The sequence below is a fragment of the Priestia sp. FSL R5-0597 genome (genome assembly GCF_038006305.1).
In the GTDB taxonomy this organism is placed as follows: Bacteria; Bacillota; Bacilli; order Bacillales; family Bacillaceae_H; genus Priestia; species Priestia zanthoxyli.
The window spans coordinates 3,630,127-3,687,797 of sequence record NZ_JBBOUZ010000001.1 but is presented as its reverse complement, the minus strand read 5'-3'; the positions used below and the strand labels follow the sequence as shown (position 1 = coordinate 3,687,797).

Annotated in this window: 57 protein-coding genes, 1 tRNA gene and 1 riboswitch (2 of these 59 only partly in view); of the genes, 40 read left to right on the top strand and 18 right to left on the bottom strand. The window is 40.0% G+C overall.

Annotation, left to right across the window (positions count from 1 at the left end; all coding sequences use genetic code 11):
- Positions 1-973, top strand: partial view of a DHA2 family efflux MFS transporter permease subunit gene (locus MKX72_RS19405; RefSeq protein WP_028415033.1) — the 3' portion only. It extends 551 nt beyond the left edge of the window; 973 of the gene's 1,524 nt are visible here — the last part of the coding sequence; the start codon falls outside the window, past its left edge; the stop codon is at positions 971-973.
- A gap of 32 nt (positions 974-1,005) precedes the next feature.
- Here the strand turns inward: MKX72_RS19405 and MKX72_RS19400 are convergent, their stop codons facing one another.
- Complete coding sequence (locus MKX72_RS19400; protein ID WP_028415032.1) at positions 1,006-2,058, bottom strand: aromatic ring-hydroxylating dioxygenase subunit alpha; 1,053 nt, start codon at positions 2,056-2,058, stop codon at positions 1,006-1,008.
- Between the two features lie 210 nt (positions 2,059-2,268).
- Here MKX72_RS19400 and MKX72_RS19395 point away from each other — a divergent pair.
- The 5 genes from MKX72_RS19395 (at position 2,269) to MKX72_RS19375 (ending at position 6,792) form a co-directional block, all read left to right on the top strand.
- Positions 2,269-2,341, top strand: a tRNA-Thr gene (locus MKX72_RS19395).
- A gap of 265 nt (positions 2,342-2,606) precedes the next feature.
- Positions 2,607-3,557 (top strand): ABC transporter ATP-binding protein, encoded by a 951-nt coding sequence (locus MKX72_RS19390; RefSeq protein ID WP_033579907.1) that lies wholly within the window; start codon positions 2,607-2,609, stop codon positions 3,555-3,557.
- Positions 3,557-5,080 carry an ABC transporter permease/substrate-binding protein gene (locus tag MKX72_RS19385; RefSeq protein ID WP_155007710.1) on the top strand — a complete coding sequence of 508 codons (1,524 nt, stop codon included), beginning with the start codon at positions 3,557-3,559 and terminating at the stop codon, positions 5,078-5,080. The genes MKX72_RS19390 and MKX72_RS19385 overlap by 1 nt, the downstream gene beginning before the upstream one ends.
- 306 nt (positions 5,081-5,386) lie before the next feature.
- Entirely contained in the window at positions 5,387-6,133 is a 747-nt protein-coding gene (locus MKX72_RS19380; RefSeq protein WP_154992296.1) for a YwaF family protein, read from the top strand.
- A 140-nt stretch (positions 6,134-6,273) separates the two neighbouring features.
- The gene (locus MKX72_RS19375) at positions 6,274-6,792 is read left to right on the top strand and encodes an NAD(P)H-dependent oxidoreductase (RefSeq protein WP_033579910.1); all 519 of its coding nucleotides are present in this window, start codon (positions 6,274-6,276) and stop codon (positions 6,790-6,792) included.
- A gap of 27 nt (positions 6,793-6,819) precedes the next feature.
- Here MKX72_RS19375 and MKX72_RS19370 read toward each other — a convergent pair whose 3' ends face one another.
- Positions 6,820-7,188 (bottom strand): cupin, encoded by a 369-nt coding sequence (locus MKX72_RS19370; RefSeq protein WP_231099260.1) that lies wholly within the window; start codon positions 7,186-7,188, stop codon positions 6,820-6,822.
- Positions 7,189-7,410: 222 nt separating this feature from the next.
- Positions 7,411-8,142: an LCP family protein gene (locus MKX72_RS19365; RefSeq protein ID WP_371129326.1), complete on the bottom strand. Its 732-nt coding sequence runs from the start codon at positions 8,140-8,142 to the stop codon at positions 7,411-7,413.
- A gap of 537 nt (positions 8,143-8,679) precedes the next feature.
- Here MKX72_RS19365 and MKX72_RS19360 point away from each other — a divergent pair.
- The 3 genes from MKX72_RS19360 (at position 8,680) to MKX72_RS19350 (ending at position 11,333) form a co-directional block, all read left to right on the top strand.
- Complete coding sequence (locus MKX72_RS19360) at positions 8,680-9,354, top strand: hypothetical protein (protein WP_033579911.1); 675 nt, start codon at positions 8,680-8,682, stop codon at positions 9,352-9,354.
- A 75-nt stretch (positions 9,355-9,429) separates the two neighbouring features.
- Positions 9,430-10,530 carry a M24 family metallopeptidase gene (locus MKX72_RS19355; RefSeq protein WP_155007711.1) on the top strand — a complete coding sequence of 367 codons (1,101 nt, stop codon included), beginning with the start codon at positions 9,430-9,432 and terminating at the stop codon, positions 10,528-10,530.
- Between the two features lie 224 nt (positions 10,531-10,754).
- Positions 10,755-11,333, top strand: a complete 579-nt coding sequence (locus MKX72_RS19350) for a suppressor of fused domain protein (RefSeq protein WP_013084584.1) — start codon at positions 10,755-10,757, stop codon at positions 11,331-11,333.
- Between the two features lie 41 nt (positions 11,334-11,374).
- On the opposite strand, the gene MKX72_RS19345 is transcribed toward MKX72_RS19350, so the two are convergent.
- From MKX72_RS19345 to MKX72_RS19335, 3 genes are all read right to left on the bottom strand, one after another.
- Positions 11,375-12,316, bottom strand: coding sequence for a DMT family transporter (locus MKX72_RS19345; RefSeq protein WP_033579913.1), 942 nt, complete (start codon positions 12,314-12,316; stop codon positions 11,375-11,377).
- On the bottom strand, positions 12,313-12,993 hold the full coding sequence (locus MKX72_RS19340) for a GntR family transcriptional regulator (RefSeq protein ID WP_028415023.1): 681 nt from the start codon (positions 12,991-12,993) through the stop codon (positions 12,313-12,315). The genes MKX72_RS19345 and MKX72_RS19340 overlap by 4 nt, the downstream gene beginning before the upstream one ends.
- Positions 12,994-13,067: 74 nt before the next feature.
- Positions 13,068-13,586, bottom strand: a complete 519-nt coding sequence (locus tag MKX72_RS19335; protein ID WP_028415022.1) for an acyl-CoA thioesterase — start codon at positions 13,584-13,586, stop codon at positions 13,068-13,070.
- 150 nt (positions 13,587-13,736) lie between these two features.
- Here MKX72_RS19335 and MKX72_RS19330 point away from each other — a divergent pair, with 150 nt between their 5' ends.
- Positions 13,737-14,729 carry a D-cysteine desulfhydrase gene (locus MKX72_RS19330; RefSeq protein ID WP_028415021.1) on the top strand — a complete coding sequence of 331 codons (993 nt, stop codon included), beginning with the start codon at positions 13,737-13,739 and terminating at the stop codon, positions 14,727-14,729.
- Between the two features lie 35 nt (positions 14,730-14,764).
- On the opposite strand, the gene MKX72_RS19325 is transcribed toward MKX72_RS19330, so the two are convergent.
- Both MKX72_RS19325 and MKX72_RS19320 read right to left on the bottom strand, forming a co-directional pair.
- Positions 14,765-16,114, bottom strand: coding sequence for a sensor histidine kinase (locus MKX72_RS19325; protein ID WP_033579914.1), 1,350 nt, complete (start codon positions 16,112-16,114; stop codon positions 14,765-14,767).
- Complete coding sequence (locus MKX72_RS19320; RefSeq protein ID WP_028415019.1) at positions 16,111-16,782, bottom strand: response regulator transcription factor; 672 nt, start codon at positions 16,780-16,782, stop codon at positions 16,111-16,113. Before MKX72_RS19320 ends, MKX72_RS19325 begins: the two co-directional genes overlap by 4 nt.
- A 222-nt stretch (positions 16,783-17,004) precedes the next feature.
- Here MKX72_RS19320 and MKX72_RS19315 point away from each other — a divergent pair, with 222 nt between their 5' ends.
- Together MKX72_RS19315 and MKX72_RS19310 are read left to right on the top strand one after the other, a co-directional pair.
- Positions 17,005-18,279 (top strand): S1C family serine protease, encoded by a 1,275-nt coding sequence (locus MKX72_RS19315; protein WP_033579915.1) that lies wholly within the window; start codon positions 17,005-17,007, stop codon positions 18,277-18,279.
- Positions 18,276-19,178 (top strand): peptidyl-prolyl cis-trans isomerase, encoded by a 903-nt coding sequence (locus tag MKX72_RS19310; RefSeq protein ID WP_033579916.1) that lies wholly within the window; start codon positions 18,276-18,278, stop codon positions 19,176-19,178. Before MKX72_RS19315 ends, MKX72_RS19310 begins: the two co-directional genes overlap by 4 nt.
- A gap of 288 nt (positions 19,179-19,466) precedes the next feature.
- Here the strand turns inward: MKX72_RS19310 and MKX72_RS19305 are convergent, their stop codons facing one another.
- Positions 19,467-19,922, bottom strand: coding sequence for an Lrp/AsnC family transcriptional regulator (locus MKX72_RS19305; RefSeq protein WP_028415016.1), 456 nt, complete (start codon positions 19,920-19,922; stop codon positions 19,467-19,469).
- 120 nt (positions 19,923-20,042) lie between these two features.
- Between MKX72_RS19305 and MKX72_RS19300 the strand changes: the two genes are divergently transcribed.
- The 4 genes from MKX72_RS19300 to MKX72_RS19285 all read left to right on the top strand — a co-directional run bounded on the left by MKX72_RS19300 (position 20,043) and on the right by MKX72_RS19285 (position 23,276).
- Entirely contained in the window at positions 20,043-20,501 is a 459-nt protein-coding gene (locus MKX72_RS19300) for a hypothetical protein (protein WP_155007712.1), read from the top strand.
- Between the two features lie 115 nt (positions 20,502-20,616).
- Positions 20,617-20,761, top strand: a riboswitch (cyclic di-AMP (ydaO/yuaA leader).
- 124 nt (positions 20,762-20,885) lie between these two features.
- On the top strand, positions 20,886-21,545 hold the full coding sequence (locus MKX72_RS19295) for a potassium channel family protein (protein WP_028415014.1): 660 nt from the start codon (positions 20,886-20,888) through the stop codon (positions 21,543-21,545).
- 3 nt (positions 21,546-21,548) lie between these two features.
- Positions 21,549-22,868, top strand: coding sequence for a TrkH family potassium uptake protein (locus MKX72_RS19290; RefSeq protein ID WP_033579917.1), 1,320 nt, complete (start codon positions 21,549-21,551; stop codon positions 22,866-22,868).
- A 327-nt stretch (positions 22,869-23,195) separates the two neighbouring features.
- Positions 23,196-23,276, top strand: coding sequence for a YjcZ family sporulation protein (locus MKX72_RS19285; RefSeq protein WP_016765202.1), 81 nt, complete (start codon positions 23,196-23,198; stop codon positions 23,274-23,276).
- A gap of 189 nt (positions 23,277-23,465) precedes the next feature.
- On the opposite strand, the gene MKX72_RS19280 is transcribed toward MKX72_RS19285, so the two are convergent.
- Positions 23,466-23,552 (bottom strand): YjcZ family sporulation protein, encoded by an 87-nt coding sequence (locus MKX72_RS19280; RefSeq protein WP_016765201.1) that lies wholly within the window; start codon positions 23,550-23,552, stop codon positions 23,466-23,468.
- A gap of 173 nt (positions 23,553-23,725) precedes the next feature.
- On the opposite strand from MKX72_RS19280, the gene MKX72_RS19275 reads away from it, so the two are divergent.
- From MKX72_RS19275 to MKX72_RS19260, 4 genes are all read left to right on the top strand, one after another.
- The gene (locus MKX72_RS19275) at positions 23,726-24,223 is read left to right on the top strand and encodes a tetratricopeptide repeat protein (RefSeq protein ID WP_028415012.1); all 498 of its coding nucleotides are present in this window, start codon (positions 23,726-23,728) and stop codon (positions 24,221-24,223) included.
- Positions 24,224-24,632: 409 nt separating this feature from the next.
- Positions 24,633-26,711, top strand: coding sequence for a gamma-glutamyltransferase (ggt, locus tag MKX72_RS19270; protein ID WP_049166032.1), 2,079 nt, complete (start codon positions 24,633-24,635; stop codon positions 26,709-26,711).
- A 392-nt stretch (positions 26,712-27,103) separates the two neighbouring features.
- Positions 27,104-28,003, top strand: coding sequence for an arginase (gene rocF, locus MKX72_RS19265; protein ID WP_049166030.1), 900 nt, complete (start codon positions 27,104-27,106; stop codon positions 28,001-28,003).
- Between the two features lie 230 nt (positions 28,004-28,233).
- Positions 28,234-29,667, top strand: a complete 1,434-nt coding sequence (locus tag MKX72_RS19260) for an amino acid permease (protein ID WP_028415010.1) — start codon at positions 28,234-28,236, stop codon at positions 29,665-29,667.
- 50 nt (positions 29,668-29,717) lie between these two features.
- Here MKX72_RS19260 and MKX72_RS19255 read toward each other — a convergent pair whose 3' ends face one another.
- Both MKX72_RS19255 and MKX72_RS19250 read right to left on the bottom strand, forming a co-directional pair.
- Entirely contained in the window at positions 29,718-30,890 is a 1,173-nt protein-coding gene (locus tag MKX72_RS19255) for a hypothetical protein (protein ID WP_235918722.1), read from the bottom strand.
- Between the two features lie 167 nt (positions 30,891-31,057).
- On the bottom strand, positions 31,058-31,291 hold the full coding sequence (locus MKX72_RS19250) for a hypothetical protein (protein ID WP_028415008.1): 234 nt from the start codon (positions 31,289-31,291) through the stop codon (positions 31,058-31,060).
- Between the two features lie 157 nt (positions 31,292-31,448).
- Between MKX72_RS19250 and MKX72_RS19245 the strand changes: the two genes are divergently transcribed.
- The 3 genes from MKX72_RS19245 to MKX72_RS19235 are packed head-to-tail and all read left to right on the top strand — an operon-like array spanning position 31,449 to position 35,423.
- Entirely contained in the window at positions 31,449-33,071 is a 1,623-nt protein-coding gene (locus tag MKX72_RS19245; protein ID WP_033579923.1) for a spore germination protein, read from the top strand.
- Positions 33,061-34,290 (top strand): Ger(x)C family spore germination protein, encoded by a 1,230-nt coding sequence (locus tag MKX72_RS19240; RefSeq protein ID WP_028415006.1) that lies wholly within the window; start codon positions 33,061-33,063, stop codon positions 34,288-34,290. The genes MKX72_RS19245 and MKX72_RS19240 overlap by 11 nt, the downstream gene beginning before the upstream one ends.
- Positions 34,291-34,307: 17 nt before the next feature.
- Complete coding sequence (locus tag MKX72_RS19235; RefSeq protein WP_028415005.1) at positions 34,308-35,423, top strand: GerAB/ArcD/ProY family transporter; 1,116 nt, start codon at positions 34,308-34,310, stop codon at positions 35,421-35,423.
- A 28-nt stretch (positions 35,424-35,451) separates the two neighbouring features.
- Here the strand turns inward: MKX72_RS19235 and MKX72_RS19230 are convergent, their stop codons facing one another.
- Positions 35,452-36,861, bottom strand: a complete 1,410-nt coding sequence (locus MKX72_RS19230; protein WP_033579924.1) for a polysaccharide deacetylase family protein — start codon at positions 36,859-36,861, stop codon at positions 35,452-35,454.
- A gap of 159 nt (positions 36,862-37,020) precedes the next feature.
- Between MKX72_RS19230 and MKX72_RS19225 the strand changes: the two genes are divergently transcribed.
- From MKX72_RS19225 to MKX72_RS19215, 3 genes are all read left to right on the top strand, one after another.
- Positions 37,021-37,521, top strand: coding sequence for an RNA polymerase sigma factor (locus MKX72_RS19225; protein WP_033579925.1), 501 nt, complete (start codon positions 37,021-37,023; stop codon positions 37,519-37,521).
- A complete protein-coding gene (locus MKX72_RS19220; RefSeq protein ID WP_033579926.1) occupies positions 37,518-38,381 on the top strand; it encodes an RsiV family protein in 864 nt (287 codons plus the stop codon). Before MKX72_RS19225 ends, MKX72_RS19220 begins: the two co-directional genes overlap by 4 nt.
- A gap of 197 nt (positions 38,382-38,578) precedes the next feature.
- Positions 38,579-39,109 (top strand): HTH-type transcriptional regulator Hpr, encoded by a 531-nt coding sequence (locus MKX72_RS19215; RefSeq protein WP_028415001.1) that lies wholly within the window; start codon positions 38,579-38,581, stop codon positions 39,107-39,109.
- Between the two features lie 40 nt (positions 39,110-39,149).
- Here MKX72_RS19215 and MKX72_RS19210 read toward each other — a convergent pair whose 3' ends face one another.
- The gene (locus MKX72_RS19210) at positions 39,150-40,439 is read right to left on the bottom strand and encodes a globin-coupled sensor protein (RefSeq protein ID WP_033579927.1); all 1,290 of its coding nucleotides are present in this window, start codon (positions 40,437-40,439) and stop codon (positions 39,150-39,152) included.
- Between the two features lie 185 nt (positions 40,440-40,624).
- Between MKX72_RS19210 and MKX72_RS19205 the strand changes: the two genes are divergently transcribed.
- The 8 genes from MKX72_RS19205 (at position 40,625) to MKX72_RS19170 (ending at position 48,270) form a co-directional block, all read left to right on the top strand.
- Positions 40,625-41,299: a C40 family peptidase gene (locus MKX72_RS19205; protein ID WP_033579928.1), complete on the top strand. Its 675-nt coding sequence runs from the start codon at positions 40,625-40,627 to the stop codon at positions 41,297-41,299.
- A gap of 258 nt (positions 41,300-41,557) precedes the next feature.
- Complete coding sequence (locus MKX72_RS19200; protein WP_033579929.1) at positions 41,558-41,905, top strand: hypothetical protein; 348 nt, start codon at positions 41,558-41,560, stop codon at positions 41,903-41,905.
- An 18-nt stretch (positions 41,906-41,923) separates the two neighbouring features.
- The gene (locus MKX72_RS19195; protein WP_033579930.1) at positions 41,924-42,124 is read left to right on the top strand and encodes a hypothetical protein; all 201 of its coding nucleotides are present in this window, start codon (positions 41,924-41,926) and stop codon (positions 42,122-42,124) included.
- 2 nt (positions 42,125-42,126) lie between these two features.
- Positions 42,127-43,653 (top strand): glycosyltransferase, encoded by a 1,527-nt coding sequence (locus MKX72_RS19190; protein WP_155007713.1) that lies wholly within the window; start codon positions 42,127-42,129, stop codon positions 43,651-43,653.
- A complete protein-coding gene (locus MKX72_RS19185) occupies positions 43,646-44,869 on the top strand; it encodes a nucleotide sugar dehydrogenase (RefSeq protein WP_033579932.1) in 1,224 nt (407 codons plus the stop codon). The genes MKX72_RS19190 and MKX72_RS19185 overlap by 8 nt, the downstream gene beginning before the upstream one ends.
- Positions 44,870-44,913: 44 nt before the next feature.
- On the top strand, positions 44,914-46,335 hold the full coding sequence (locus tag MKX72_RS19180) for a glycosyltransferase family 2 protein (protein ID WP_049166021.1): 1,422 nt from the start codon (positions 44,914-44,916) through the stop codon (positions 46,333-46,335).
- 155 nt (positions 46,336-46,490) lie between these two features.
- Positions 46,491-46,886 carry a DoxX family protein gene (locus MKX72_RS19175; protein WP_013058570.1) on the top strand — a complete coding sequence of 132 codons (396 nt, stop codon included), beginning with the start codon at positions 46,491-46,493 and terminating at the stop codon, positions 46,884-46,886.
- Between the two features lie 169 nt (positions 46,887-47,055).
- Positions 47,056-48,270 carry a cytochrome P450 gene (locus tag MKX72_RS19170; RefSeq protein WP_049166020.1) on the top strand — a complete coding sequence of 405 codons (1,215 nt, stop codon included), beginning with the start codon at positions 47,056-47,058 and terminating at the stop codon, positions 48,268-48,270.
- Positions 48,271-48,293: 23 nt separating this feature from the next.
- Here MKX72_RS19170 and MKX72_RS19165 read toward each other — a convergent pair whose 3' ends face one another.
- Complete coding sequence (locus MKX72_RS19165) at positions 48,294-48,662, bottom strand: winged helix-turn-helix transcriptional regulator (RefSeq protein ID WP_013084552.1); 369 nt, start codon at positions 48,660-48,662, stop codon at positions 48,294-48,296.
- 242 nt (positions 48,663-48,904) lie between these two features.
- Between MKX72_RS19165 and MKX72_RS19160 the strand changes: the two genes are divergently transcribed.
- From MKX72_RS19160 to MKX72_RS19145, 4 genes are all read left to right on the top strand, one after another.
- Complete coding sequence (locus MKX72_RS19160) at positions 48,905-49,420, top strand: enoyl-CoA hydratase/isomerase family protein (RefSeq protein WP_049166019.1); 516 nt, start codon at positions 48,905-48,907, stop codon at positions 49,418-49,420.
- Positions 49,421-49,559: 139 nt separating this feature from the next.
- Positions 49,560-49,685, top strand: coding sequence for a hypothetical protein (locus tag MKX72_RS19155; RefSeq protein ID WP_016765178.1), 126 nt, complete (start codon positions 49,560-49,562; stop codon positions 49,683-49,685).
- 243 nt (positions 49,686-49,928) lie between these two features.
- Complete coding sequence (gene helD / locus MKX72_RS19150; RefSeq protein WP_155007714.1) at positions 49,929-52,247, top strand: RNA polymerase recycling motor HelD; 2,319 nt, start codon at positions 49,929-49,931, stop codon at positions 52,245-52,247.
- 395 nt (positions 52,248-52,642) lie between these two features.
- Positions 52,643-53,233, top strand: a complete 591-nt coding sequence (locus MKX72_RS19145; protein WP_028414990.1) for a CPBP family intramembrane glutamic endopeptidase — start codon at positions 52,643-52,645, stop codon at positions 53,231-53,233.
- A 101-nt stretch (positions 53,234-53,334) separates the two neighbouring features.
- Here MKX72_RS19145 and comJ read toward each other — a convergent pair whose 3' ends face one another.
- Positions 53,335-53,742 carry a competence protein ComJ gene (comJ, locus tag MKX72_RS19140; RefSeq protein WP_033579939.1) on the bottom strand — a complete coding sequence of 136 codons (408 nt, stop codon included), beginning with the start codon at positions 53,740-53,742 and terminating at the stop codon, positions 53,335-53,337.
- A gap of 35 nt (positions 53,743-53,777) precedes the next feature.
- Positions 53,778-54,218 (bottom strand): NucA/NucB deoxyribonuclease domain-containing protein, encoded by a 441-nt coding sequence (locus tag MKX72_RS19135; RefSeq protein WP_033579940.1) that lies wholly within the window; start codon positions 54,216-54,218, stop codon positions 53,778-53,780.
- Positions 54,219-54,596: 378 nt separating this feature from the next.
- Here MKX72_RS19135 and MKX72_RS19130 point away from each other — a divergent pair, with 378 nt between their 5' ends.
- On the top strand, positions 54,597-54,857 hold the full coding sequence (locus tag MKX72_RS19130; RefSeq protein ID WP_013058561.1) for a metal-sensitive transcriptional regulator: 261 nt from the start codon (positions 54,597-54,599) through the stop codon (positions 54,855-54,857).
- Between the two features lie 156 nt (positions 54,858-55,013).
- Positions 55,014-56,963 (top strand): FUSC family protein, encoded by a 1,950-nt coding sequence (locus tag MKX72_RS19125; RefSeq protein WP_047750005.1) that lies wholly within the window; start codon positions 55,014-55,016, stop codon positions 56,961-56,963.
- A gap of 35 nt (positions 56,964-56,998) precedes the next feature.
- Here MKX72_RS19125 and MKX72_RS19120 read toward each other — a convergent pair whose 3' ends face one another.
- Positions 56,999-57,671, bottom strand: partial view of a squalene/phytoene synthase family protein gene (locus MKX72_RS19120; RefSeq protein ID WP_155007715.1) — the 3' portion only. Its footprint extends 146 nt past the window's final position; 673 of the gene's 819 nt are visible here — the last part of the coding sequence; the start codon falls outside the window, past its right edge — the gene reads right to left on this strand; it ends in the stop codon at positions 56,999-57,001.

Below are 57,671 nucleotides of genomic sequence, written 5' to 3'. Positions count from 1 at the left end.
CGCTTTCTTCCTATTAAAAGACAAAAAAGAAAAAGTGGAAATCAATTTGGATTTTTTATCCCTTTTGCTATCTACAATTGGATTTGGCGGACTTCTATACGGGTTTAGCTCAGCAGGGGATAAAGGCTGGGATTCTGTGGAAGTATACGGTACCATTATCGTAGGAGCTGTGGCTCTGATTTTATTTATTACACGTCAGTTCAAGCTTAAAACACCGATGCTTGAATTCCGCATTTTTAAATATCCAATGTTTGCTTTATCATCAACGATTTCGATGGTGATCACAATGGCATTATTCTCAGCCATGCTGCTAATGCCAATTTATGTTCAAACGGTACGAGGCATCTCTCCGCTTCATTCAGGATTACTAATGCTTCCAGGTGCGCTGCTAATGGGTGTGATGTCACCGATTACCGGAAAATTATTTGATAAATTCGGAGCGCGTGCATTGGCTGTAACGGGTCTAACGATTACAGCCGTTACGACGTATTTCTTCAGTAACTTAGAGCTTGATACGACCTATACAACCCTCATTACGCTTTACACGCTTCGTATGTTCGGAATGTCTATGGTGATGATGCCGGTTATGACAAACGGATTAAATCAGCTTCCGCAGCGTTTTAATCCGCATGGTACTGCGATGAACAATACGCTTCAACAAGTATCGGGAGCTATTGGTTCGGCTCTTTTAGTAACGGTGATGTCAAACCGTACAGCTACTCATGCAAAAGAGCTCGCTCAAGATGCAATGAGCGGAGCAGGAGCAGCTAATGCAACCGCAGCCGGGGCAGCTCAAATGAAAGAACAGATTGGGATGCAGGCAATGGTACAAGGGATTAACGATGCGTTTGCTGTCTCAGTAGTCCTAGTGGTGGTTGCCTTAATTCTTTCATTCTTCATGAAACGCGCAACGCCGGCAAGTGAAGATGAAGTGATAAAGGAAAAAGCAGCACGCGAGCAGTTTGCTAAATAAAAAAATCCCCGCTGAGACAGCGGGGATTTTTTTTAGCTTGTATATCTAAAGCTTAAGCCCATTTTCTTTAATAATTTCCTGTAACCGATGGACGTTTGATCAGCCATAATATGCGCTTCCATCTGCAGGTCTAAAGGCAAGTCTTCAGGTTTTTGGTTTTCAACCATTTCACGGTCTTCGTCAAAGACGCGAAGGTTAAAGTCATACACACCTTCAACGGGAGAATCTTTGTCAAAGTTTCGAGCGATTGGCGCGAATAAACGTGTTTCGCGGGCTGAAATAGGAGAGACTGCATTCATAATCCACAGCTCTGCGCCTTCTGGGAAGTATACTTTTAGCGTAGCTGTAAACGGGGGATAAACATCAAAGACGCGAAGCCATTTAAAATCAGGTGGATTTAAATGCTGCTGTTCTTTGGAATAATTGCTCACGGTGCTCGTATATTCTACATGAAGCCCATAGTCTGTATCGCTTACTTTATATTTAGGCACAAAGGCGTTGTTTCGATCACCAAATGTGTCTGTGTGAACCCAAGCAAAATGAGCTACGTCTAAAAAGCCTTCCATTTGACGACCGGCTGAACCCATGATATCAAAGCTCGGACAAACAATTTGCTGAAAATCAGGGTCCTCCCACGCATCGAAATAAGGCAGGTTATCTTGTTCTCCTGTCAGGGACGTCCACACTAATCCATATCGTTCAATAACTGGATAGACGGCCATACAGAGACGGGGAGAAATGTTGGCGTCAGGGTGAGCTGGAATTGACGTGCATGCGCCGTCCGTTGCGTAGCGGAAGCCGTGGTAAGGACAGACAATTTCATCATCTTCCACCCAGCCCATGCTAAGCGGAGTGCCTCGGTGAACGCATAAATCACGTGCCGCTACAACTTTGTGTGTGGTGCGGTATAAAACTAGATTTACATCTAGTAATTTTACGGACGTTGGTTTTTCTGTTACATCACTGCAGCGTGCGACGGGGTACCAATACTTAGCAAGCGTCGTCCAATCTTCCAGGCTGAACGTGCAGTCTCTTGGGTAGGGAGTTGCCGTTTTTGATTTTGTCATGGTTGGTTGTTGTTCCATCTATTTTCTTCCCTTCTTTTGTAAGCTATTTTACTAAGGGTAATATAAAAAAAGAAAATTCACACAATTTATGTAAGAAGTTCTAACATGAAATATGGAACTTTGTAGAAAGTGCGAATTTCAGAAGACTCAAATTAGAGAATATACCAATAAAAAAAATTTAAAAAGCGCTTCCTAAATAAATTTAAACGTGATATAATTTTCCAAGACGCTGGTGTAGCTCAGTAGGTAGAGCACTTGCATGGTAAGCAAGAGGTCGCAGGTTCGATCCCTGTCGCTAGCATACTCAAAAACCTTCTTTCTTGTTGAAAGAAGGTTTTTTTATTTGGATTGGCTTTAAATTTATTCTCCGAATTATTCTTCCCCGCCTTGTGAAAACTTTAACAGTTTGATAGCCTTATTAGGAGGCTGTTAGAAAACATGTGTATCTTTTCCACTATGTCTTATGAATCATATTTAGAAATATTCTTAAAAGAATGTTTATTGCCTCTAAGTATTGGGTACACGAAACTAGGGGTTAAATTTCAACAGGGAGTGTGAACGATAATTTGATTACGTTTAAGAATGTGTCAAAGCAATATCCAGACGGTACGACCGCCGTGAAAAATATTAATCTAGAAATAAAAGAAGGAGAGTTTTTCGTTTTAATTGGTCCGAGTGGATGTGGGAAAACAACCACCTTAAAAATGATTAACCGTCTTCATGATATTACCGAAGGAGAACTATACATAAAAGATAAGCTCGTATTGGACCACAACATACATGAGCTGCGCTGGAACATTGGTTATGTGCTACAGCAGATTGCTCTTTTTCCTCACATGACCATTGCTGAGAATATAGCCATTGTACCGGAGATGAAGCATTGGAAGAAAAACAAAATCAAAACGCGTATTGATGAACTGCTTACCTTGGTAGGACTAGACCCAAAGCAATATCGAAACCGAAAGCCGTCTGAGCTCTCAGGTGGCCAGCAGCAACGTGTAGGTGTAGCACGTGCCCTCGCAGCTGATCCCCCCGTTATTTTAATGGACGAACCCTTTAGCGCCCTCGATCCGTTAAGCCGCGAACAGCTTCAACAAGATGTTATTAGCTTAAAAGAAAAAATCAAAAAAACATTTGTGTTTGTTACGCATGATATGAGCGAAGCCATGACGCTTGGAGATCGTATCTGCCTGATGAAAGATGGGGAAATCGTTCAAGTTGGCACCCCGGAGGAATTCATTCAAAAGCCTAAAAATGAGTTTGTAAAAACATTTATTGGAAATCAAGGAAATACTTTATTTGAGACATTGGATATGTTTGTCAAAGAAAGTGAACAGCCAGACGTAGAACCTACTGAAGAGCTAGCTTCAACCGCCACTGTTCAGCAGGCAATGGACGCCCTTTACGACCATGAAGCAATAGCTGTGAAAAAAGGGAGCAAACGCATTGGCGTTGTAACGCGCAAAACTCTATTAGCGTTTCTTTCTGATAAAACGAAAGAAGGAGGAACGCTGTAATGAATGCACTAAGCACATTATTAGATCAACGAGGAGATGCCCTGTTTCAAGCTCTTCTTGAACACATTCAAATTTCAGTACTGGCTCTTGTGATCGCCGTATTAATTTCAGTGCCGCTTGGACTGTACTTAACGAGGCATGACCGCATTGCTGAACCGATCATTGGCGTAACAGCCGTACTGCAAACCATTCCTTCACTCGCTTTATTAGGATTACTGATTCCTCTTGTCGGAATTGGAACCTTTCCCGCGGTTATTGCACTGTTTTTATATTCGCTTCTTCCTATTGTACGAAATACATATACCGGAATTAAAGAAGTGGACCCATCTTTAATTGAAGCATCCAAAGCCATGGGGATGAACTCGTGGAGACGATTAATCAAAGTAGAACTTCCTCTAGCGCTTCCTGTCATTATGGCCGGAATTCGCACAGCGATGGTACTCATTATTGGTACAGCGACAATCGTGGCTCTTATCGGAGCAGGCGGACTCGGAAGCTTAATTTTGCTTGGTATTGACCGAAGCGATAATAGTTTGATTTTATTAGGAGCCGTTCCAGCAGCATTATTAGCGCTTATTTTTGATGGAATTCTGCGAACGATTGAACACTCTGCTAAAAAAGGGTCCAAAAAACGCTCGTTCATCATGATCATCGTATTAATACTTATTCTTGTTTCTCCGTTTGCAGCAATGAGCGCAACAAAACCAGACCTTGTTATCGGAGGGAAAATTGGCGCAGAACAAGATATTTTAATCAATATGTACAAAGAATTAATTGAAGATCAAACCGATATGAAAGTAAACCTTCGTTCGTCGCTTGGGAAAACGGTATTTGTATTTGAGGCTCTGCGTAACAAGGAAATTGATTTGTACCCTGAATATACGGGGACAGCCATTGTGACGCATCTAAAGGAACAGCCGGACAGCAAAGATGAAACACAGGTGTACAAGCAGGCAAAAGAAGGATTTAAAAAGAAATTCGGGCTTGTCTATTTAGATCCAATGAAGTTTAATAATACGTACACATTGACCGTGACAAAAGAATTTGCCAAAGAAAATAATCTAACGAATATTTCAGATTTGGCAAATGCAACAGATAAAGTAAAAGCAGGATTTACGCTTGAGTTTAAAGATCGTGAAGACGGCTACGTAGGCATTCAAAAAGAATATGGCCTTACTTTCCCGAATATTAAAACGATGGAGCCGAAGCTTCGCTATCGCGCTGTTGAAAAAGGCGATATTAACATGCTTGATGCTTACGCAACGGATCCTGAAATCAAACAGTTTGGTTTAAAAGTCTTAAAAGACGACCAGCAGTTCTTCCCTCCGTATCAAGGAGCGCCTGTGCTTCGTGAAGATACGCTAAAAGAGCACCCTGAACTGAAAAAAATCTTAAATCAACTGGGTGGTAAAATCAGTGACGACGAAATGCGTGAAATGAACTATGAAGTAAATGCAAAAGGAAAAACGGCTGAAGAAGTCGCTCATCAATTCTTAGTAAAAAAAGGATTAATTAAAAAATAAAAATGAAGACAAAACGATCCGTACAAAAGTATTTTAGCTAAAAGAAGATCCGAACGATAAATCGTTCGGATCTTTTTATTGGCATGGTGGACGTAGCTTTCATATATGTAGGTGCTTCTAGCAATTGATTGGAGCGCAAGAGGCAATTCATACTCGATCATTTACCCCATTTGTTCTTCTTTATATTGGCGTGATTTCGTTATGTTTCAATCTCTTTTTGCTGTGAGAGAAGCATTAATGAAAATACGATTTTATGAACAAGCTAAAGGTACCAAATTTGTTTTTTGATGGAGAGGAGGCGCCGTTATGAATTCATTTTTTGCGTGTCATCCTGTACAACATTCTTTTCAGCTTTTTTCAGTTGAACACCTTGTAACTTTAGCCATTATCGTGATCATAGGAACAGTTATTTTTTTGTGTCGAAAGCAGCTGCGAAAAAAGAGGTTTGTGTTCGTTTTGCTTTCACTCGTTCTAATTGCTTCAGAAACGGCCTACCAGGCTTGGGAAATCGGATGTCATCAGTGGTTCGTTGAAACTTCTTTGCCTCTTCAGCTGAGTGATATAGTCGTGCTGCTGGCTGTTGTTATGCTGATAACCAAAAGCAGATTTCTTTTTTATTTTGTGTACTTCGCAGGGATCAGCAGCTCTGTTCAAGCGATGATTACCCCAGACCTTGGCGGCTATGCGTATGCCCAGTTTCGCTATGTGCAGTTCTATGTATCGCATGGCGGTGTGGTACTTGCTTGCTGTATGCTAATTGCTGCCTGCAGATATGAGCCGACGTTTCGTTCTTTATGGGTAAGCGTAGTATTTGTTAATCTGTACGGAGGTTTTATCTATGTCATGAATCGTTTACTCGGTGCGAATTATTTATACATGATGAAAAAGCCAGAGCACGCTTCCTTGCTGGATGTTCTTGGACCTCATCCTTGGTATTTAGTATGGATTGAAGGAATCATGATTCTTAGCTTTCTTGTCCTTTATCTTCCGTTTTGGGTACATAAAAAAATTAAAGGTGATAAAAGCAAAGTCAATTTTATTGAAGCAGAATGATAATACTGGTAATTTATAAGTGTAAACGAACTCGGATTTCCTGAAGGAAAAGGAAAGAATGAGTGAACAAGACGTGAGAGGCAAGCGTAAAAAATAGAAAAGAAAAAAGCAAGCACAGACATCAGAAGGAGAGTATCAAAATGAAAACACTGGTTATTTTAGCGCATCCAAATCTAGCATCTTCTCGTATTAATAAAGCGTGGGCAGAGCGAGTAAAAAAAGAGGAGGATGTGTACGTTCATGATTTATACGCAAACTATCCCGATTTCAAAATTGATGTAGAAAAAGAGCAGGAGTTAGCTGTTCAATTCGATCGTATTGTTTTTCAATTTCCATTTTACTGGTACAGCTCACCAGCACTTTTAAAAGAGTGGCAAGATGTTGTTTTAACATACGGATGGGCTTATGGAAGCAAAGGTACTAAACTTCAGGGAAAAGAGTTTGTCGTAGCTACTTCGACAGGAGGCCCTGCAGAAGCTTATCAAGAAGGGGGATACAACCGTTACCCAATGAATCATCTGCTTCTTCCTTTTCAAGCTATGGCAAATTTAACAGGTATGAAGTTCCAAACTCCATTTTTATTTCAAGGAGCAGGCGGTGACCTGAGTGACAAAGTTATTCAAGATAGCGCAGAAAGCTACGCTCAATTACTAAGATAATAAAAAAAGCCGCGTCAAAGCGGCTTTTTAATTTGCGTTTGTTCGCGAGAAAGAAGTAAGCAGCTTTTGAGGAGCAATATCTAATCCTTCAATCAGTAGTCCTGTCATAGCCGTTAGACTCCCGACTTCAAAAGATTCCCCAGCTCTCCAAAATGCTGATTCACCTTGTTTGATATAAATTTTCAGTCCGTTATCGCCAGCTACCCAGCCTTCCCCGTGAACGACTAAAAGAAGCTGTGGAATCGTAGCTTCTTGACGGGGGGTATAATCATTTTCTTGAAAAGATAAAAAGCTGATTTTGACATCTCCAGTATGAGAAAGCAATGGGTTTACTTTATAGGTAGAATGAAGAAAGGAACGCTCTTCTTCAGATTGAAAACCATATAATTTCATCATTTCATCTCCTTGACTAAAAAATATAAAAAAGAAGTCCTTCTCTTTTCATATACGCATACAGGAGAAAAAATAGAACTCCAAAGAAACAGCTGTTTTCTAGAAAACAACTCCATTTTATCTCCATTTTTTGTCGAAGCTGAAAATTTTTTGAAGGATAGGGAGGAAAAACAGAAGTTTTTTTGAATAGTATAAAAAAAGGTGTCCTCTAATGGACACCTTTTCCTAATTTAAAAATGACTGTAACGCTTGTTTGTTTTCTTCAAGGTCGATGCTTAAAACAGCACCAATACCGGATATTCGTTCATTTGAATAGGAACCTTCAACCGGTAAACGAAGAGATTTTAAATCTGGCTGATTTCCAACTAAAAAATCTTTTCCTATCACAATAAATGTTTTTGGCGGAATATTTGTATCCACATATGGATCAATGACACCCCATAGCTTAGGAGCTTTCGCCAGTGTCTTTACTTGAAGAGCTTCATCCATTAATTTACCAATCACTTCTTGTTGACGCTTCACGCGCCCGAAATCACTTTGGCTATCATGGCGGAATCGCACGTATCCTAGTAATTTATCTCCGTGAAGAGTTTGTTTTCCAGGTTTTAGCGTCATGCCAATTCCTGACGACATTTCGTGTGGCACGGTAACCGTAATTCCCTCAGGGGCAATCGTATCGGCAACTTTAGAAAAACCTTTAAAATCAACAACGGCATAATAGTTTACATCTACGCCGAAATTTTCTTTAATTGTCTTACGCATTAATTCGGGCCCGCCAAATGCATAGGCTGAATTTAATTTGTTTTTGCCATGTCCAGGAATATCCACATATGAATCACGCATCAAAGAAACAATTTTAGGCTGATTGCTGTCTTTGTCATAATGAGCAATCATGATTGTATCGGCACGCGAATGTTCTTCACCGCGAGAGTCAATTCCGAGAAGCAGCACATTCATGCTATCTAAATTGGCACTTGCACCATTAAAATCAAACTGTCCATCTTTCCCAAAAGCTCCGTCTGCTTCTGCTAATCCTTGTTGGTATTGATAATACACATATGCACCAGCGGCGATTACAAGAATGAGAAAGAAAAGAAGTAGCTTTCTAAAGCGTTTCTTTTTTCTTTGCTTTTTTCTTTTATGTTGTTTACGTTCTGTACGTTCTTCCAAATGTCTCACCATCGCATTCAAAAATATTAATACTTTTTTGTCTAAAACCAATTATGCAAAAAATTATAAAACGACATAATAAAATTAACACTAAGGAATTAGATTAGCAAGTACGTTCACTAGTAAATCTGCGAAGACAGCTAAAATAAGAGAAGTGTACAAATAGAAGAAAGAGGAAATAAAGGTTATTTTTTTCGAGGATATTTGTTATAATCTATCATAGTTAGGGAAAAAGTTCTGTCTTTTAAGAAGGGTATAAGAGAAAAGTCTCTGTTTGTTGAGAGTTAAATATAGGTCTAAGTGTAGAAAAAAGGAGTGAAGCGAATGAGTATATATGTGTCATCTTCGAACCTTGTGCTGATTCCAGAAGCGGCGTTAAGTCATTGGAAACCTTATGGCGCGGGGGAATTGACCGGAGCTATTATTTCAGGTAAGGATAGTGCTGAAATAATTAGAGAGCTTAATCAATCGTCTATTCTGCCTTTTACAAGTTTTTTCTATCGAAAGCATTTTGTTATTCTATTTGATAAAGAACAAGTGAAAAATCATTTTGAACAGCTGCTTTTATTATATAAATCTCAGGGCTATATTTTTTATTCTTCTACCTTATACGATGATCATTGGTCCCAGGTCCTTGAAGGAACCAAGCAGCTGCTAACGGTAAATGGACAAGTGGTACCGGTGCTTGAGCTTGAACAAAACGGTGAATTTGACGTTGTGCGTGATGAAGGTGGTCTTCACATTGTGATAGATGATGACGAAGACGAAGAGAAGCAGCTAGAAAAAAAAGTTCATGAGCTCCCGCTTGAAGAAGGTAACTATTTTATTGGCGATCCGGGATTTGTTGAAAACCGAGACATGCTGGTAAAAGAATATTTTCCTAAAGGTACGTACGAATTTATTTATAGATACGGAGAAAATGGCTGGCTGATGAAAGTAAGTATTCAGCGAAAAGCGATTAAAGAGCAGCTTACTACTCTTCACGCGGCTTTGTCTTAACCTCTATTCATTGTACAATATTGCTAAATAACTATGTTATAATAGTAATATTGCACAATGAAAGGGGTTTTTTTAATGGAAGCACGTTTGCAAAAAGTCGTATCATGGCTGAAGGAAAAGAATGTAGAAACGGCCTTTATTTCGTCAACTGAAAACGTATTTTATTTAACTGGATTTCACACGGATCCGCATGAGCGTCTGCTTGGTTTATTTTTATTTAATGAAGCGGAGCCGATGCTTGTTTGTCCATCAATGGAAGTGGGTCAAGCAAAAGAAGCCGGCTGGAAATTTGACGTGATCGGATATGAAGACCATCAAAATCCTTGGGAACTTATTAAAGAAGCTTTACATAAACGAAACGTAATGGATGTGAAAAAAGTTGCTGTAGAGAAAGAGCAGCTGCTGTATGCGAGAGCTGAAGAACTGCTTAATTTATATCCAAATGCTGAGCTAGTCCGAGCAGAAGAGAAATTAAATCAGCTGCGTTTAATTAAAGATGAGCGTGAAGTTGAGATTCTGCAAAAGGCAGCTGCATTAGCTGATTTTGGCGTGGAAGTAGGCGTAGCTGCCTTAAAAGAAGGCGTTACGGAAATGGATGTTCTGGCTAAAATTGAATACGAGCTAAAGCGAAAAGGAATTCGTGAGATGTCGTTTTCAACGATGGTGTTATTTGGTGAAAAAACGGGAGAAGCGCACGGGAACCCAGGTCTTCGCACGTTAAAGCCAGGAGATATGGTTCTCTTCGATTTAGGTGTAGTGCTAGATGGATACTGTTCAGATATTACGCGTACAGTCGCGTACAAGTCGATTAATGATAAGCAAAAAGAAATCTATGAAACGGTACAGCGCGCCGAGCAGGCAGCTCTTGAAGCTTCCAAGCCTGGCACTCGCATTGGCGACTTGGACATGGTAGCACGCAATATTATTACAGAAGCAGGGTATGGAGAGTATTTCTTGCATCGTCTTGGTCATGGCCTTGGTATCAGCGTGCATGAGTTTCCTTCAATGAGCCGCAACAATGATGATGTGCTTCAAGAAGGCATGGTGTATACGATTGAACCGGGTATCTATATTCCAGGACTCGGAGGCGTTCGTATTGAAGATGATGTAATCATCACAAAAGATGGATACGAAACGTTAACGAAGTACCCAAAAGAATTACAAATTATTTCATAATAATGTCATAAAAAATAGAGGCTGCCATGGTGCAGGCTCTATTTTTTTATGGGAAAAGAAAAAATTGGTTAAGGTTTCTTGTTTGCTTCTTGAGACAATTTCATAGTATGTTACGAAACGATAACATTTCTATCACATTTTCTAAAAACTATATCGTAAGCGAGTGCGGTAGTATATGCTGTACAGTAGGGGACTTTTTAAGGTCGCAAGCAAGGAGGTTTTTTATGAGTAATTTTACAAAAGATGAAGAATTAATTATACATAAAGCAATAGATGTATTTGGTCAAAAGGACCGAATTGAAGATTATTCAGATGAACGAAAAAAGCATGGTATTCACGTTGTGGCATGTGAAAATCATCCGCGTCAAGACGTAACCGCGTATGCAACGCTCGGTGGACATCAATGTCCGACAGGTTATACAGTTGGAGGAATCCCGCTTCGAATTGAAATCGTTGGGGCTTGTCATGAGGAGTTCGGTATTTATTCTGCTATTTTAGCAAACTGTATTTTCCATATGATGAAATCTCATGTCTCCATTTTCCCAGGAGCCATTTATAAAGACGTTATTGCAGTCCTTGATGACAGCTTTCATATGCAGCACATTTTGCTGATTCCGCCGTTTTTATGGGATAATTTTTCAACGATTGAACTATCTGATAAAAAAGTAACGTTCCTGCAGGCCGTTCCGATTTCAGAAAATGAACGTGCTTTTGCACTTGAGTACGGAGTAGATTCGTTGCTAAGCCGCTTTGATGCTGAGCAGGTTAATGTCTTCAATTTAGAAAGAAGATCTGTTGTATAAACAAAAAGAGCGCCGACTGAGACGCTCTTTTTTGTTATTGATTAGTAGGTCAATTCTTTTTGAGGTATAGCTTTTTTATGACTCGTTTGGTAGCTGTGAAGCACCATGCCTGATACGATAACTCCCATTCCAACCCAAGAAAGAATCGATGGCAAAGGACTTGATAGAAGGAAGACCTCTCCTAGCAGGGCAAATAAAACTTCCATCGATTGTGTAGCTTCAACTGCACCTAACTTGTGAGAATCTTTTTTCACAAGGTCAGTTGCCGCAAAAAATAAAACCGTTGCACACACTCCTGAAAGTAAAGCAACTAAACTGCTTTGATACATCTGAGTTGGTTTTGGTAGTCCATCGGTCAAGTAGGCATAGACAGAAAGAATAATCCAAAACGGCAGGCTTGAAAGCGTCATTCCAAGCACACGCTGAAACGTATTAAGCGAGGACAGCTCCATCATCTTACGGTTGCCAAGCGGATACGCAAAAGACGCAATTAAAATGGGAATCGTACAAAGCAAGGCAGTAGCCGCCGACAGTTCAGTCGCATGCTCAAGCTGCATGAGCACAACTCCTATTAAAATAATAAACGAAAAACCTAGCTGCTTGAAAGGAATGGCTCCTCGCTTTTTTCCTTCCTTGTAAAACAAAGGAGCTAGGAGAGACCCCGATAAAATCGTGATTTGCCAAGTTCCTGCAATAAGCCAGCCGGGACCGTAGGCGGAAGCAAAACAAAGAGGAGCGTAAAATAAGCCAAATCCGACCGTGCTCCATAGCAGCCATTTTTGCGGCTGGGCTTTTATTTCTGCCACCACAGGTTTGATGCCACCCCAAAAATAAACAAGCATAAGCAAAAGAGGTACCATAAAAAAATAGCGCAGAGATGCGCTCCACGCCCAGCTGCCTCCAGATAAATCCATCGCTCGATTTAAAACGAATGTAAAAGCAAAAAAGAATGATGCAGCAACGCCTAATAAAAGAGGCTTCACTTTGCTTCCTCCTCACTTGTCAGCGCTTCACCTAGTGTCAGCCAGTTTGTTTCGACAAGCTGTGATGTCAGTGCGGAATCTTTTTGACGGCAAGCATTTATGATTTCTTTGTGCTGATCAACGGAAGCAAGGCTAGCAAGAGAAGAAAAGCGAGCGATTTCCAGACGTTGAATTTTGGCGCTTGTTTGTTTTACAACACGTTCTAGCTCTAAATTATTCGCCCGGTTTAAAAAAACGGAATGAAATGCTTCATCCGCTTCGATCGCTTTCAGTACATTTCTTGTTTTGATTGCATGTTCTAGAGATTGATTATGTTTGATTAGTTCGCCCATATCTTCTTCTTGCAATGAAGTACAAGCCAGCTTAGCAGCAAGTGCATGAAGAGCTGCGACGACAATAAAGGATTGTTTTGCCTCCTCAAGGTTTAATGGAGCCACTTTTGTAGAAGAACCAGGTGTCGTTTGTACAAGGCCTTCATCTTCGAGCCTTTTTAATGCTTCTCGAACAGGAGTGCGGCTAACTCCAAATTGCTCAGCCAGTTCTTTATCCTGAAGCTTTTGTTCCGGCTGAAATTCAAGCATAACGATATTGTGTTTAAGTGTTTGATAGACTTCCTCCCGTAGGGAAAGTCGTTTGAGAGGTTGAATGTTATTTTTCATAAAACCAATATATCGCATATCACATTAAATAACAATGTGATATCTAAAAAACTTCGTCTAAAAAGCAGACAGCTGCTTTTTAGATGAAGAGCTTAATTACTGCTGCGCAAAGATTTAGATAAGATGCGCGCAATTGCTTTGCTGTGCTCAACCTGCGTTTTTTTGGACTCTTTTCGTTCAAGAGCTACTTTTTGAAGGCTTTTTTCTTCTTCAGTTTGAGCAATAACTTGAGGAACGGGAGCAGGCTTCCCATTTTCTAATGCGACGAAGGTAAGAAAAGAAGTAGCAGCAATACGTTTAATGCCCGTTAACAAATTTTCGGCAATGACTTTAACAAAAATAATCATGGAACTTTTTCCTGTGACAACAACGAATGCCTCATATGAAATAAAATCTTCTTCTGTGACGGGCTCGATAAAGTCAACATGATCAATGGAAGCTGTAACACACGACTTTCTGGAATGTTTAGCTGCTGAAAGAGAAGCCGTCATGTCCATGTCAGCGACAATTTTGCCGCCAAAAAGGGTGTGGTGATTGTTTAGGTCATTTGGAAAAATGTGCTGTGATTTGACTACTCGTGAGACGCTGCAAAGTACTGCTTTTTCACTCATTGAAAACACTCCTTCAAACTGTTTATATGGTTTAATGTATGTTGACTACTTGTTCTTATGTATACAAGTTATAGAAAGCCCTTTCGTAAAAAGCTCTTCAAAAGCTTCTATATGGTAAAATAGAACAAATATGAAAGAGAGGATGAGAGCATGAACTTAACGCAATTTTCTAGAAGAAAATATACGGATTCCCCTACACCTTTAGAAAAGCTATCGGTTTTATCTCAGCAGTTAAACGGACCTTCAATTTATATGAAGCGCGATGATATGCTTGGACTGACAGGGGGCGGAAATAAGACGCGTAAGCTTGAATATCTAGTAGCTGATGCAAAAGCACAAGGGGCAGACGTGCTTGTAACGTGCGGTGCGATACAATCCAATCACTGTCGTTTGACGCTTGCTGCTGCCGTAAAAGAGCAAATGAAATGCGTGCTCGTATTAGAAGAAGGGGAAAATAAAGCAAGTGATCAGCCGACGGGAAACTATTTTCTTTATCATTTATTAGGCGCTCATGACATGCGGTTTGTCGCTGAAGGTTCGGATTTGACAGCGGAAATGGAAAAAGTAGCGCGCGAGCTAAGTGAAAAAGGTCATAAGCCGTACCTAATCCCCGTAGGAGGTTCAAATGTTATCGGTGCAACAGGCTACGCTGCCTGCGCACAGGAGCTGCTTATGCAAAGCTATGAGCAACAAATAAAGCTTAGCCACGTAGTTTGCACAAGCGGAAGCGGAGGCATGCACGCAGGGCTAGTGGCAGGCTTTCAAGGCCTTCAAAGCGGGGTGTCTGTTATTGGAATGAATGTGAGTCGTGCTAAAGAAGAGCAAGAAATGAAAGTTGCCAAGCTGACGAGTGAACTTTATGATCATTTACATAGCAAAACGCCTTTTAAAAAAGAAGATATTGTTTGTATGGATGAATATGTCGGTCCAGGCTATGCTGTTCCAACAGAAGAGATGGTGGAAGCAGTCAAACTTGTGGCCGGTACGGAAGGAATTTTATTGGATCCTGTGTATACGGGAAAAGCGATGGCCGGCCTGATTGATTTAATTCGAAAAGGTTATTTTAAAAAAGATGAGAATGTGGTGTTCATTCACTCGGGGGGTTCACCAGCTCTTTATGCATATACATCGGTTTTTTCATAAAAAAGCAAGGGAGTCCAGTCCCTTGCCTTTTTAGTTTATATAGGAATAGTAAGTGAAAACGTCACTCCGGCGTCTGTGTTTTCAGCCGTAATGGCTGCATCGTGCATCGTAACAATACGCTTTACGATACTTAGGCCAATACCGAATTCACCGTTTGCTCCTTTTTTAAACGGTTCAAACAAGTGTTGAAGCACGCTTTGATCAATCGGCGGACCATCGTTGCTGATGGTACATTGAACGTTCGTTTGGTGTTTAGCAAGTGAAAGTGAAACCTTCGTATCAGCATAGCGCAGCTGATTGTCGAGTACATTTTCAAGGACTTTTGTCCACAGCTCTTTGTCTCCTTTAATCGTTGCATTTACGTCGTCAAATTCCCACTGTATTTCAGGGCGCCTCCACCGCAAGCGATCCACTACTTCATGAAGAAGTGCAGTAAAATCAAAGTCGTCTTGTGCAAGCTGGTGAGTGGACATATAGTCAAGCTTGGTCAAGTAAAGCAAATCGCGGATTTTTTTCTCAAGATTTTTGGATTCATCTTCAATGACTTTTACCGTTTGGGATAAATCACCTTTTGGATAAATGCCGTCTTGAATCGACTGAGCGTAGCTTTGAATAACCATTACCGGTGTTTTTAAATCATGTGAAATATTTTGAAGCAGCGTTTGCTGTGCTTCATCTTTAGATACGAGCCTTTTGCGCATTTGCTCGATGGACGCGCCTAGCTTGCCGATTTCATCGGAACGGTTGACTGTAACAGGTTCATGCCAATTTTGTTCGGCGATTTTTTTTACATCTTTTTCAAGCGATACAAGCGGCTTGCTTAAGTATCTTGATAGCCAAATAGATGGAAGCCAGCTGAATAGAAATACAATTGAAATGACAAGAAGCAGCTGTTTAAAAAGAGTAGAAGTGAGCGCGTTGCGATACGTATCCCACGAAAATGAAAGTAAAAAAGCAGGCTGTCCGTTTACGCTTACTTTTCGAATCACATAAAAAAGCGTCCGGTTGCCGAGATCTTTTTCATAGCGAGCGACGATTTTCCGCTGACTGATTGCATCTTCCTGTGCTTTTCTCAAAAAGTCTTGAGGCAACACCCGTGATGAAAAATAAGAGATATCCGCATGTTCAGGCAATAAAATATGATCCACGGTTCGATTGCCAAGCGTTGGTTCACTGTCTTCATTGCTAAAGTAGTATTCACCTGAGCGGCTTGGCAGGCCGTATTCTTTTAAAATATGCTGTTCATTTTCAATAGTGGTATAAATTTCATTCGTGAAGAACTGCCTGAGCGTCGTTGGGAATAAAATAGCGAGCAAAATTGAAATGAGCAGTAAAATACCCGAGATGACGAGCCAAATTTGAAATGCAAGCGACTTGTTTTTCATGCTTTCATCATCCGGTATCCGTATCCGTAAATCGTTTCAATTCGTGCTTGCGGCATTTTTTTACGCACGCGCCTCACTAAATCATCCACCACTCGGTCTGTGCCGAAATAATCTTCTCCCCAAATGAGATTCAACAGCTGCTCCCTTGAAAAAGCCTGTCCAAGGTCTTTTGAGATAGTGACAAGAAAATCAAATTCTTTAGACGTCAAATCAATCGGCTTTCCATTTTCACTGACTGTACGCGTATGTAAATCGATTTCATAAGGAGTCAGCGTAATGGTATCGGTTTTCTTTTGATTGGAACCATATACGAGGTTTAGCAGTTTGTTTGCTCGAATAACTAGTTCACGAGGCAAAAAAGGCTTTGATAAATAGTCGTCGCTGCCCATTTCAAGTCCAAGAACCCGGTCAATATCGGCATCGCGTGCTGAAATGAAAATAACAGGCACATGTGGCGTTTGCTGCTTGATTTCGCGAATGAGCTGATACCCGTCGATATCAGGCAGCATAATATCTAAAATCCACAGGTGCGGAGGAGTTGCAATCATTTCTTTTGCGTCCGTGCCGTTAAAAAATGAGCGAACGTCCCAGCCTTCTTTTTGAAGGTAAAGGGTTAAAACTTCGTTTAAATTTTGTTCATCCTCTACTAAATATAGTGTAAAGCTCAAATTTGACACCTTCCTCTGAATATATGAAAATTAAGGTAAATAAAGCATATTGCGCCATCTATGCGCGTTTTTTTAAAGGTTTATGTACCCGCTATTATACTACGTGTTTGCTGTTATAAAGAAATTTTTCACAATTTCACACATTGTTTTGATACTTATCCCAAACTTTTATTTTATAGTATAGATAACATAAAATTTGCTACGTTAAAAGGAGTGTTTTTCATGGATCCACGTGATTATGAAAGAGAGCAAGAACGAAAAGAAGAATATGAAAACCGCCAGCAGCGCTATGATCAGTATCAGCCTGCGTCATCATCACAGCCTCCAAGAAGACGCTTATTTCCAGTGATCGCATCTTCCATCGCGGGAGCAGTGCTAGGGGGAGGAATTGTGCTATACGGCGCTCCGCAGCTAGGGTTAATGGATTCAGCGGATACGCAAACAGCGAATCAAACAACGCAGACTCAAACGGCAACAACAACGAGCACAACGCCTCGAACAGTAAGTACAACCGTGAATCAGTCAGATCTTGTTTCAGTTGTAAATAAAGTATCAGCTGCTGTTGTAGGCGTGAACAATATTCAACAGCAAACAAATCCATTTTCTGGAGATACCCAAACGCAAGAAGCAGGAACGGGTTCCGGTGTTATTTTCAAAAAAGAAAATGGAAAAGCCTACGTTGTGACTAATAACCACGTTATTGACGGCGCAAGCGAAGTAGAAGTGTCACTTTCAAACGGACAAAAAGAAAAAGCTAAAATTGTCGGAGCTGACGCGCTAACGGATTTAGCGGTGCTTGAAATGTCCGACAAAAATGTTGAACAAGTGGCGAAGTTCGGAAAATCATCAGATTTAGTGGCGGGTGAAACGGTTCTTGCAATCGGAAACCCTCTTGGTGAACAATTTTCTCGTACGGTCACACAAGGTATCGTGAGCGCAGCAAAACGCTCTGTCCCTATTTCAGAGAATTGGAACGTAGATGCAATTCAAACGGATGCGGCGATTAATCCAGGAAACAGCGGCGGTGCCTTGATCAATTCTTCCGGTGAAGTAGTTGGTATCAACAGTATGAAAATTTCAGAAGACAATGTAGAAGGAATCGGCTTTGCTCTTCCAAGTGATGAAGTGCAGCCAACAATTGAACAGCTGATGAAAAACGGAAAAATAACGCGTCCATATATGGGGGTAGGTCTTCAAGATGTAGGTCAGCTTTCAGCTGCAACAAAACAAGATCAGCTAGGCCTAACAAGCGATACGTCTGAAGGAGTTGTCGTAACGACGGTTGAACCATTCTCTTCTGCTTCTGATGCTGGTTTACAATCAAAAGACGTGATTGTTGCCATCGATGGAAATGAAGTCAAAACATCCAGTGATTTACGTCAATATCTATACACAAAACGCAAAGTAGGAGACACAGTAAAATTAGACGTGTACCGAAATGGAAAAAAACAAACTATTTCTCTGAAGCTTTCAGAGCAGCAGGATAACAATGGATGAGTTCAGCACCGTTAAAGCTGCTGCTAGCAGTATTAACAGCGTTCGGATTTTTAACAGGCTGCGGAGGGAAGCATTCAAACACGATGTTTCCTTCTGTAGAAATTAGTCAGCTATCTTCTGCTAAAGAAGTGGCAGCGTATGAAGGAGGAAAGGTGACAGGAGCTGAATTCAATCGTTTTTTAGCAGTTGAAGGGTTCTTAAATCCCGATGCTCCGCTAAATGATACAAGCTACCGCAAAGAGTTGTTGCGGCAGCTTGTCATGCAAAAAATCTTAATTTCGCATCTAAAGACAAGTGACAGGGTACAGAAAAAAGTCGAGGATATGTGGAAACAAATCAAACGTTCATATGACGAAGATACAAGAAAACAAGGCTATGAAGTCTTGCACATTCGTTCTAGCGATGTAACTAAACAGCTAATAAATCAGTTTAAATTAGAAGAATATTTCCGTAAACAAATTACGTCTGATGAACTAGACGCTTACTATACACGTATTGAGAATGATGTAACGCGCGTATCTTTTTCGCAGCTAACTTTTACAACTTTACATGATGCCGAGACCGTTGCGGCTGAGCTGCAAAAAGGAACATCGCTTCAAGACGTTCAAAAAAAATATGCTGATGTCCAGACCATCAGCAAAATAGAGAATGATGATAATCTAAAGCTTTCGAATCTATCTCCCTCTTTTATAGATGTTTTAAAAAAACAGCACATCGGAGAGTGTAGTAAGCCCATTAAAATGGGTAAAGTCTATTATATTCTTATTTTAAAACAAAAAGATAAAAAAACGGAATCAGAAGTCAAAGAAGAAATGATGAAAGAACTTGTTTTGAATCATATCAACCGGTATATCCAGGATCAACTGCCAAGGTTTCACGTGACTTTCAACCTTAGGTAGTTCCCTTTTATATAGATTGATTGTTTTCAAAAAACAAGCAGGTAAAAGAGCTTTCTATTAATAGAGAGCTCTTTTACATTTTTAAGTAGACAGAAATGTCGGTACCTGATAGAATGAAGTTGTAAAACTTTCATTATTCGGAAAATTTATACCCTCCAGCTTTGGAGGGTTATTTTTTATGCTTTTGGACGAACAAAAGAGGCTAGGACAGAAGTAGTTTAGTGGAAAGAAGATCCGAACGATGAATCGTTCGGATCTTTTCGTTAGTACGGTGAACGTATGTTTTAATCACTTTTCATCTTTTAAATGACTCAATAATGCAGAAGACATCTCCACGTGAGAAAGGGCGATGTGTGAAATCGTTTTGGCATAAGGTGTAATTTCGTTAATAAATTGCTCGAGTACGTGCAGGTGAGGAAGCTGAAGCTTTGTAATGAAGCAAGCCTGTCCGGCGATGCGTTCACAGAATAAAGCATAGGGATACTGAGAAATAAATCTTTTAAAACGCTCGTGCTCTCCGTTTTTCATGGTTACTTCAATAAAACACGAGACGGGCAACTGCAGCTTTTCATAATCAATATCGATTGTATATCCTTTTATAATACCAAAGCTCTCTAGCTGTCTTACTCGCTCTGCCACTGAAGGAGGAGACAGGTTAATTTGTTTTCCTAGCTCTCTTAAGGAAAGACGGCTGTTTTGCTGCAGTGCCTGCAAAATCGATAAATCAATTTCATCAATTTTCAATTGAAAACCTTCTTTCATATTAATGTTTCATTTGATTAGTAACAGCAGATAATATGTTTTATTTGTTATCTGAAATCTCCATTTTTCTTACTATAATAATTAAAAAGGAGTGAGTAAAAAATGGCAAGAGTTTTGTTAACAAACGAAGAGGGAACAAATTTTGAAAAAGCACTGAATTTAATTCCAGATGTAAAAAGGTTGTATGATGAGCTATACGACAAGCTTTGGAACAGTGATATAGTAAAAAGAGAGACTAAGGAAAAAATCAGGCTTTATCTAGCAGGTGTTAACGGCTGTGAGACGTGTATGAGCATGTCATATGTAGGCGATAAGACGCTTAATCAAAAAGTGTTAAGAGAAAAAGAGCTGGAAGAAAAAGATCGACTGCTGTTTCGATTTATAGATGTATACCGAGTGCGTCCAAGGGATTTGACGGATGCTGATATGGATCAATTAAAGAAATTTTACAGTGATACGCAGCTATTAGAGCTTTTGGCCGTTATTAATTTGTTTGATCAATTTCACAAACTGATTGTCGGTTTAGATTTATATGATTTTTGCAGTTTGCAGCGCAAGTGATGTCTTCCCTAAAAATATCTTGACAGACAAAATCCACAGGAGTAAGATAGCTTTCGTGAAGTGAAACGTATCATGAATCGAATCGATTATTCTAAAAAATAGATCATAGACATTTGAATAAAAATCGCTTAATCCATTACGGAGCGGAGGACCCATTATTTACGCACATATTGTGCTCCGGGGTGAATCCTTAAAAAGGTAGGGTTACTCTTAAAACCCGAACCCGACAGCTAACTTCGCAAGCGTTTTGAGGGGGAAGAGTGTGAAAAAACACAGGAGCCTTCCTGTGTTTTTTTGCGCTTTTTTTAAGAAAAACATGTAATTTTTTAGAAAAAGTATAAGCTAAGAGAACACACAGCAGTTGAAGAAAGGAATAAATACATTATGAAAAAACAGTTTGCTGTATTGGGATTAGGTCGTTTTGGAGGCAGTTTGGTTGAAGAGTTTGCTAATTTGGATGTGGATGTGCTCGCTATTGACCGCAATCAGGAGGTAGTAAAGAAATATAGCAACTCAGCTACATATGTCGTGCAAGCGAACGCAATTGATGAAGCTAGCTTAAAAGGGCTAGGCATTCGTAACGTTGATCATGCTCTTATTTCGTTTGGAGACGATATTGAAGCAAGCGTGCTTGCAACGATGCTTTTAAAAGATATGGGCGTTAAGCAAGTATGGGTAAAAGCGGTGAATATGTATCATCAAAAAGTGCTGGAGAAAATAGGAGCGGACAAAGTCATTCATCCTGAGCGCGATATTGCGAAGCGGATTGCTCATCACGTGGTGTCAGAAAAGATCATTGATTACATTGAACTGTCAAAGGATTATAGTATTGTCGAAATTGTCGCTTCTAAAAAGCTTCATAATAAAACGCTGTTTGATTTGAACATTCGTGCCAAGTACGGCTGCAATATTATCGGCTTTCAGCGAAAAGACGGGGAAATGGTGATTTCGCCTACCGCGCATGAAATAATTGAACAAGGAGATATGCTGATTGTTATCGGACATAATCGCGATTTGAACCGTTTTGAAGAAGAAGGAGTTTAACTCATGAAAAAACAAATCATTAAACTCACTCCTCCGCAGCTGCTTGTCTCCATTTTTGGCGGAGGAATTATTATTGGTGCTCTTCTATTGATGATGCCTTTTTCTACTACTGAGCCAATCCGGTGGGTAGACGCCCTTTTTACATCTACTTCCGCTATGACAGTGACCGGCTTAGCCGTCGTAGATACAGGTACGCGTTTTACCGTCATCGGTCAAACGATTATTATGCTGTTAATTCAAATAGGCGGTCTCGGCATTATGTCATTTGCCGTGCTGATTTTTATGATGCTAGGTAAAAAAATTGGATTTAAAGAGCGTATGCTCGTTCAGCAGGCATTAAATCAGACGAGCGTCGGTGGAGTTGTGCTGCTAGTTAAAAGGTTGTTCATCTTTTCATTTTTAATTGAGTTTGTTGCACTGCTCTTTTTAGCGATACGCTGGGTTCCGGAATTCGGATGGTCTAAGGGGCTGTTCTTTAGCTTGTTTCATTCGATTTCGGCTTTTAATAACGCAGGGTTCGGACTGCTGTCTGATAACTTAGTTCAGTATGTAGGAGATCCTATTATTAACATCACGATTTCTTTTCTCTTTATTATTGGTGGGTTAGGGTTTACCGTCCTTGCTGATATGTGGGTGAAAAAATCGTATAAAAAACTAACGCTGCATTCAAAAATTATGATTATCAGCACGTTCGCCATTAACGTGATTGCCATGCTTTTTATTTTTTTCTTAGAGTACGGCAATTCGCATACGCTCGGAAATTTATCATTAGGAGACAAAGTATGGGCTTCTTATTTTCAAGCGGTAACAACAAGAACCGCTGGCTTTAATACAATTGATTTAGCTCATTTGCACGACGCAACGGTGTTTTTAATGGTTTTATTGATGTTCATTGGTGCAGGGAGTGCGTCAACAGGAGGGGGTATCAAACTCACGACGTTTGTGGTGATTGTCTTTTCTGTATGGGCATTTTTACGAAGCAGGGAAGATATTGTGCTGCTAAAGAGACGACTTCTTCCTCTTCATGTGTTTAAGGCACTAGCCATTACGATGATTTCAATTATGTTTGTGTTTGGGGCCATCTTCCTGTTAAATATTTCGGAAAACCTGCCGTTTGTAAAAATTATGTTTGAAGTTGTTTCTGCGTTTGGAACAGTAGGTTTATCGATGGGAGCGACTCCTGAACTTTCGTACTTTGGACGCGTGATTATTATCTTTATCATGTTTTTAGGAAAAGTGGGGCCATTAACGCTTGCGTTTTCATTATCTAAGCAAAAGCGTGAAGCCGTTCGCTATCCAAACGAAGATATAATGCTAGGATAGAAAAATCGCCTTCGATGAGGCGATTTTTTTATATTATTTATACGTTCAAGACATATAAGAGGTTACGCACAAAACAGTTGCGATGAATAAAAAGAAGGCAAAAACAAGAACAATGGGCAATTTGGAATGTCGGCGCATTAAAGCCCCTCCTTTTTTATAGTAAAAAAATCTCTTACTATATATAACGAAAGAAACAAAAATATGATTCACTTTTTTTGGCGAAATTTGAAGGTTTTTCTCATTGGAAAAATCCGCACCCCTGTCCTAAACATTTTGCCAAGCTGTTGCATACACTAAAAGCAGATAACAGGAAGTGAGGGATGGTACGTGGGAAAACAAAATTTTGCGTTAATCGTTGTGTTATTTGTTTTACTTGTTATTGTAGGTGCGTCTGGCTTTCGCTTTTAAACGTTAACTTTATTTGCGCATAGCCCCCGTCAAAAAGGGCATACTAGGCGGAAGTAAAAACCAAAAATTTCTTCAATATTGCCGAACAATGAGTTCCTCTACTCATTCATCTAATCGGTATGTAGCCATGCGAAAGCATGGTTTTTTTTGAAATAGGAGAGGATGAATGATGTTCATCCTCTCTAAAAATTAGTAGTAGCAAGAACACCCTACGATTACTAATAGGATAAATAAAACAACGATAAATGAAAAACCAAAACCGCCTTTTGCGCCCATATGTGTAACCTCCTTTAATAAAAGTCTCTATATCCTATGTACTAATTGGGTTAAGTGATTGAGAAATTTGCCTATTTTTTAATGGTAACGTTTTTTGTGAAGAATGAAGAACACTTACTTTTTTCATTTGCGCAGAAATCCTTTATGATAAAGAGGAAAAGGAGGGCAAACAGGTGGGAATACATGCACAATACGTCATGAATCAGCTAGAAGAGGGAAAGTGGAAAGAGATCAAGCGCGAAATTCAACAAGAAATGAAGAAAAAACCTCAAGCATCTGATTTGTACTGTTACTTAGCCGTTTGTTTAGCAAAGCAAATTGAAGAATCAATTATCTTTGAAAAAATGGTATTGAACTTAGAAATGGACCGGGCTCTTCATCAGGCATTAACATTAAATCCATCTTCAAGCTTGGCGCACTTCGTTCGAGGAATAAAATATCGGGAAACTCCGCTTATGTTTGGAGGGAATTACGAAAAATCGCTGTTTTATTTGCAGAAGGCGCAAGATCTTGGTTTTGAAGGGATTATGCTGCCGCTCGAACTCGCCAAAACCTATATTCAATTAAAAGAAATGGAAAAAGCGAAAGAACAAATCGCCTATGCTCGGGAAATCAATCCTACGCACGCGGACATTAAAAAAGTCGAAAACATGCTCCAAACAGGACGATGAATCTAAAGTCCTGTTTTATTTTTGATTTTCAGAAAACGTATGCTGATTTTCATAAAGGATTGCTTTTTATATAACAATAAGAATATTTATAAAAAATTTAAGAAGTGCATGTAAGTCGAACGACTTCTTAACTGCTAGATTTTCTACATTATTAGAGCGTTCAGTCTACATAGTTCCAAAAATAGTAAGAAACTATCAGCCTATGGATAAATTGTTAGAAAATATAGATAATTGTAAATGAATAGAGAGAAAAGTTAAACATGCGATTAACTAAAAAAGCAAAGGTATGATTTACTTTGCTTTTTATTTATACGCATATGTAAAAAATATCATAATAAACCAATTTATTCTTCGTGAAATCCATCGTCTCAGGCGATGTGAAATAATGTATTTGAAGGAGTAGACCCAGATGAAGGTTATGAAGATGTTGGCTATTACGTTATTTAGTTTATGTTTAGTTGTCACACCAGCTGCTGCTGAAGTTCCGGGTGTCGACCATTCAATGAAACGGGGTGCTACACAAGGAATTGTAGCGGCATCTCACCCGCTGGCTGCTGAAGCGGGGAGGAAAGTGTTAGCTGAAGGCGGAAACGCTGTAGATGCGGCAGCGGCCATTCAACTATCTCTAAACGTTGTGGAACCGATGATGTCTGGTATCGGCGGCGGCGGTTTTATGATGATTTATGAAAAAAAGAAAGATAAAATTACGATGCTAGACAGCCGTGAAATGGCACCGGCTGATGTCACGCCTAAGCTGTTTTTAGATTCAAAAGGAAAAGTCATTCCTTTCAGTAAACGTCACATAACAGGAAAAGCAGTTGGAGTTCCTGGCACGTTAAAAGGAGTAGAAACAGCCCTTGAAGATTATGGAACCATGGACTTATCAGATGTTATTAAACCTGCTATTACTCAAGCGGAACAAGGAATTAAAGTGAATTGGTCGATGGCTCAGTATATCGATGAAAATGCGGACAAGCTTGAAAGATACCAAACGGCCGGTAATGTATTTGTACCGAATGGCAAGCCGTTAAAAGAAGGAGCTAAGCTTGTTCAGCCTGATCTTGCGAAAACATTAAAGCTTATTCAAAAAGAAGGGTCAGACGCTCTTTATAAAGGAGAAATTGGAAAAGCGCTTGTTAAAGAAGTTCAAAAACGCGATGGAAGCATGACCATGGATGATTTAAAAAATTATGTTGTAAAAGAACGCGAGCCGGTCAAAACAACTTACCGAGGCTACGATGTGGTTAGTGCGGCTCCTCCTAGCTCCGGCGGATTAACCGTGCAGCAAATTTTAAAGCTAATGGAAGGTTATGATGTAGAAAAAATGGGTTCCAATACGCCACAGTATTTGCAGCATTTAACGGAAGCGATGCACTTAGCTTTTGCGGACCGCGCGGCGTATATGGCAGATGAAGACTTTTACGAAGTGCCGAAAAAAGGCCTGTTAGATGAAGATTATATTAAAGAACGTCGTAAATTAATTAATCCAAATAAAGCAACGCCTAATGTTAAAGAAGGAGACCCTTGGAAATATGAAGGAAAAGAAAATCCAAATAAAGCAACGATAACGGAAGAAAATCCAATCGGCCAAACGACTCATTTCTCTGTTGTAGACAAATGGGGAAACATGGTTTCTTACACGACTACCATTGAACAAGTTTTTGGTTCAGGAATTATGGTTCCTGACTACGGATTTATGCTCAACAATGAAATGACGGATTTTGATGCCACTCCGGGAGGCGTGAACCAGGTTGAGCCTAAAAAACGTCCTCGAAGCAGCATGTCTCCAACGATGCTGTTAAAAGACGGAAAGCCGTTCATGGCAATTGGTTCACCGGGAGGCCCAACCATTATTGCGTCTGTAGCAGAAACGATTATGAATGTTATTGACCATAAGATGCCGATTCAAAAAGCGATTTTAACGCCTCGTATTTATTCAAGCGGCTATCCAACCGTAAGATGGGAACCTGGCTTTAGCCAAGATACACTCCTTGAAATGATGGCTAAAGGACATGCGTTTGAAGAAAAGCCAGAGCATATTGGAAATGTCCAAGCGGTTATCTATGACTATGAAACGGGGAAAATGTACGGAGGTGCTGATAATACGCGCCAAGGCACTGTATTAGGAGTAGACGCAATTAAATATGTATCCAAACAGCCGAAACCAATTAAAGAAGAGAAAAAAGGAGAGTTTACGGTCGAAGTCAACCGTGCCGTGTATCCATTTACTGATAAGCAAGTAAAACTGATTGATGGAAAGCCTTACGTTCAGTCCGACCGCCTGCTGCTAGGATTAGGCGTCATTGATTCGAGTGATTTAAAGCTGTATAAACCAAATCACCACTCCTATTTATCGGTTATCAAAGTAGCCAAATCACTTGGCTACAAAGTGAAATGGGATGAAGAAAAGAAAGTAGTCTCATTAGAAAAAAATCCTGGTGAAAACGATACCGGCGATGATGAAGACGGAGACGTTATTACAAATTAAATGGGATAAAAGTAGCTTAGTTGAAGGAAGATCCGAACGCGTTTGATTCTTGATAGAGAATCTAAAGCGTTCGGATTTTTTTATTGCGATGGTAAACGTAGGTTTCATTTATATATTGGCTCACTCCTTTTTAAGAAAGCAAATAAAATTGGCGATTTTAAACCAAACGACAAAAAAATTTGCGTAGTTTGCCAAAAAGTTGTAGAAATCGACAGTTTTTTTGGCATGCGTAAGAAAAACTGTGATAAAAAGACTGATAGAATGCTACAAACAAAGTTGGCATCATTTTTGCATAAGAAATAGATGAGGGGCTGTATCAATGAAAAAATACATAGTTAAATAAACGCCTATGTTTACTTCACACAGACTAACATGCAACGGAGGTATAGAAAATGAAAAAAGAAATTTCAATTATCGGTGTACCAATGGATTACGGGCAAACAAGAAGGGGCGTAGACATGGGGCCGAGCGCAATCCGCTATGCGGGCATGAATACACGCTTAGAAGCTCTTGGCTATACCGTACATGATGAAGGCGATATTAAAGTAGAGATTAAAGAACGGGCAGACGTGGATAAAAACACGAATTTGAAAAACTTAGCGGCTGTAGCCAGCGGAAATGAACAGCTTGCTGCAAGAGTTGAAGAAGTGAAAGAGCAAGACCGCTTTCCGTTAATATTAGGCGGAGATCACAGTATTGCAATTGGAACGCTTGCAGGAGTCGCGAAAGGTTCAGAAGATTTAGGCGTTATTTGGTATGATGCTCATGGTGATTTAAACACCGCTGAAACATCTCCATCGGGCAACATTCACGGCATGCCGTTAGCGGTGAGCCTGGGTATAGGACATCCTGTACTTTTAAATATTGGAGGGTATACACCAAAAATTAAACCTGAAAATCTAGTTATTATCGGTGCACGCTCGTTGGATGATGGTGAAAAAGAGTTAATTAAAGAAAAAGGAATTAAAGTGTATACCATGCATGAAATTGATCGTTTAGGTATGACGCAAGTGATGAAAGAAACGATTGATTATTTAAGCGGTACAGACGGTGTGCACCTGTCGCTGGACTTGGACGGCTTAGATCCAGATGATGCACCAGGCGTAGGTACACCTGTAAAAGGCGGCATCAGCTACCGAGAAAGTCATTTAGCAATGGAAATGTTAGCGGAAGCAGACATGGTCACATCCGCTGAATTTGTAGAAGTGAACCCCATTTTAGATCAGCATAACAAAACTGCAGAAGTAGCGGTTGCGTTAATGAGTTCATTGTTTGGCGATAAGCTTTTATAAGAAAAAGCTACTTACAGGTATCGTGTGGAGAAAATCTTTTATGATCCAAGAAACGGTCATACAGGACTAAGCGGCTGCCATCCTCGCTACGGGGGTGGCGCCATTTGAAAATCATCCGGCATCAATTGACTTCAGTCAGGAAGAGCTGCGTAATAAGCGGCTATAAAAACAAAATAAACCTAAAAAAATGAAAGCGATTTCATTTTTGTGCAGCAAAGGGAGGAAATGGGATGAATATTCCACAGGGACAGCCAGGAGAATTAAAAAGAACGATGAAAACAAGGCATCTTTTTATGATATCACTAGGGGGATGTATTGGTACCGGTTTTTTCCTTGGGTCAGGTTATACCATCAATGAAGCAGGTCCGATGGGAGCAATGATTTCCTACTTAGTAGGAGGGATCATTATGTATCTAACGATGCTGTGTCTTGGAGAATTATCCGTTGCTATGCCAGTTGCAGGATCGTTTCAAACGTACTCCACTAAATTTATCGGCCCTGCAACCGGTTTTGCGATTGGATGGCTGTACTGGCTAGGATGGGCAGTAACGGTTGCACTTGAGTTTTTAGCTGCCGGACAGTTAATGCAAAGATGGTTCCCAGGCTCGCCTGTTTGGTTATGGTGCGCCATTTTTGGAGCGTTAATTTTTTCACTAAATGCACTTTCAGCTAAAGCATTTGGTGAAACAGAATTTTGGTTTTCAAGCGTTAAAATTTTCGCCATCATTATGTTCATTGTGGTAGGTGGAGCGGCAATGTTTGGACTTATTGATATGAAAAGCGGACAGGAAGCACCGCTTCTATCAAACTTCTTTGCCGAAGGGCTGTTTCCAAACGGTGTAACGGCTTTACTGATTACAATGATTACGGTGAACTTTTCGTTTCAAGGAACAGAATTGATTGGAATTGCGGCGGGAGAAAGTGAAAATCCGGAAAAAACAATTCCAAAAGCGATCAAGCAAACGGTTTGGCGTACGCTTTTCTTTTTCGTCTTATCCGTGTTTGTCTTAGCAAGTATGATTCCTCGTGAAAAAGCAGGCGTTGTAGAAAGCCCGTTTGTTGTTGTGTTAGACAGTGTAGGTGTACCTTATGCGGCGGATATTATGAACTTTATCATTTTAACAGCTCTTCTTTCAGTCGCAAACTCTGGGTTTTACGCGGCTACACGTATGCTTTATTCTCTTTCAAGAGAAGGAATGGCAAGTCCTGCGCTTGGAAAAGTCAACAAAAGAGGTGTACCGTTTAATGCACTATTAATTACGCTTGTGATTTCATGTTTTTCGCTGCTTTCAAGCGTAGTGGCAGCTAAAACCGTTTTCGTATGGCTGATTTCACTCGCTGGACTTGGCGCTCAAATTGGCTGGATTGCGATTACAGCTTCACTGCTTGCGTTCCGTCGTGCTTACGTGGCTAAAGGTGGAAAAGTAGAAGATCTGAAATTCAGAACACCTCTTTATCCGGTTCTGCCTATCGTAGCGCTTATTACGAACTGTATTGTTATGATCAGTCTTGCGTTTGATCCTGAGCAGCGAATGGCTCTATACTGCGGAGGTATCTTCTTTATAGGCTGCTATGTTTATTATTATTTGAAAATTCGAAAACAAAATCAGTCAAAACAGGAGCAAGAAGTTCAGCTTGCGGAAAATAAACGAATGATTATTTAACATAAAAACCCGGAAAATCATGATTTTCCGGGTTTTTTATGTACTTGTCTTTAGCTATCTGGTGTTGTATCTTCATTTTTACGGCGACGAAGTCTCCATAGCGTGATAAGGGCAAGCAGTGTAAGAACGATACCGCTGCCGAGCAGGATATGACTCACTGTTTTATCCTGCTTTTTTTGGCCTTGTTCAAAATATTTCTTGTACATCGCCACCGCAGCTTTATTTTGCTTGTATTTTTTCGGAACGCTCATTTCTTTTCCTAGTTTCCAGCCGTCTTTATAAGCTTTTTGCTGTAAAGATTTCACATCTTTATTCGAATAAAAACCTGCTTTGTACCATTTTTCTAGTTGAGGCTTGTCCTGAAGACTTTTAGGCGCTCTATAGGTCTGATAAGTGAAAGCTGAGTCGTATCCATCTGCTTTTACGTTTTTTTGTTTTTGTTTCTGTCCTTTTTCATATCCTTGTTCAAAGGCTGTTTGCAATTCGCCCTCTGCTTCTGCAGGTACTTCGAGAGGAAGGTCGTGAAAGCCTTGTACGTAGCCTTGCTTTTCAAACTGCTTTTTTTGCTGATTCAGTACTTCGGCTTGAGCGGTTTCAAAGCCTTCTGTAAAAGCCTGACGTGTGACATCCTCATCATCATACATGCTGGGAACACTCATCGAATCATTTTCAAGACCTTGTTCATAGCCTTCTTTTTTTGCTTTAACAGATAGGTCCATTAAAGAAATAGCTTTTTTGTAGCCTTGAACATAACCTTTATTCCAGTCGGATGACTTAGAAGGGAAGGGGGCGATTTCCGATCGAATAGTAGCATGTTTGTAATCAAGGACGCCTTGCTGATAGCCTTCCTCTTCGCCGGCAGCCATTTCATTTTCTTGTTCAGTCTTGAGTTCTTCCTCTTTTTGCTGCTGTCCTTTTTTATATCCTACCGTATACCCCATCATAAACCACGTGAATTCTTCAGAAGATTTGTCCAGTCCTGTTGTTTGATCGAACTGCTCGAATTTTTTCTGTGCGTATCCATCTTCTTCTCCGAGCGAATAGCCTTCTTGATAGAGAGAGTCAAAAATAGCTTTTACATCTTCAGTTGTATCCACGTCCGTTGACTGGTCCAAAACATCGGAAGAGGAATCCGGGGAATCAGGAGTAGCATAAGAAGAGATGGGGTCACTTGCAAGAATAAGTAAGCAAGCTGTACTAATAACGGCTAATTTTTTTTTCATCATTTCTTCACCTTTTAGTTCAAAGTTAATATTTATTTTGTAGTTTAAGCGTACAGCTTTCCATGAAGAAAGGCGTGTAAAAGTTTCTCCAATTATGAAAATTATAACATTTAAATGGAAAGGAGAATAGGTGGTAAAAAGGAGAAATATGTGTTTTTTACGGAGTTTTATTTTTGCTGCTGTTTTGCTTTTTTTACTTTAAACGAGCGGTAAAATACTTCAACTACAAAACAGAACAAAAGGAAAAAAAGGACAAATAATTCAGCAAACTCCATAACACGAAACGGACTGTAGGCATTTTGCAAGGCCATGGAAAAACTAAATCCTTGCATCATATCAACGCCGATAGAAAATCCCATTAAGCATCCTAACAGCAAAGCTGATATCCAAACGATTTTCATATGTCTCACTCTCCGTTTTTATTTTTTTCTTAAAAACATTCTACTGATAGTTTTTGTTATTTTTTTGGTCTTACGCTTTGATTGTTCTATTAAAAATTGCATACAAAGCATTTATTTGGAAAAAGCTAAAAAAAAGAAAAGAAAGGTGTTTTTAATCGTGCCTTCTTTATTTAAAAATAAAAAAAGCAAAGACAATAAAAAGGAAACAGAAGGTTCGCTACCAGAGGAACAAGAACTGCTGATGCAGTCGCTTGAAGGTAATATAGCTAACATAAAAAAGCGAACGGGGAACAGCTCGGATATGGTGATTCGCTATATAAAAATTGGGGAAAGGGCAGCCATTCAAGCCGCTGTTATCTATATAGACGGAATTGTAGACAATCAGTCTATCCAAGAGCTTTTAGTAGACACCATGATGAAAGATGACGTGTTTTCTGAACCAATAACACCTCAAAATGCTTTTACGTTATTAAAAGAAGATGTAGTAGGAATTGGAGACATTGCGATTTTACATACGTGGAGTGAAGTGTTTCCCGCCTTGATGTCAGGAGACACGCTTATCTTGATAGATGGAAACAACCATGCGATGAGTGCAGGTACGAAAGGCGGGGAGTGGCGTTCAATTCAAGAACCGACTACACAGCTTGTCGTTCGGGGTTCTAAGGAAGGGTTCACGGAATCGATTGCTAAAAACATGCCCATGGTCAGGCGAATTATCAAATCGCCTGACTTATGGGTAGAAACGATGAAGATTGGGAAAGTAACGCAGACAGACGTTTCAATGATGTACATTAATGGGATTGCCAATGACAAAATCGTAAAAGAAGTAAAGCAGCGTCTTAACCAAATTAATATCGATAGCATTTTAGAATCAGGCTATGTAGAGCAGCTTATTGAAGACCAAACGTACACTACTTTTCCTACAATGTATCACACGGAGCGTCCCGATATCGTTGCAGGAAATCTCTTAGAAGGGCGTATTGCGATTTTTGTAGACGGAACGCCATTCGTGCTGATTGCACCTGCTGTCTTCATTCAGTTTTTTCAGTCTCCTGAAGATTATTATTCGCGCTTTGATATTGCCACGTCGATTCGTTTTTTACGCATTCTTATTTTTTTTATTTCACTGATTGCACCGGCTACGTATGTAGCGATCACAACTTTTCATCAAGAAATGGTTCCGACGAAGCTGCTCATCGCCATTGCTGCACAGCGGGAAGATGTTCCGTTTCCTTCCTTGGTTGAAGCGCTCATTATGGAAGTCACATTTGAAATTTTGCGAGAAGCTGGTATTCGACTTCCAAGGGCGATCGGTTCTGCAGTTTCAATTGTAGGAGCGCTCGTGATTGGGCAAGCATCGGTTCAAGCGGGGATTGTATCTCCAGCGATGGTTATTGTTGTAGCGATGACGGCGATTGCAAGCTTTGCGACGCCTTCATTTGCCATTGCGATTTCTGCTCGGCTCATTCGCTTTGTTTTTATGATTGCAGCGGCTACTTTCGGGTTTTATGGCATTATCCTGTGCTTTTTAATGATGATTGTTCATCTCTGCAGTCTTCGTTCATTTGGCGTTCCATATATGACGCCTCTTGCTCCGTTTATTCCGAGCAACTCAGGTGATACGATTGTTCGCATGCCGTGGTGGATGCTCAGACACAGACCAAGGCTCATTAGCAGTGGAAATATGACGCGAGAAGGAGAAGACCAGCGCCCAATGCCTCCTAAAAGCCGGGGAATGGCAAACACTACGGTGAAAGAAGGCGATCAAAGTGATGCGTAAAGGGCTTTTATGTACAGTTATGGCATTTTCGATTTGCATCCTTTCAAGCTGCTGGAGCAGTAAGGAATTAACCGATTTAGCGATTGTCGCAGCGATGGGAATTGATAAAACAAAAGATGGTCAGTATCAAATCACGCTGCAAATTATTAATCCAGGTAACGTAGCCGGCGGTCTTCAAGGCGGCGGGGGTGGTACCCAAAGTCCGTCTGTTTCCGTATACGGAGCAAAAGGCGCAAACCTAGTGGAAGCAAGTAGAAGAGCATCGAGCACGGTATCAAGAAGACTGTACTACGCTCATACAAACTTAATTGTTATCGGAGAAAGCCTAGCGAGAACGGAGGGCATTGATGTCATTATTGATGGCATTGACCGAGATCCGGAATTTCGAATTACATCTGATATGGTCATTGCAAACGGCGTAAAAGCTTCCAGTTTTGTAAAATCTCTTACGCCAATTGATAAAATTCCAGCTAATAAAGTCCTTAAAACGCTGGAGCTCACCGAACAAAAGTGGGGAGAACATATGAAAGTATCGGCTCAAGAAGTTATGAAAAACCTTGAATCCCCGGGAAGTCAAGCGCTGATGTCAGGGTTTGGAATAAGAGGTAGCGCTCAAAAAGCCCAAACGCTGCAAAATCTTCAGCAAACTGCTCCTGAATCGACTCTTCGTGCAGAAGGACTCGGCATGTTTAAAGATGGGAAGTTGATTACATTTTTATATGGAAAAAAAGCGCGAGGCGTGATGTGGCTGCGGGATAAAGTGCAGGGAACAGATGTGAATATTTCATGGAAAGATAAAAAGAAAGCCATTGCTTATCAAGTCGTCCGTCAGCGAACAAACGTGAGTGCAAATATGGTAAACGGCAAACCAAAGATGATTGTACGAACTAGAGTAGAAGGAGATATTGGTGAAATGGAAGTACCTATAGATATTAAAAATCCATTTGTGATTCTTGATATTGAAAAAAAAATAGAAGCAGCCATTGAAAACGAAATAAAAGAAGCGTTTGCTTTTGCTCAAAAAAAACAGACGGACGTTGTGGGATTTGGAGAAGTCGTGCACGAAAATTATCCGAGGCAGTGGAAAAGGCTTCAGCATGAGTGGAGCGATGTGTATTTTCCTGAAGTGGAGATGGATGTGAAAGTAGAAGCGTATGTAAGACGAGCAGGTTTGCGAAACAAGTCGTTTATGTCTGATGCGGTAAAACAACGCCAGTAAACAGGAGGGAGCAATGAGTGGAAAAAGTGAAAATTAGCTCTGTGCAGTTTTTTATTTTAATTGTCCTTTTTGAACATGGAAGCGCATTGCTCATTCCGCTTGCAATGGATGCAAAACAAGACGCTTGGCTTGCTATTTTACTCGGTATGTTTGGGAGCTTATTGCTTTACCTCATTTACTACCGGCTGTATAGGTACTATCCTAACATGCTGCCGACAGAATACATGCAAAAGCTGCTAGGGAAAGTCTTGGGATCTGCACTTGCTTTTTTATATTTGCTTCATTTTTCATATGCTGCCGCTCGCGTACTTCGTGATTTTGGAGAAATGCTGCTGACATTTGGCTACCCCGACAGCCCTTTGTTTGTCGTGAACGCGATGCTGATGCTGTTGATTATTTATACTGTGCACAAAGGACTTGAAGTAGTGGCTCGGGCAGGAGAGCTCATGTTTATTTTGATGTATATCTTGGCTGTAGCAGGATTTGTGCTTATTTTTGTTTCAGGATTAATTGATTTTACTTCTTTAAAACCGATACTTGGAGATGGGATTTGGCCGGTTTTAAAAACAGTCGCCACTCAGACTCTGTATATTCCGTATGGAGAAGCTGTTGTGTTTACGATGATTTTTCCATATGTAAAAGATCCTAAAAAAGTAAAGCTTGTAGGCCTTTGCGGCATTGTACTAAGCGGCATTAACTTAGCAATCACCATGGCGATTAACGTGAGTGTATTAGGGATAGGGTTGACTAACAGGTCGGTCTTTCCGCTTTTAAGTACGGTAGAGAGCATTAGAGTAGCTGATTTTTTAGAGCGGCTAGACGTGTTTTTTATGATTGCGTTAGTCATTGGAGGATTTGTTAAAATCAGCGTCTTTTTTTACGCGGTAATTGTGGGGCTTTCCACGCTGTTTAAGGTAAAACGACCTTCTGCGCTGACATATCCTGTTGGCACGGTGATTTTATTTTTTTCTTTGACGATTGCAAGTAATTTTCAAGAGCATTTAAAAGAAGGCTTAACGATTATGCCGGTGCTACTTTTTATCCCTTTTCACGTAGTGATTCCGCTTACGCTGCTCTGTATAGCCTTTATTAAACATCGCATAAAAAAAACAAAAGCGCTGCAGCCATCCTAATGGCTGCAGCGCATTCGTCTGCGATCCTCTACTGCAAGTGCAGCTGTTCCCGCTCTTTTTTTATTTGTTCTAGCTGTGAAATCGTAACAAGCTGATATCCTTGTGCGTGAAGCTGCTTCATAATTTCAACTGCTGCTTCGGCACTTGTTTGGTAAATATCATGCATTAAAATAACTTTTCCGTCTCCGACTTGGCTCATAACTGCTTGAACGGAGTGAGGAACGTTTCGATATTTCCAGTCTTCAGGATCGATATCCCATAGAGTCACGCCAACATTTCCGACATAACGTCTTACATTTGCATTCACAGCTCCATAAGGAGGACGTACATGCATTGGTTCATAGCCGCTCACTTGTTTAATAAGCGCTTGGGTATCGCCTATTTGGTGTTTGACCTGCGCTTCATTTAAACGTGTGAGCTGAGGGTGGTCCCAAGAGTGATTTCCGACTTCGTTGCCTTCCTTCACCATACGTTGGATTGTTTCAGGATAATATTGAACGCGGCTTCCTAACACAAAAAAGGTAGCGTGTCCGTTCACTTCTTTTAATCCATCTAAAATCACATTGGTAGATGCAGGGTTAGGTCCATCATCAAAGGTCATCGCAACGACTTTTTTAGTTGGATCAATAGGCGCTCCTTGCTGCGGTATTTCGTTAACGATATGTTTTGGAGGCGTTTCTTTGACTTTATTTTTATTTGCTGCTTCGTCTTTGTAAGCATCACTCAGCATGTCTTTAAATAAATCTTTTTGGATAGCGATTGTTTTGGTTTTCGTTTGTTCAGCACCTAGCTGATAAGGCTTAAAGTAGATCACAATACTGTTTTCAAGCAGCGCAAACTGACTGAAATTTTGATTGGCTGCCTGAGTTCCTTTTTGAAGGCCCGGGTCAAAATCAGCTTTTTTCATTTGTTTTTTTAATTCAGCATATGAAATAGCCGAAAGGCGATCTAAATAGTTTGCATTTTCGTTAAATAAATCTTTTAACGTCATTTGTTTTTGAGCAGGCAGGTCAAATGTAAAGGTTTTGAGAGAAGACGTTCCTTTCTCTCCATTTATAGATTCATATTCATCAAAGACAACGCTTAGCGTTTGCTTGCTGTAATGGACGATTTTATATGTAATCGTTAATTCAGATTTTTTCTTTTTTGACTGCTTCTTCAGATTTTTTTCATAGTGTGCCACTTGATCTGTTACGTAAGCTTGAATGGATTGATCAATTTCTTTTTTACCAAAGGAAGGGTAGCTAATGGCATAGCCTCCGTCGGTAAGGTCCTTAACTAGCGTTTGAATTTCAACGTCTGGATAGGTTTGATCTGTTTGAATACTTGCCGTTTTTTTCTCTGTACTGTTTGCTTTGACGATATACCCTGCTGTACCAAGAAACAAAATACAGCATCCGAGCAGTGTCAAAATACGTTTGTAGCCCATGGTTTTCATGTAGTAATATTCCCCTTTTTGTATATATCTACCTAATAGACGCATGAGACCATCATTTAGTTTTACTTTTTTTAAAAAAAACCAAACTATTTTTCTACTCATTCCGTCTACCTTATAGATGTACTTCAGCAAGAGAAAATAGAAGGGGTATGAAAGACAATGAAAAAACACGATGCACATCAGATGCTCGTAGCATGCATAACCGAGCATAAAGCAGATTTTTACCGGCTTGCCTTTAGCTATGTAAAAAATCAAGAAGATGCGCTTGATATTGTGCAAGAATCGATTAAAAAAGCACTCATTTCAATAGACAGTATCAAAGATATTCAATCGATTAAAAGCTGGCTTTATAAAATTGTTGTACGAACGGCAATCGATTTCCTACGTAAGCATAAACGTTTAACGCTTATGGTCGATGAAGAGCTTGAGTATCTGAGCAGCGGACGTGAAGATCAGTATGAAGATATTGATTTAAAGCAAGCAATGGATCAGCTGCCGGTTAAATATAAGACCATTATTATTCTGCGGTTTTTCGAAGATTTAAAAATGGACGAAATTGCGGAAATCATTGAGGAAAATGTAAATACGGTAAAGACAAGGCTATACAGAGCGTTGAACCTGTTGCGGATTACGATGACGGAGGAGGACTTAGAACAATGAATGAAAAAATAGAAAAGTTAAAGAAGCAGTATCATGACATTCCTATTCCAGACGAATTAGATGGTGTTGTTGCACAGGCACTTTCTTCACACCCTCGTAAAAAGAAATTCTATATTTGGCCGAGCTCGATTGCGGCAGCAGCGATGATTTTTATCACAACGGTGAATGTAAGTCCAGATGCGGCAAATGCAATGGCAAAAATTCCTGTACTGGGAAAAGTAGTAGAAGTAATTACATTTGAGGAACTGAAACAAGAAGAAAAGCATTCTCGTATTGACGTGAAAACACCATTGATTTCAGGCTTGGAAAACAAAGGTCTTCAAACAAGCTTAAATGAAAAGTATATAAAAGAAAATGAACAGCTGTATGAACAGTTTAAAAAAGAGATGAAAACATTACGAAAAGAAGAGAAAGGAAACGTGGCTGTCAGCAGCGGCTATGATATTATGACGGATACCGATGATTTGCTTGTAGTTCATCGATATGTGGAAGAATCGAGAGCTTCAACGTCGAGCGTTAATCAGTACGACACGATTGATAAAAAACACGAAGTGCTCGTTACGCTTCCAAGTTTGTTCAAAGATAAAAGCTATATAAAGGTCATTAGTGAAAATATTAAACAGCAAATGAAAGATCAAATGAAGCATGAAGAAGGCAAAATCTACTGGCTGACTGAAGAAGATATGGATCCTTTTAAAGAGATTGCTGAAAATCAAAGCTTCTACATTACAAAAGATCACAAGCTTAGAATTGTATTTGATAAATACAAAGTCGCTCCAGGATATATGGGAAACATTGAGTTTGAAATTCCGACAGACGTTATTTCAAACCTTCTAGTTGGTAAACGGTATATTCATTAAAAACCAGGCGTGAACACTGAACGTTCACATCTGGTTTTTTTACATAAAGAAACGTTTAAATTTATTTTTATGCAAAATAAGTTGAAATATATAAGCAATCATGTATAATATTCTGTATATATTTTCATTCTTTTTATTTATAAAGACTTAGGGACAAATGATGTGAACGGTTGCATTTCTAGAGAGGAAGTGAAGAGGTGAAACGCACGTTAAATCAAGATACGATTAAAGATGCCATGCTGTTTAATCAGCTTGTGATGCAAGTAAGCAAAGCTCTTTGGAAGTCTACTGAAAAGGATTGGGAACAGTGGGTTAAGCCGTACGATCTGAGCATTAATGAGCATCACATTTTAGGGATTGCTTATCAGCTGGAAATTGCGTCGATGACCGACATTTCAAAGCTAGGCGTCATGCATTTATCCACAGCTTTTAACTTTGCAAAAAAATTGCACCTGCGGGGCTATCTTACCCTTTCTAAAAATGAGAAAGATAAGCGGAATACATACGTGCAGCTCACAGAAGAAGGAAAAAAGATGTTTTTAAAAACGATCGAGGATTATAACCCTCTTGAAAATCCTTTGTTTCAAGGAGCGATGCCGCTGCGAGATGTTTACGGAGAGCTGCCTGACTTTGTTGAGCTGACGGCTCTGATTCGAAGCATATACGGAGATGATTTTGTCCAGTTCATCGAACGTTCTTCTCAAGAGCCCGCTAGCTTGAAAAAATAAAAAAGCCTTCTTGTGCAAGCTGAGAAGGCTTTTTTGCATATCAACTTTTTTCAGTTAACCGTTCAAGTTCTTCTGAGGAATGGGCCATCTTCTCAATCCGCAGAGATAGCTGCTTCATTGCGTCAGCGATTTTATCAAGCTCTTTTTTTGTTAGAACGGTTTGCTGTTTGTTCTCGGTTGTTATGCTAAGGACGTTCGTGAAAAAAGAAGTAATGTTGTTCATATTGTCAGCCGTATCTTTTGTTAATGTAGCGACTTCTCCACCTAACGCCGAAACGCTTTCGATTTGTTTTTGAATGTCTCCGATAAAAGTAGAAATATTAGAAATCGATTTCTTCGTTTCTTCTGCAAGCTTCCGTACTTCCTGTGCTACCACTGCAAATCCTTTTCCATGCTCACCTGCTCGAGCAGACTCAATTGAAGCGTTTAATGCCAATAAATTCGTTTGCTCCGCAATAGAAGTAACAATCGAAACGATTTGATGAATTTGCTGTGATGTATGTTCGAGCGTTTTCATTTTGTTTTGAATGAGCGACGTATTTTTTTGTATGCTTTCCAGCATGTTTTGTTCTTCTTTTAATTTTGCTTGACTCGTAACGGATTCTTTCTCAATGACTTCTGCCAATTGGGAGCTTTTGTTTGCATAAGAAACGACGTCAGAAGACTGATTGTGCATTTGATTCATAAATTTCTTCGTTTCTTCAGATAACGAAGAAAGGATAGATGATGTACGAGAGATTTCTAGCTGAATTTTCTCTTTTTGAGTCTGAAGTCCAGCGCGCTGCTCGTCATATTCAAGCTCATAGGCTTTTAACACAATTTGCTGTTCTAGACTAATAAGCTTTGTCATACTTGCAATAAAAGCAAGACAATCTTCTTTCGATTCCATCGTACGTTCACATACTGAAAGAAGCGACGTAAATAAATTTTGAAATGCGCACAAATACCAGTTTGGCTCAAGTCCAATTTTAACGTGCATCTTGGAAATTTTTTGACGTTTTACCACAAAAGCGTCGTCTATTTGTCCATCAAACATTTCTAAGATGTGCTGTTTTAACGTTTGTTTTAATGCATGGACGCTGCTGTGCTTTTCGATAATCGCAACCAAATGAGCCTGTTCGCCAATAGCTTTATAAAAATCATTCACGATTTCTTCGATGGCGTTCAGCGCGTGAACTTGAAATCTGGCAATGCGTTCGAGATCCTCTGCCGTTAAGGAAATCATGTTAATCTGCTTTTTTATCATCGGGTCCGATACATGAAGCTTTACAGTGATGGATTCGACAGCCGCGGCTTCGGGGTGCACGTTGTTTCGTTTAAACCAATTCATGTTTATCACCTTTATTTGCTAGAATAGTTGTTTTTCTCTTCTTCTTATATTTCGGCGTTTTACGTCTAAGAGTTGAGGCTGTTTAAAAAGATTGTTATCAAATTGTTATCTTCTATTAATTGAATTGTTATCCGCAGATGTTATGGTTGTACGGTGCTTAAAACATGATTCGGGGAGGAAACGAAATGAAAAAAATGCTATCGGCGCTTCTTGTAGGAGGAGCTTTATTTGCAAGTCCGGCAATGGGACATGCTGCGTTTGGCGACACGGTTTTAAAACAAGGGATGACAAATGATGATGTTGAACAAGTTAAAACGGTGTTAAAAGATAAAGGATTTTTAAAAGGCGAAGTATCGCGTTATTTTAATTATGAAACAAAAAAAGCGGTTATGGCTTTTCAAGAGAAACATAACCTAGAAGCAGATGGAATTGTTGGAGAGAATACATACAATGCATTAGGTAAAGGCGGCGTTGTAGAAGGCGAATCAGAAGTGAATACGGATAAAGTAATCAGCAAAGCAAAATCCTTAATGGGCACCCCGTACAAATGGGGCGGCACTACACCTTCGGGATTTGACTGCAGCGGATATCTTCAGTATGTATATAAAGAAAGCGTAGGCGTTGATATTCCAAGAACGGTTGAAGATATCTATAAAGCAGGTGAAAATGTAAGTGAACCGCAGGTAGGAGATCTTGTTTTCTTTGAAACGTACAAAGAAGGTCCTTCTCATGCAGGCATTTATCTTGGAGACGGGCAGTTTATTAACGCATCGTCTTCTAAAGGCGTTACAATTAGCGATAAAAATTCAAGCTATTGGAAAGAGCGCTATATAGGAGCAAAGCGTATTGCAGTCAACTGATTCTTCATTTAATAGATAAGAAAAGACAAAGCTTAGGAGCTTTGTCTTTTTTTGTTTGGGTTTCAGTAGGTAGGAGGAAGTAGGAAATAATCCTATGCAAAACGGGCTGGTCATGTGCGTATTTGTATAAAAACGTGATAAAAGTTCTGTCACCTTTCTGATAAAGCTTGTATATATTGGTAAAGTAATCTCTTAAGTTACGTCAATGGTTATAGGTAATTTGAAGGGATAGCAGCATAAAAAGGAGGAACAAAATTTATGTTTTTTTGTTGTTACCGTCGCTATGTAGAAAAGATAAAACACCTGTTGTTTTCAAATCGATTTGCTGAATTTATTCAGGAAAACACAAAAAAAGCAGTAGAAGACGTTGTTTATTCCGACACGTTTAAAGAATATGTGATCAGTATTATTAAAGAAGCTCAAGAATCACCTTTTAAAGAAATTGCCAAGCAGTATATCGGACAAGAAGTTGTAATTGAAACAACGGCTGGTCCGCTTGAGGGCGTCGTGACGTTTGTTGGGGATAACTATTTAGAATTGATAGAGTCTTCCACATCAACGGTATTACTGCCATTTACAAGCATCGTCACCATTCAAAGTGCTTAAACGAAAGGAGAGAAAAGTATGTTTCAAGATGCATTAAGAGAAAATGTGGGTTCATTTGTGCAAATCATCACAGCTATTGACGTTATTAATGGAACACTGCTTGCTGTTACGGACGCAGCTGCTGTTGTACGTACATCAAGCTCATATGGTGAGCCAACGGATGTAACCATTCCACTAGTATCCATTACGTATGTTCGAATTTTTAGCGGAGTTGAGTGAGTTTGAAAGTATCAGTGATTATTCCAGCCTGTAACGAGGCCGATTCTTTGTTACCTGTCATTAAAGAAGTTCAAAAAATGAAGCCGTTTGAGATTATTGTCGTAGTAAATGGATCCAGTGATACAACAAAGGAAATAGCTGAGGATGCAGGATGCCGCGTTGTTTATTATGAAGAAGCTCTTGGTATTAATATTGGAAGAGCCATTGGGGCTAAAAAAGCAAAAGGAGATATTTTGCTTTTTTTGGACGGAGATATAGCGGTTCCTCATGAGGAGCTGATGAAATATACGCAAGCTATAGAAACCGGTCATGATATCGCTTTAAATAATCTTACATGGATTATGAAACGAAAGGTGCGTCCTCATCCTGTTTCTGTTGCCAAATATATGCTGAACTTGTGCTTACAGCGTGAAGATTTATCTGTTCAAGCCTTAACAGCCATTCCTCATGCCATCAAAAAAACATCAGCAGCTAAAATCGGATATGAGAATTTAGCTCATCCGCCCCTCGCTCATACGATTGCTCTTTTAAAAGGAATGTCAATTGTTGCACCGTGTTCTTCAGACGTTATTTATACAAACAAGATTCGAAACACTCATAAAACCATTCCTACCAATTCCCCTTTTCCTATTTCCACTAACTATATCATTGGAGATCACATTAAAGCGTTAGCTCATCTTATTGAAGAAAAAGGAATAAGAGGCGGACTAACAGACGGCGATCGAAACCGGGAAGTTGTTTCGGCTTATACACCGAATGTGAAACGGAAAACAGGCGTTAAGTACAGCGCCGTTATTCCAGTAGGTGAAGAAAAAGAAACGATTGCAAGCGTGATCCAAGAAGTGAAAAAAGCAGGAGTGGAAGAAATCATCGTGGTTGCCAACGGAGCCGATGAAGTGACGGTTAAACGAGCAATTGAAGCGGGTGCTACTGTTCTTCATTACAAACAGCGGCTTGGGCATAACGTCCCTCGAGCAATTGGTGCGATGTACAGCAGCGGTGAGATTTGCTTGTTCATAGATGGAGACATTGTGATTTCCGCGGAAGATTTACGACGGTATTTAGAAGCAGCTGACCAAGGCATTGATGTAGCGCTTAATAATTTAGAGTGTTTGCTGGATGAAGTGCGTCCTATTCACTCTGTAAGTGCGGCGAAATATTTTCTTAATATCATTTGTAAACGTCCTGATTTGACAATCAATACAACGACGGCGATTCCGCATGCAATTAAACGGGATGTAATGGAGAAGGTTGGCTACGAATCTCTTATTATTCCGCCTTTATTTCAATTAAAAAGTATTATGTACGGCTTTATGGTTCAGCCCGTTCATTTTGTTGATGTGGCGCGAACGAACCGGATTCGAAAGGAGCACATGAAAGTCAAAGGTTTGGCGGCATCAACGCAGCGTATTCTAGGAGATTATGTTGAGGCCCTTGCATACTATATTAGTCAAACAAGTGAAAGAGGCGAGTTTCTTCCGGACATACGAAGACATGATATCTTGTTTGAGGTGTTGAAGAATGAATAAAAAAGTTGCTGTTATTGGTCTAGGGTATGTGGGATTGCCGCTTGCTCTTTTATTTGCAAAGAAAAACTATAGCGTCGTTGGTCTTGATATTGACGCACGAAAAATTGACGCGCTAAAACAAGGGAAAAGCTATATTCCAGATGTACGTAATGATGTGATTCAAACCCAGAAAAATTTTCAAGCATATGAATTAAAAAAAGGTATTTCCGCATTTCAAGCATGCGATTATGTAGTTGTGACCGTGCCAACTCCTATTACAGAAAATCATAACCCCGATCTAGGACCAGTCATTAGCGCATCTAAATTTTTGAAAGAACATATGGTAAAAGGGCAAACCGTTATTTATGAAAGCTCTACTTACCCAGGCACGCTTGAAGAAGTCGTTTTGCCTATTTTGAAAGATTCCAACTTACAGGCAGGTAAAGATTTTTATCTAGCTTATTCTCCAGAACGAGTTGATCCGGCAAACAAATCATACGATATTGAGCATATTCCAAAAGTGATTAGCGGCTACAGCAAAGACTGCCTTTATCACGTGCAGACGTTTTATGAAAGTATTTTTCAGCAGGTGGTGCCTGTTTCTTCTCCAAAAGTAGCGGAAATGTGCAAGCTGTTTGAAAACATTCAGCGCCTTGTTAATATTTCGTTGGTGAATGAAACAAATGAATTGTGCGAGGAATTAGGGATTGATTTTCATGAGGTATTACAGGCGGCATCTACTAAGCCGTTTGGGTTCACACCGTATTATCCAGGACCCGGAATTGGAGGGCACTGCATACCCGTTGATCCGCTTTATTTTTTATGGAAACTAAAGCAAAATGGGTTAACGAGCGAACTTATTGAAGCTGCTCATCATATTAATGAAGAAATGCCAAATAAAGTAATTAGACGTGTTGAAAAGCAGCTCGCAGCAAATGAGAAACGCGTGTTTGTTGTAGGCATCGCGTATAAAAAAGACGTAAATGATATGCGTGAATCGCCGGCGCTGACGGTATGTGAAGGTCTTTTAGCCAAAGGATATGAGCTGACGTATCATGACCCTTACATTGACTCCGCTATATTAAATAAGCAAACGTATTTCTCTGTCCCGCTGACAAAAGAAGAAGTTAAAAAAAGCGATGTTGTACTTGTGTTAACCGATCACAGTCAAATCGATTGGTCGATTGTAAAATACGCAAAAAAAGTTGTCGATACAAGAGGTATTTTAAACAAATGAAGCCGCTGAATTGTTCAGTGGTTCTTTTTTTAGGGGTGATATCAATGAAAACTCTTTCTGTCGTGCTGCCCGTTTACAATGAAGAAGAAACGCTAAAAAGCGTGCTTAAACAAATTAAAAAAGTGAACGTGCTTGAGATTATCATAGTTGCAAACGGCTGTACCGATGCTTCAGTTAAAATAGCGAAAGAAGAAGGGTGCACGGTAAAAGTAATAGAAAAGCGTATGTCTCCACATGAAGCGAGAATGGAAGGGGCAAAGGCTGCTAAAGGAGATGCCGTCTTATTTGTAGACGGAGACATTATCCTTTCGTCTTCTGAGATTGAGCGTTTTGTGCAGGCGCTGTTATTTGGGCATAGCGATGTGGTGCTAAACAAGTGGGAAAAAACAAAGATGAATACTTTTAACCGCAGCGAGCTTACGTGGAGTACGGTTTTGCATCATGCACTTGGAAAGCCTCATCGTGCCAACGCTTGTTTAAAAGCGCCTTACGGTGTGCTAGTAAGCGTATTAAAGAACCACTGGGAGTTGCCGCCTCTTTCTTTATTTGTGACGTTCTTAACACAGTATCGTGTAAGCTCGCATATTACGATTGAAACGCAGGGAAAGGGAAGCTTTCGTCCGTTTGATCGCCCGCTGCGTAGCAGAGAACGAATTCAATCCTACCAGCAGCTTCTTCAAACATACTATACGCTTGCGTCAAATCGTAAAAGGCGAGTGGATATGCTCGCACAGCCTCTTCCAGTTGTGGAGCACGGCTGGGGGAAATTATCTTCTTTTTATGGAGGCAAACAGCTGTCTGTTATTGTTCCGGTTTGCAACGAAGAAGGAACAATCAAACAAGTGATTGCAGAAGCAAGAAAACTCGAGCCATTAGAAATTATTGTCGTGATTAATGGTTCTACTGATCAGTCCGAGGCGTATGCCAAAGAACAGGGTGTTAAAACCATTGTTTACGATGAGCGGTTAGGGCATGATTGCGGAAGAGCTGCGGGGGCCCTTGCAGCAACGGGAGATATTCTTCTCTTTATAGACGGGGATTTTGTTCTTTCAGCTCAAGAGTTGTATCCATTTGCTTCAGCGGTAGCGAGCGGTGTTGATGTAGCTTTAAACGTATGTGAAGATGAAGCCAAGCTCACGCATGTTGTGCAGGGGTGGAAGTACGTGTTAAATGAGACAGTAGGAAGAAAAGATTTATTAATGAGCTCGATGACAGCTGTTCCTCATGCCATAAGCAGAGAGTGCCTGCAAAAAATTGGAGCTGAATCTCTTGTGATGCCGCCTTTTGCTCAAGTAAAAGCAATAATAGAAAATTTTCATGTGCAGGCCGTTCATCATGTTGACGTAAATAAATTTAATAGGTTTCGATATTCTGAACACCTATCATTGAAGAGCCATTCTCCTACGGCAGAACTCATTGTTCACGATCATATTTTTGCTTTTCTCTCTTATCTTCAGCGTGACTGATCAGAGAGTATGGCCTTATTTTCAAAAAAACGTTTTAAAATGAGATAAGAAAATTTGCTGATATCTTGTTTTTCTGTTCTAACCCCTTGAATTTGTTCACAGTTGTAACTAAAATTGTTACATGTGCAGACAAAAGTAAAAAAGGAGGAAAAGAAATGAAAAGCTATCAGCTTGGAACGTTTTTACTTCGTCTTATGTTAGGGCTAACGTTTTTTATTCATGGTCTTGGCAAATTCCAAAGCGGTATTGATAATACGGTCGGTTTTTTCCACAGCATGGGCATTCCTGCGTTTTTCGCTTATGCGGTTGCGGTTATTGAATTCGTAGGGGGAGCCGCTATGATTCTTGGGTTTCAAACGCGTTTAATAGGTGTTCTGTTTGCGATTGTGATGATTGGCGCTATTTTTACAGCGAAAAGCGGTGCTGGTTTTACAGGTGGCTATGAGCTTGAGGTTGCCCTTTTTGTCGTTTCGCTTCATATGATTCTAGCAGGAAGCGGCGCGTACGCGTTAGACAACCGATTACAAAAACCAGAAGAACATTATTCTTAAAAAGGTAGGCGCTATGCGCCTACCCTTTTTTGTAAAATATATCCTTCTATCGATTCATTTTTACTAAAATATACAGCTATCCTTTTTAAGAAAATTCGTATATATGGTACTATTTGGTCATAGATGACTATACAGTCATTCTATTTGAACGATACGGGGAGGTTTTAACATGAAAACCGAAAGAGAAAACGGAATCGTCCGTCAAGTGAATACGATTCAAACAAAAGAAGAGCGCTTTAATCCTTTTTCATGGTATGAAGAGATGAGAAACAGCGCGCCTGTGCGATGGGATGAAGAAAGGCAGGTATGGGATGTTTTTCACTATGATGGGGTCAAAGAAGTGCTGGAACAAAAAAATATTTTTTCTTCTGATCGAAGACCTCCACAAAACCAAAGACAAACTGCTCTAGGAACGAGCCTAATTAATATTGATCCGCCTAAGCATGCTGAAATGAGAGCGCTTGTTAATAAAGCTTTTACGCCTAAAGCAATGAAAGCATGGGAGCCTAAAATTGCGCGCATTACGGCTGAATTATTACAAGAAGTTGAGCATCTTGAAGATATTGATATAGTCGAGCATCTTTCCTATCCGCTTCCGGTTATGGTAATTGCCGATATTTTAGGCGTCCCGATAGAAGATCAGCGTCAGTTTAAAGACTGGTCGGATATTATCGTAGCGGGTCCATCGAATAATGAACGTGAAACGCTCGAAAAATTGCAGCAAGAGAAAATGAAAGCAAACGATGAGTTAGAAACTTACTTTTATCGAATCATTGAAGAAAAGCGCACGCAGCCAGGAGATGATATTATTTCCGTGCTTCTTCAAGCAAAAGAAGAAGGGAAGCAGCTAACGGATGAAGAAATCGTCGGGTTTTCCATTTTGCTGCTGATTGCAGGAAACGAAACAACTACGAACTTAATTTCAAATACAATTTATTGTTTAATGGAAGATAAGGCTTCTTTTGAACACCTCAAACGTGAGAAAGAGCTTTTGCCTTCTGCGATCGAAGAAGTTCTTCGCTATCGTTCACCCGTTCAGGCTCTTCACCGAATCGTAAAAAAAGATGTGACTCTTGCAGGTCAAAAACTAAAAGCGGGCGAACACGTTATTCCATGGATGGGATCCGCGCACCGAGACGCGCAGTACTTTGAAGACCCGGATGTATTTAAAATCGACCGAAAGCCAAATATGCATATGGCATTTGGAAGAGGGATTCATTTTTGCTTAGGAGCACCGCTTGCTCGAATCGAAGCAAAGATTATGCTGGCTGAGCTGATTGACCGCTATCCGCATATGGACTGGAGCCCGGCATTTGAGTTAAAGCCGATTGAAAGCACGTTTGTATACGGGTTAGAAGAATTATTGATTCGTAAACATGTATAAAAAAAGCACGCTTTGCGTGCTTTTTACTCTTTCTCTGCCTGAATTCTCGCTTCAGCAATTTTATCCGTATGATCATATCCCCATTTAAACATCAGCTCGATAATAGGAATGAGAGTTTCTCCAAAAGGCGTTAAATAATATTCTACTTTAGGCGGAACTTGTTTGTAGACTTCGCGGTGGATAATTCCGTCGCGCTCAAGTTCGCGAAGCTGCAGCGTGAGCATTCGCTGCGTCACGCCTGGAATGAGTCTGCGCAGTTCATTAAAGCGCCGGCGTTCCTTCGATAATTGATATAAAATGACGCTTTTCCATTTGCCTCCGACTACATCAACGGCTGCTTCCACAGGGCAAGAATAGCCGTGAGGCTCCCATTTTGTTAAGTCGTATTTCATAGTGATTACTCCTTTTATCCGTGAGTTCAGCTGCATTTGTGCTGTTTATACTATAGCACGTCTTATTTGATAAAAACATGGAAATGATTCATGGAATTATTGACGGAAAATTAAAAAAGTAATGGAAATAATTATGAGTTTGTTGTATGATAAAACTATGAAAATAACTTTTCTATTAAAAAGCGAAATATTTTGAAAGCGCTTTATTTATAAAGAACGACAGGGGAAAGGGCGGAGGAACGATGAAAAGATTTATCAAAGTAGAAAAAAGAAATCACGTGGCGGTTGTACGAATGAATCAGTCGATGCTTAATCGTTTGAACAGTGAAGTTATGTATGAGCTGCAAGAAACGATGAATGAGCTGCAGCACGATGCGTCGGTTGGATCTATTGTATTTATGGGAGAGTACTATAAAATGAACGGCGATCATAGAACAACTTCTTTCCTACGTGAAGAAACAGGAAGGCTTTATCAGCCGATTCATGCAGTAACAGCTCGAGCGATTTTTCAGTGCATTTCATGCAGCTCCAAACAAACGATTGCGCTTCTTACAAACTTTACGTTTGGCGGAGGGTATGAGTTAGCTTTAGCATGCGACGTACGAATTGCAGAAGAATCTGTGCAGCTGAAGTTAACAAACGGTATGACCGTTAGTGCGCAAGAAGCATGCAACATGGGTAAAGTGCAGCATATTGTGCAAAAAGGAAAAGGGTTGGACTATTCGCTTGCGCTGAACGCATTAGAAAAGGAAGCTTAAAAAACGCTTTCACTTTATTTTTATAAAGTGAAAGCGTTTTTATTTTATTTTGTTGATAAAAAGGTATTGAAAATTCTGAAAAAAGGAGTAGAATGATAACAAATCTACTTATTTTAAATAAGCAAAGGAGCTGGTATCAATGCCATTCATTTTTAAAGAAGCGGTAGTCGGATTGTTTACAGCGGCAGCAGCAGGTTTACTGGCGTTTCAAGGGGTAGAAGTGGTGTCAGCCATCATTCATCTGCTAACTTTTTGGAAACAGTAATAGCTAATAAGTAGAGAAACAACTTATAAAGATAAGGGGCTTGAGACTTTCTCAGCCCTTTTTGTTGTGGAGCTCATTATTTTTCAGTATACTAACGGTGGAAATTAAGACATAATATGGTTACATAGCAGGGATTTACGAACTCAGTAGGGAAGTATGTAGACTCTGAAAAAATAAACAATGATCGCTTTTACCCGGTAACAAGTTTTGTTATCGGGTAACGTGTGTAAGGGGTGTGGATAAGTGAAAGATAAAAATTTAACAGAAGAACAGCAGCGAGTTGATTGGGTAGTCGAAGAAATCAGCCAAAAAGCTGAAAAAATAGGCAAAAGCGTAGGAAGCGTAAAAGGCGAAATTGTCGATTTGCGAAGCACGTTTTGGGACGATGTCACGGTTAATATGGATGAGCCGGATGACGTGATTGAGACATTTACGAGCATTAAGCAGCAGGCAGAACTTTTAGCTGAACGTGAAATTACCCATAGACAAGCGTATGATCAATTAAAAACATTAAAAAAGCTAACGCAATCCCCTTATTTTGGACGTTTTGATTTTATAGAGAATGGTGAAAAAGAAGCGGAAGCTATTTATGTGGGCGTAGGCTCTTTAATGGATCAAAAAGATGAAGAGTTTTTAATTTATGATTGGCGTGCGCCTATTTCGAGTCTTTATTATGATTATTCACCGGGAAAAGCGCAGTACGAAACGCCAGGTGAAGCGATAAAAGGCGAGATGAAGCTAAAGCGTCAGTTTATTATCGAAAATAGCGTAATTAAAAGCATGTTTGATACAGGAATTACCATTCGAGACGAGCTGCTTCAAGAAGTGCTCGGACATAATGCAAGCAGTCAAATGAAAAGTATTGTAGCGACCATTCAAAAAGAACAAAACCAAATTATTCGAAATGAAAAAAATAAAGTGCTGATCGTCCAAGGAGTGGCAGGGAGCGGTAAAACGTCTGCAGCTCTTCAGCGGGTGGCTTATCTTCTCTATCATCATCGAAAGCAGCTGACTGCAGAAAACATGATGCTGTTTTCGCCAAATCCGCTTTTTAACAGCTACGTCTCAACTGTTCTTCCGGAGCTTGGAGAAGACAATATGAAACAAACAACGTTTCAGCAATATGCCGACGGACGGTTAGGAAACGAGTTTGACGTGGAGGATTTGTTCGTTCAAATTGAATATTTACTAACGGAAAAAGATGCCGCGGCAAAAAAACAAAAAATGCAGGAAATCCGCTACAAAGCAAGCCGTGAATTTAAAAAGCAGGTAGATGCGTATATCGAAGAGCTGTCTACTAAAGACATCATTTTTAAAAATATTAAGTTTCGCGGCGAAATCGTGTTATCTGCTCGGCGTTTGTTATCTTATTTCTATTCGCTTGATAAGGGAATTTCCATTCCTAACAGAATGCAGCTCGTAGCCGAGTGGACGCTTAAGCTCATCAACCAGCTTGAAAAACTTGAACGTAAAAAAGATTGGGTTCAAGAAGAAATTCAGCTTTTAGAAAAAGAAGATTATGTCGAGGCCTATCAGCATCTGCAGAAAAAGGAAGGCTATACGGAAAGCTCATTTGATGACTTTGACCGGGAACAAGCGTATTTAGCCAAAGCCGTTGTAGCTAAGAAAATGAAATTTATTAAGCAGGCCATCAAACAGCTTAAATTTATCGATATTCGCCGTATCTATATGCAGCTGTTTGAAAGACATCACCTTTTTTCACATGTAGAAGGATGGGACGAAACAGCTAAAAACACGGTGGAAAGAGTTATGAACATGAGGCTGTCTTATGAAGATGTAACGCCTTACTTGTATATAAAAGATCAAATTGAAGGGCGAAAAGCCAATCCTGTCATTCGCTATTTGTTTATTGATGAAGCACAAGATTATTCACCGTTTCAGCTAGCGTTTTTAAAAGAGCTGTTTCCACATGCTAGAATGACGCTGCTTGGAGACTTGAATCAAGCGATTTATGCGCACGCCTTGAACGCACCGACCATTCTTTCAAGCGAACTGTACGAAGAGAAAGAAGCAGAAACGCTGACTCTTACAAGAAGCTATCGATCAACGCGTCAAATTGTCGAGTTTTCAAGGGATATGGTGGCAAACGGCCATTTAATCGATCCGTTTAATCGAGACGGAGCGAAGCCGACCGTGACGGCTGCAGGTAACGTCAAAGATCTGCATGAGGCAATTATACACAAAATTAATGAATTGAAGCAGCAAAACTATAAAACAATTGCTGTGATTGCCAAAACTGCTGAAGAAAGCCGAGAAGCATTCAAAGCACTGCCTGATTCGATGTCTGCAAGGCTGCTGACAAAAGAAACAAGTTCATTTGAAAAAGGCATGCTTGTCCTGCCAGCCTACTTAGCAAAAGGAATTGAGTTTGATGCAGTCATCATTTACAATGCCTCGAGTGAATGTTATCAGGATGAATATGAGAGAAATTTATTTTATACAGCATGTACAAGAGCGATGCATGAGCTGCACTTGTTCTCACTTGGTGAAATCAGCCCGTTTATATCAAATAAAGAAACTTATGAATACCAAGCACAATAAAAAGAGAACGGCCAGTGGCTTGAGTATCTGAGAAAGTGGAGAAGTAGTAGTACGGAAAATCGAGGGTGAAATCGCAAAGGTTTTCCCCTCGATTTTTTATTTATATGGATTCAGCTCCTGTTCATTGCCAAAATAAAAATTGTTTGATTAAGTTTCCACTACTATAAAACGAATTAGAAAGACAGTGAAAGGAGGATTTTTATATCCAATATTTACGAATAAATGTATTACTCACCTCTTTGATAAGTTTATTTTTCTCGGGTATTATTCTTTTTTCTTATAAGTTATTTGCTGCAGGAATGTTGCCCATCATAGGCTTGCTTTTTATCTACGCTTTAACCTCTAAATATCGTTCAACTGTTTCTCTGTTTCTATTCTTTTTAGTAGGGACATGTATGTTTCAAGTAGGAAGCAATTATTTCATTGAATGGGATCTATCTAAAGAGATGAAAATCATTGTAAACAGAGTTTTACTTTTGTTTATCATAGGTGGACTATTGCTTTCAATTTTATTGTCCAAGCAAAAGGTATTTCTTTTTGCATCATTACCAGACTGGCAGAAACGCATAGTGATGCCACATCATTCAATTAAGCTAACGTATTTTTTACTGTTTGGTCTAATTGGTTCGGCTACAATTTTTGTACCTTTACTATTCGCTGAAGATATAAGCTATACAAAATCATTCGTCATATACGGTATAGTATTCTCAATCATAAACGCTATTTTAGAAGAGGTGCTTTGGAGAGGGATCATGTTATCTCAATTAAAAAGTAATCTATCGACTTTTTACGCTGTTTTTATTACGAGTATTGGATTTGGTCTCTTGCACATATCAATAGGAATTCCTGTGGTAACAAGTTTACTTTTTTCTTTTGGTGGACTTTTCTATGCATTTGTCGTTTTAAAGACGAAAAGCATATACCCAGCCGTAGTTTTTCATTTTATTATTAATTTAGGCATGGTCTTTAACGGATGGATATTTTAGTATCTTGCACCAAAAAGCTCAGAGCTATATATCGCTCTGAGCTTTTTATGAGTTATTAGTGTTGTATATTACCTGAACTGTCTACAGTAGGTCGTCTTTTTTTATTGACTTTCAAAATGCAGCAAATACTTCACTAAATAAAGGCCTGAGTTTGTTTTTTCTTGAAGAGGAATGGTCAGGCATGTAACGTAATAATATCCTTTTGGAATATCATAGCTTAAGGCTTCAGATAGGACGCTTTTGATTTCAATGCCATCGCTTTCGACGTGAAATGGAAGGCGAGTCGTCTTTTCAGCTTGTGATGCGTCTGGAGTTTCGTTTACCCACACTTCGACAATGGCTTTTGTGTTCGACACGGCTTCAAACGAAATGGCTTTATCATCTGCGACATATCCTTTTTGAATATCTTCATCACTCCAGTCGTGATGGGGCTTTGGCTGTCCTTTTTGAAACAGCGTAAACTGATGATATGACATCGTTAGCTCTTGTTCTTTCCATTTTGTTTTCATCTTTTCACCTCTTCAAAGTAAAGCTTGTTCAGCTATTATTGCACGATAAATTGTACGCGTGTACCATCTGGGTATTGTTCTAATTGATTTCCAACCCATGAGCCCGCTCCGCGGTTATCAGAAGGTGAAATATAGCGAATATCAGCTCCCGCTCCGCCTTCTTCGCACATAGCCATTGGCCATTCATCGCGGTCATATCCTGTTTTTGTTGGGTATCCTTTCAGCGATTCTTCCCGATTCGCTTCAGCACCGTCGCGATCAATTGTGCAAACGGAAGAGTGACCAGCGGCAATCGCGTCGCGAATATGATCACCCGTTTCAGGATATCGGTCCAGTGGAAAATAAAGCGTTGCATCATAGTTTACTTCGGCTTCCGTTTTTTCAGGAGCTAAAAACGCTGCATGTCCTATAAACCCTAAAACGCATGCAATGATAATGAATAGACTTGCCATTAATTTTTTCCCGTATGTACTCATCTCAAACCTCCAGTGTAGTCGTTTTTACAGCTTAACTATACTCTCAGATTGCTAAGTTTAGATTACAGGACAATAAATACGGTGTAAACAAGTATTAACAATTATGTAAAAATGATCATTTTGTCTTGTCTGTAAGATGTAAAAAGCCCCCATAATATTCTGAGAGTTATACTTTCTGATGTTTATCTACTTACGATTCAGATTAAATGGAGTGTGAAGTGTCTATTTGCATGTGGGTGAGTCCTAGGTGAAAAAAAGAGTCAAATTCCTTTACTTGACATCATACCCTAATAGGTATAAAGTTGTGTATACATTTACTTCTTGCGTATAGCTTAAAAGCAAGAAACGCAATCATGCATGAGCGGAGGTAGTAGTATGATGGAATATGATAAGCAAGTTAAAAATCGCTTGAAACGAATTGAAGGTCAGTTAAAAGGCGTCTTGAATATGATGGAACAAGGAAAAGACTGCCGCGACATCGTGACACAGCTCTCAGCAGCCAGAAGTGCAATTGATCGCACGATGGGTGTTATTGTCAGCACAAACCTTGAACAATGCGTAAGAGAAAGCATTGAAAAAGGCGAGAATACCGAAAACTTAGTAAAAGAAGCAGTAGAGCTGTTAGTAAAAAGCAGATGAGACATTCGTTTCATCTGCTTTTTGTTTTTACTGTACGCTGCTCATAAGGATAAAAAGCGCTGTTCCTAAACACAATACGGATAGGAACAGCGCTTTTTTAGGTTTATCTCGTTTTAAGAACAGGAAAGATATATGAAGAGAAAGGAGGAGGTCAAGGTGAGTGATGACAAAAAGTCACCAACATATAATCATACGGAAATTCATCATAAAATTGAGGCTTCTCCAAAAGCGCCGGGAATCAAAGCTGCTTTTCGCTTTAACCACGCTTCTTCTCCGTGGGTAAGAGGAATCAGCTCGGGCTTGTCTTCAAGTTTGCCGATTTTAATAGGAATTTTGTTTGATCATTTGCAGTACGGACTCATTGCAAGTATTGGCGGCTTTACATATTTGTATACAAAAGATGAACCTTACGCGCAGCGTGCCGTTAAGTTATTTTTAGCTTTGCTTGGCGTTACGCTGTGCTTTACGCTAGGCTCGTTATTTGCTGACGTGGAGTGGATGAAAACTATTTTATTTGGTGTGATTGGAGCCGTATCGGTTTATATCTTCGGAGCTTTAAAAATTCCGGGACCTTCCGCGATGTTTTTTGTCCTTTCATTTGCAGTGAGTACAAGCATTCCAGCTCCGAATTTACAGGCAGTTTTTTTGCATGCAGGTCTCGTTTTTTTAGGAGGAGCACTATCTTGGTGTATTAGCATGAGCGGCTGGCTTATTAATCCGCGCGGGCCTGAAACGGCCGCTGTGGCGAAAGCTTATAGGCAGCTAGCTTCATTTGTTGGATCACTTGGCACGGAATCGTTTCACGCTGAGCAGCACAAAACGGTTGTAGAGCTTCGGGCAGCGGAAACAGCGATGAAGCAAGCGAAAATTAATCGAAAAAAATCCTCGTTTTCTCACCGCCTGTTTTTATTAAACCAAAAAGCTGAAGGGCTGTTTATTTTTGTGATGGCCGCTGCGAATGATTTTAATCCGGCTGTTTCGAAAAAAGCACAAGCGGTAATTGAAACGTTCGCATCCGAAATGGCCACGTTAAAAAAACATAAAAAAATTCGAGACGTGCGAGAAGAAATTGAAGAGCTGTCCATCAAAGAAGAGCTGCGCACATTGTTACTAGATGTAAACGACGTTCTTCAAATGAAGGAATTAAAAGAAACGGAGTATATTCAATTTTCACAAGGCAGCGTAAAAGCACGGTTAAAAGCTGCTTTTCACAAACGTTCGTATGTACTTAAAAACGCTTTGCGCTACGGAATTATTATGATTATCGCCGCAGCTGTTGCCTACACGACAGACATTCCAAGGTCTTACTGGATTCCTCTCACGTGTGCAGGAGTGATGCTTGGGGCAACCGTTCGTGCGACGGTTCAGCGAGGTATTCAACGCTCTGTCGGAACCATTTTAGGTATTTTAATTGGAACCGGGATTCTCATGCTTGAACCAACGGGAATTGTCATTGCGCTCATTGTCTTTGTGCTTCAGTCAACGATTGAAATTGTGATTGTTAAAAACTACGCGCTCGGTACGCTTTTTATCACACCGAATGCTCTTTTAATTGCTGAAAGCGGTCATCCGGACAAAGCGATTAGCTATTTTACGTCCGCTCGGGTGATTGATATTGTTATTGGTTCTGTTATTGGAGTGGTCGGTACGGTATTAGTTTTTAAACGAGCTTCTTCGCTTCGTCTGCCGTATTTACTTGGAGATGTCATTCGGAAAGAAGGACAATTTTTAGAAATGCTAAGCACTGAACAAGATGAAGAAAGAATTAAACAAGAAAGAAATAAGCTTCAAGGGGAACTAGTTAATCTTCGGGCGCTTTATGATAATGTGATTGGGGAATATTCTAAAACGGCCGTCAAGCTTGAAGGACTGTGGCCGGCAGTTGTCGCTACGCAGCAGTTAGGTTATATGCTTCTTGCGTCGTATGAAGGATATGAGCTGTCAGAAACGGAAAAGCGAGAGCTTCAAGAAACGTTTGCTCAGCTAGCCGCAGCAGCAGAGCAAAAGCGAGCGCCAAAGCTTTCAAGTGTTCCGACCCTGAAACGCTACCCCATTATTCAAGGGGAAATAACTGCTTTATATGAAAGTCTGCAGGTAGAAATATAAAAAGCACGGAACCAATGGGCTCCGTGCTTTTGCTTTTACATATCCACAACTTCACTTACCGTTTTATTTACATCGTCACGCGTCATTTTTTCTTTTCCTTTCATTAAGGCGTTTAACGTTCCATCGGCAAGCGCTAACGGAATTTTACAGAAATGAAGAATCGGAAGCGATTTGACATCTTCTAAATATTTCTTTCCTAGTGACAGATTGCGGCGAGCATAGGCAAACATATCTTCTCTGCTCCAGTTGTTAGGGAAGAAGCTGACTCCACGCTCTGAATCTTCCGAGGTATTGCGCAGAATATTTACAGACTGCAAGCCGCGTCCAAATGCAATGGCTAATTCTTTGTCTGTCTCCGTGCCGTCATACCATTTCCAAATGTCGTTAAGCATCACGCCTACTAGACCAGCTACATAGAACGTATAGTCATCTAAATCCGCTTCATTTTGAATATGCCAGTCTTTTTCTACCCAATCGGCCATTCCTTTGGCCATAATAGAAGTTGCATCTAATACTTGATCTGCAACTCCAGTCGGACAAAGCGCAATCCAGTTGCCGAGCTGAAGCGTTACGTCAGGTAAATTAGCTTGATAAGGACCTACTAATGCCATGTAGTCGTCTTCGTTAAAAGACTTTTTTAACAGGTCACTAATGGCGTAAAGCAAGCGGCTTTTTACACCGGCTTCTAGCTCAGGGTGATCTTCAATT

Coding starts and splice junctions, on each gene's coding strand:
- MKX72_RS19165 (WP_013084552.1), bottom strand. CDS start 48,662: ATGAAATACGACTTAACAAAATGGGAGCCTCACGGCTATTCTTGCCCT.
- MKX72_RS19290 (WP_033579917.1), top strand. CDS start 21,549: ATGAAAAAACAAATCATTAAACTCACTCCTCCGCAGCTGCTTGTCTCC.
- MKX72_RS19350 (WP_013084584.1), top strand. CDS start 10,755: ATGAGTAATTTTACAAAAGATGAAGAATTAATTATACATAAAGCAATA.
- MKX72_RS19130 (WP_013058561.1), top strand. CDS start 54,597: ATGGAATATGATAAGCAAGTTAAAAATCGCTTGAAACGAATTGAAGGT.
- MKX72_RS19135 (WP_033579940.1), bottom strand. CDS start 54,218: ATGAGTACATACGGGAAAAAATTAATGGCAAGTCTATTCATTATCATT.
- MKX72_RS19160 (WP_049166019.1), top strand. CDS start 48,905: ATGAAAAGATTTATCAAAGTAGAAAAAAGAAATCACGTGGCGGTTGTA.
- MKX72_RS19200 (WP_033579929.1), top strand. CDS start 41,558: ATGTTTTTTTGTTGTTACCGTCGCTATGTAGAAAAGATAAAACACCTG.
- MKX72_RS19375 (WP_033579910.1), top strand. CDS start 6,274: ATGAAAACACTGGTTATTTTAGCGCATCCAAATCTAGCATCTTCTCGT.
- MKX72_RS19335 (WP_028415022.1), bottom strand. CDS start 13,586: ATGAGTGAAAAAGCAGTACTTTGCAGCGTCTCACGAGTAGTCAAATCA.
- MKX72_RS19325 (WP_033579914.1), bottom strand. CDS start 16,114: ATGAAAAACAAGTCGCTTGCATTTCAAATTTGGCTCGTCATCTCGGGT.
- MKX72_RS19180 (WP_049166021.1), top strand. CDS start 44,914: ATGAAAACTCTTTCTGTCGTGCTGCCCGTTTACAATGAAGAAGAAACG.
- MKX72_RS19340 (WP_028415023.1), bottom strand. CDS start 12,993: ATGCGATATATTGGTTTTATGAAAAATAACATTCAACCTCTCAAACGA.
- MKX72_RS19155 (WP_016765178.1), top strand. CDS start 49,560: ATGCCATTCATTTTTAAAGAAGCGGTAGTCGGATTGTTTACAGCGGCA.
- MKX72_RS19370 (WP_231099260.1), bottom strand. CDS start 7,188: ATGATGAAATTATATGGTTTTCAATCTGAAGAAGAGCGTTCCTTTCTT.
- MKX72_RS19210 (WP_033579927.1), bottom strand. CDS start 40,439: ATGAATTGGTTTAAACGAAACAACGTGCACCCCGAAGCCGCGGCTGTC.
- MKX72_RS19205 (WP_033579928.1), top strand. CDS start 40,625: ATGAAAAAAATGCTATCGGCGCTTCTTGTAGGAGGAGCTTTATTTGCA.
- rocF (WP_049166030.1), top strand. CDS start 27,104: ATGAAAAAAGAAATTTCAATTATCGGTGTACCAATGGATTACGGGCAA.
- MKX72_RS19230 (WP_033579924.1), bottom strand. CDS start 36,861: ATGAAAACCATGGGCTACAAACGTATTTTGACACTGCTCGGATGCTGT.
- MKX72_RS19385 (WP_155007710.1), top strand. CDS start 3,557: ATGAATGCACTAAGCACATTATTAGATCAACGAGGAGATGCCCTGTTT.
- comJ (WP_033579939.1), bottom strand. CDS start 53,742: ATGAAAACAAAATGGAAAGAACAAGAGCTAACGATGTCATATCATCAG.
- MKX72_RS19260 (WP_028415010.1), top strand. CDS start 28,234: ATGAATATTCCACAGGGACAGCCAGGAGAATTAAAAAGAACGATGAAA.
- MKX72_RS19175 (WP_013058570.1), top strand. CDS start 46,491: ATGAAAAGCTATCAGCTTGGAACGTTTTTACTTCGTCTTATGTTAGGG.
- MKX72_RS19365 (WP_371129326.1), bottom strand. CDS start 8,142: ATGAATGTGCTGCTTCTCGGAATTGACTCTCGCGGTGAAGAACATTCG.
- MKX72_RS19310 (WP_033579916.1), top strand. CDS start 18,276: ATGAGTTCAGCACCGTTAAAGCTGCTGCTAGCAGTATTAACAGCGTTC.
- MKX72_RS19280 (WP_016765201.1), bottom strand. CDS start 23,552: ATGGGCGCAAAAGGCGGTTTTGGTTTTTCATTTATCGTTGTTTTATTT.
- MKX72_RS19330 (WP_028415021.1), top strand. CDS start 13,737: ATGAACTTAACGCAATTTTCTAGAAGAAAATATACGGATTCCCCTACA.
- ggt (WP_049166032.1), top strand. CDS start 24,633: ATGAAGGTTATGAAGATGTTGGCTATTACGTTATTTAGTTTATGTTTA.
- MKX72_RS19220 (WP_033579926.1), top strand. CDS start 37,518: ATGAATGAAAAAATAGAAAAGTTAAAGAAGCAGTATCATGACATTCCT.
- MKX72_RS19225 (WP_033579925.1), top strand. CDS start 37,021: ATGAAAAAACACGATGCACATCAGATGCTCGTAGCATGCATAACCGAG.
- MKX72_RS19315 (WP_033579915.1), top strand. CDS start 17,005: ATGGATCCACGTGATTATGAAAGAGAGCAAGAACGAAAAGAAGAATAT.
- MKX72_RS19250 (WP_028415008.1), bottom strand. CDS start 31,291: ATGAAAATCGTTTGGATATCAGCTTTGCTGTTAGGATGCTTAATGGGA.
- MKX72_RS19295 (WP_028415014.1), top strand. CDS start 20,886: ATGAAAAAACAGTTTGCTGTATTGGGATTAGGTCGTTTTGGAGGCAGT.
- MKX72_RS19170 (WP_049166020.1), top strand. CDS start 47,056: ATGAAAACCGAAAGAGAAAACGGAATCGTCCGTCAAGTGAATACGATT.
- MKX72_RS19185 (WP_033579932.1), top strand. CDS start 43,646: ATGAATAAAAAAGTTGCTGTTATTGGTCTAGGGTATGTGGGATTGCCG.
- MKX72_RS19355 (WP_155007711.1), top strand. CDS start 9,430: ATGGAAGCACGTTTGCAAAAAGTCGTATCATGGCTGAAGGAAAAGAAT.
- MKX72_RS19380 (WP_154992296.1), top strand. CDS start 5,387: ATGAATTCATTTTTTGCGTGTCATCCTGTACAACATTCTTTTCAGCTT.
- MKX72_RS19300 (WP_155007712.1), top strand. CDS start 20,043: ATGGCAAGAGTTTTGTTAACAAACGAAGAGGGAACAAATTTTGAAAAA.
- MKX72_RS19360 (WP_033579911.1), top strand. CDS start 8,680: ATGAGTATATATGTGTCATCTTCGAACCTTGTGCTGATTCCAGAAGCG.
- MKX72_RS19195 (WP_033579930.1), top strand. CDS start 41,924: ATGTTTCAAGATGCATTAAGAGAAAATGTGGGTTCATTTGTGCAAATC.
- MKX72_RS19145 (WP_028414990.1), top strand. CDS start 52,643: ATGTTTCAAGTAGGAAGCAATTATTTCATTGAATGGGATCTATCTAAA.
- MKX72_RS19400 (WP_028415032.1), bottom strand. CDS start 2,058: ATGGAACAACAACCAACCATGACAAAATCAAAAACGGCAACTCCCTAC.
- MKX72_RS19255 (WP_235918722.1), bottom strand. CDS start 30,890: ATGAAAAAAAAATTAGCCGTTATTAGTACAGCTTGCTTACTTATTCTT.